This window comes from Sphingomonas sp. R86520, from assembly GCF_042466285.1.
Classification (GTDB): domain Bacteria; phylum Pseudomonadota; class Alphaproteobacteria; order Sphingomonadales; family Sphingomonadaceae; genus Sphingomonas.
On record NZ_JAXHBZ010000001.1, the window covers coordinates 338172 to 395842 of the forward strand.

The 57671-nt window shown below is 66.3% G+C and carries 52 protein-coding genes and 3 tRNA genes (2 of these 55 cut by a window edge); 29 read left to right on the forward strand and 26 right to left on the reverse strand.

The window, feature by feature from the left end; all coding sequences use genetic code 11:
• The 3 genes from der to SJY41_RS01735 all read left to right on the forward strand — a co-directional run.
• A protein-coding gene (gene der, locus SJY41_RS01725) for a ribosome biogenesis GTPase Der (protein WP_380778524.1) crosses the window boundary here: on the forward strand, positions 1-306 show its 3' end. The gene continues 1083 nt to the left of window position 1, outside the view; 306 of the gene's 1389 nt are visible here — the last part of the coding sequence; its start codon lies off the left edge, out of view; the stop codon is at positions 304-306.
• A 6-nt stretch (positions 307-312) separates the two neighbouring features.
• Entirely contained in the window at positions 313-531 is a 219-nt protein-coding gene (locus tag SJY41_RS01730) for a sulfurtransferase TusA family protein (RefSeq protein ID WP_380778526.1), read from the forward strand.
• A gap of 84 nt (positions 532-615) precedes the next feature.
• The gene (locus tag SJY41_RS01735) at positions 616-1056 is read left to right on the forward strand and encodes an Hpt domain-containing protein (protein WP_380778528.1); all 441 of its coding nucleotides are present in this window, start codon (positions 616-618) and stop codon (positions 1054-1056) included.
• Positions 1057-1167: 111 nt separating this feature from the next.
• Here SJY41_RS01735 and bfr read toward each other — a convergent pair whose 3' ends face one another.
• The 4 genes from bfr to purL form a co-directional block, all read right to left on the reverse strand.
• On the reverse strand, positions 1168-1683 hold the full coding sequence (gene bfr / locus SJY41_RS01740; protein ID WP_380778530.1) for a bacterioferritin: 516 nt from the start codon (positions 1681-1683) through the stop codon (positions 1168-1170).
• Positions 1684-1784: 101 nt separating this feature from the next.
• Entirely contained in the window at positions 1785-1955 is a 171-nt protein-coding gene (locus SJY41_RS01745; protein WP_380778532.1) for a bacterioferritin-associated ferredoxin, read from the reverse strand.
• Positions 1956-2036: 81 nt separating this feature from the next.
• A complete protein-coding gene (locus SJY41_RS01750) occupies positions 2037-3287 on the reverse strand; it encodes a DUF418 domain-containing protein (RefSeq protein WP_380778534.1) in 1251 nt (416 codons plus the stop codon).
• Positions 3288-3886: 599 nt separating this feature from the next.
• Positions 3887-6115: a phosphoribosylformylglycinamidine synthase subunit PurL gene (gene purL / locus SJY41_RS01755; RefSeq protein ID WP_380778536.1), complete on the reverse strand. Its 2229-nt coding sequence runs from the start codon at positions 6113-6115 to the stop codon at positions 3887-3889.
• Positions 6116-6315: 200 nt separating this feature from the next.
• Between purL and SJY41_RS01760 the strand changes: the two genes are divergently transcribed.
• Positions 6316-6714 carry a DUF1842 domain-containing protein gene (locus SJY41_RS01760; RefSeq protein ID WP_056062662.1) on the forward strand — a complete coding sequence of 133 codons (399 nt, stop codon included), beginning with the start codon at positions 6316-6318 and terminating at the stop codon, positions 6712-6714.
• Between the two features lie 2 nt (positions 6715-6716).
• Here SJY41_RS01760 and map read toward each other — a convergent pair whose 3' ends face one another.
• Positions 6717-7544 (reverse strand): type I methionyl aminopeptidase, encoded by an 828-nt coding sequence (gene map / locus SJY41_RS01765; protein ID WP_380778538.1) that lies wholly within the window; start codon positions 7542-7544, stop codon positions 6717-6719.
• 51 nt (positions 7545-7595) lie between these two features.
• On the opposite strand from map, the gene SJY41_RS01770 reads away from it, so the two are divergent.
• Complete coding sequence (locus SJY41_RS01770) at positions 7596-8354, forward strand: competence/damage-inducible protein A (RefSeq protein ID WP_380778540.1); 759 nt, start codon at positions 7596-7598, stop codon at positions 8352-8354.
• Between the two features lie 19 nt (positions 8355-8373).
• On the opposite strand, the gene SJY41_RS01775 is transcribed toward SJY41_RS01770, so the two are convergent.
• Positions 8374-8799: an HIRAN domain-containing protein gene (locus SJY41_RS01775; RefSeq protein WP_380778541.1), complete on the reverse strand. Its 426-nt coding sequence runs from the start codon at positions 8797-8799 to the stop codon at positions 8374-8376.
• A 246-nt stretch (positions 8800-9045) separates the two neighbouring features.
• On the opposite strand from SJY41_RS01775, the gene SJY41_RS01780 reads away from it, so the two are divergent.
• On the forward strand, positions 9046-11091 hold the full coding sequence (locus SJY41_RS01780) for a M13 family metallopeptidase (protein WP_380778543.1): 2046 nt from the start codon (positions 9046-9048) through the stop codon (positions 11089-11091).
• A 190-nt stretch (positions 11092-11281) separates the two neighbouring features.
• Here the strand turns inward: SJY41_RS01780 and SJY41_RS01785 are convergent.
• Positions 11282-11357 (reverse strand) — tRNA-Ala (locus tag SJY41_RS01785).
• Between the two features lie 235 nt (positions 11358-11592).
• Between SJY41_RS01785 and SJY41_RS01790 the strand changes: the two genes are divergently transcribed.
• Both SJY41_RS01790 and SJY41_RS01795 read left to right on the forward strand, forming a co-directional pair.
• The gene (locus SJY41_RS01790; RefSeq protein ID WP_380778545.1) at positions 11593-12918 is read left to right on the forward strand and encodes a DUF2171 domain-containing protein; all 1326 of its coding nucleotides are present in this window, start codon (positions 11593-11595) and stop codon (positions 12916-12918) included.
• Between the two features lie 141 nt (positions 12919-13059).
• Positions 13060-14049: an NADP-dependent oxidoreductase gene (locus SJY41_RS01795; RefSeq protein ID WP_380778546.1), complete on the forward strand. Its 990-nt coding sequence runs from the start codon at positions 13060-13062 to the stop codon at positions 14047-14049.
• 181 nt (positions 14050-14230) lie between these two features.
• Here SJY41_RS01795 and SJY41_RS01800 read toward each other — a convergent pair whose 3' ends face one another.
• From SJY41_RS01800 to SJY41_RS01825, 6 genes are read right to left on the reverse strand one after another with little or no spacing between them, the layout of a single operon-like run.
• Positions 14231-15199: a magnesium and cobalt transport protein CorA gene (locus tag SJY41_RS01800; protein ID WP_380778548.1), complete on the reverse strand. Its 969-nt coding sequence runs from the start codon at positions 15197-15199 to the stop codon at positions 14231-14233.
• A 39-nt stretch (positions 15200-15238) separates the two neighbouring features.
• Positions 15239-16033, reverse strand: a complete 795-nt coding sequence (locus SJY41_RS01805; RefSeq protein ID WP_380778550.1) for a MetQ/NlpA family ABC transporter substrate-binding protein — start codon at positions 16031-16033, stop codon at positions 15239-15241.
• Between the two features lie 8 nt (positions 16034-16041).
• Positions 16042-16704 (reverse strand): methionine ABC transporter permease, encoded by a 663-nt coding sequence (locus SJY41_RS01810; protein WP_380778551.1) that lies wholly within the window; start codon positions 16702-16704, stop codon positions 16042-16044.
• A complete protein-coding gene (locus tag SJY41_RS01815; protein ID WP_380778553.1) occupies positions 16701-17435 on the reverse strand; it encodes a methionine ABC transporter ATP-binding protein in 735 nt (244 codons plus the stop codon). Before SJY41_RS01815 ends, SJY41_RS01810 begins: the two co-directional genes overlap by 4 nt.
• On the reverse strand, positions 17432-18448 hold the full coding sequence (locus SJY41_RS01820) for an LLM class flavin-dependent oxidoreductase (RefSeq protein ID WP_380778555.1): 1017 nt from the start codon (positions 18446-18448) through the stop codon (positions 17432-17434). Before SJY41_RS01820 ends, SJY41_RS01815 begins: the two co-directional genes overlap by 4 nt.
• Positions 18448-19371: a RimK family alpha-L-glutamate ligase gene (locus SJY41_RS01825; RefSeq protein WP_380778557.1), complete on the reverse strand. Its 924-nt coding sequence runs from the start codon at positions 19369-19371 to the stop codon at positions 18448-18450. Before SJY41_RS01825 ends, SJY41_RS01820 begins: the two co-directional genes overlap by 1 nt.
• A gap of 108 nt (positions 19372-19479) precedes the next feature.
• Between SJY41_RS01825 and SJY41_RS01830 the strand changes: the two genes are divergently transcribed.
• A complete protein-coding gene (locus SJY41_RS01830; protein WP_380778559.1) occupies positions 19480-20115 on the forward strand; it encodes a peptidylprolyl isomerase in 636 nt (211 codons plus the stop codon).
• Positions 20116-20370: 255 nt separating this feature from the next.
• Here the strand turns inward: SJY41_RS01830 and SJY41_RS01835 are convergent, their stop codons facing one another.
• Entirely contained in the window at positions 20371-21255 is an 885-nt protein-coding gene (locus SJY41_RS01835; protein ID WP_380778561.1) for a diacylglycerol/lipid kinase family protein, read from the reverse strand.
• A 91-nt stretch (positions 21256-21346) separates the two neighbouring features.
• Here SJY41_RS01835 and hemB point away from each other — a divergent pair, with 91 nt between their 5' ends.
• The 3 genes from hemB to SJY41_RS01850 are packed head-to-tail and all read left to right on the forward strand — an operon-like array spanning position 21347 to position 25102.
• Positions 21347-22351 (forward strand): porphobilinogen synthase, encoded by a 1005-nt coding sequence (gene hemB, locus SJY41_RS01840; protein ID WP_380778562.1) that lies wholly within the window; start codon positions 21347-21349, stop codon positions 22349-22351.
• Positions 22348-22887: a GNAT family N-acetyltransferase gene (locus tag SJY41_RS01845; RefSeq protein ID WP_380778564.1), complete on the forward strand. Its 540-nt coding sequence runs from the start codon at positions 22348-22350 to the stop codon at positions 22885-22887. The genes hemB and SJY41_RS01845 overlap by 4 nt, the downstream gene beginning before the upstream one ends.
• Positions 22880-25102 (forward strand): spermidine synthase, encoded by a 2223-nt coding sequence (locus SJY41_RS01850; protein WP_380778566.1) that lies wholly within the window; start codon positions 22880-22882, stop codon positions 25100-25102. The genes SJY41_RS01845 and SJY41_RS01850 overlap by 8 nt, the downstream gene beginning before the upstream one ends.
• A gap of 4 nt (positions 25103-25106) precedes the next feature.
• Here the strand turns inward: SJY41_RS01850 and SJY41_RS01855 are convergent, their stop codons facing one another.
• On the reverse strand, positions 25107-25628 hold the full coding sequence (locus SJY41_RS01855; RefSeq protein ID WP_380778568.1) for a hypothetical protein: 522 nt from the start codon (positions 25626-25628) through the stop codon (positions 25107-25109).
• Positions 25629-25722: 94 nt separating this feature from the next.
• On the opposite strand from SJY41_RS01855, the gene SJY41_RS01860 reads away from it, so the two are divergent.
• Together SJY41_RS01860 and SJY41_RS01865 are read left to right on the forward strand one after the other, a co-directional pair.
• Positions 25723-25799, forward strand: a tRNA-Arg gene (locus tag SJY41_RS01860).
• 50 nt (positions 25800-25849) lie between these two features.
• Positions 25850-25926 (forward strand) — tRNA-Arg (locus tag SJY41_RS01865).
• A 9-nt stretch (positions 25927-25935) separates the two neighbouring features.
• Here the strand turns inward: SJY41_RS01865 and SJY41_RS01870 are convergent.
• Complete coding sequence (locus SJY41_RS01870; RefSeq protein WP_380778569.1) at positions 25936-26865, reverse strand: alpha/beta hydrolase; 930 nt, start codon at positions 26863-26865, stop codon at positions 25936-25938.
• Positions 26866-26983: 118 nt separating this feature from the next.
• Between SJY41_RS01870 and SJY41_RS01875 the strand changes: the two genes are divergently transcribed.
• The gene (locus tag SJY41_RS01875) at positions 26984-27931 is read left to right on the forward strand and encodes an alpha/beta fold hydrolase (RefSeq protein ID WP_380778571.1); all 948 of its coding nucleotides are present in this window, start codon (positions 26984-26986) and stop codon (positions 27929-27931) included.
• A 248-nt stretch (positions 27932-28179) separates the two neighbouring features.
• Here SJY41_RS01875 and SJY41_RS01880 read toward each other — a convergent pair whose 3' ends face one another.
• From SJY41_RS01880 to yaaA, 5 genes are all read right to left on the reverse strand, one after another.
• Positions 28180-28545, reverse strand: a complete 366-nt coding sequence (locus SJY41_RS01880; protein ID WP_380778573.1) for a DUF952 domain-containing protein — start codon at positions 28543-28545, stop codon at positions 28180-28182.
• Positions 28542-31307, reverse strand: coding sequence for a DNA gyrase subunit A (gene gyrA, locus SJY41_RS01885; RefSeq protein WP_380778575.1), 2766 nt, complete (start codon positions 31305-31307; stop codon positions 28542-28544). The genes SJY41_RS01880 and gyrA overlap by 4 nt, the downstream gene beginning before the upstream one ends.
• Before the next feature lie 133 nt (positions 31308-31440).
• Positions 31441-31683, reverse strand: a complete 243-nt coding sequence (locus SJY41_RS01890) for a hypothetical protein (RefSeq protein WP_380778577.1) — start codon at positions 31681-31683, stop codon at positions 31441-31443.
• A gap of 253 nt (positions 31684-31936) precedes the next feature.
• On the reverse strand, positions 31937-32623 hold the full coding sequence (locus SJY41_RS01895) for an SDR family NAD(P)-dependent oxidoreductase (RefSeq protein WP_380778579.1): 687 nt from the start codon (positions 32621-32623) through the stop codon (positions 31937-31939).
• Positions 32620-33369 (reverse strand): peroxide stress protein YaaA, encoded by a 750-nt coding sequence (gene yaaA, locus SJY41_RS01900; RefSeq protein WP_380778581.1) that lies wholly within the window; start codon positions 33367-33369, stop codon positions 32620-32622. The genes SJY41_RS01895 and yaaA overlap by 4 nt, the downstream gene beginning before the upstream one ends.
• A gap of 160 nt (positions 33370-33529) precedes the next feature.
• Between yaaA and SJY41_RS01905 the strand changes: the two genes are divergently transcribed.
• Positions 33530-34825: a tol-pal system YbgF family protein gene (locus SJY41_RS01905; protein WP_380778583.1), complete on the forward strand. Its 1296-nt coding sequence runs from the start codon at positions 33530-33532 to the stop codon at positions 34823-34825.
• A gap of 257 nt (positions 34826-35082) precedes the next feature.
• Positions 35083-36564 (forward strand): MATE family efflux transporter, encoded by a 1482-nt coding sequence (locus SJY41_RS01910; RefSeq protein ID WP_380784035.1) that lies wholly within the window; start codon positions 35083-35085, stop codon positions 36562-36564.
• Positions 36565-36722: 158 nt separating this feature from the next.
• On the opposite strand, the gene SJY41_RS01915 is transcribed toward SJY41_RS01910, so the two are convergent.
• The 3 genes from SJY41_RS01915 to SJY41_RS01925 all read right to left on the reverse strand — a co-directional run bounded on the left by SJY41_RS01915 (position 36723) and on the right by SJY41_RS01925 (position 40371).
• Positions 36723-37487 (reverse strand): NYN domain-containing protein, encoded by a 765-nt coding sequence (locus tag SJY41_RS01915; RefSeq protein ID WP_380778585.1) that lies wholly within the window; start codon positions 37485-37487, stop codon positions 36723-36725.
• Positions 37488-37550: 63 nt separating this feature from the next.
• Entirely contained in the window at positions 37551-38027 is a 477-nt protein-coding gene (greB, locus tag SJY41_RS01920) for a transcription elongation factor GreB (protein WP_380778586.1), read from the reverse strand.
• Positions 38028-38361: 334 nt separating this feature from the next.
• Positions 38362-40371 (reverse strand): transglycosylase SLT domain-containing protein, encoded by a 2010-nt coding sequence (locus tag SJY41_RS01925; protein WP_380778588.1) that lies wholly within the window; start codon positions 40369-40371, stop codon positions 38362-38364.
• Between the two features lie 90 nt (positions 40372-40461).
• Here SJY41_RS01925 and dapA point away from each other — a divergent pair, with 90 nt between their 5' ends.
• From dapA to SJY41_RS01980, 11 genes are all read left to right on the forward strand, one after another.
• Entirely contained in the window at positions 40462-41346 is an 885-nt protein-coding gene (gene dapA, locus SJY41_RS01930) for a 4-hydroxy-tetrahydrodipicolinate synthase (RefSeq protein ID WP_380778590.1), read from the forward strand.
• A 199-nt stretch (positions 41347-41545) separates the two neighbouring features.
• Positions 41546-42028 (forward strand): SsrA-binding protein SmpB, encoded by a 483-nt coding sequence (smpB, locus tag SJY41_RS01935; protein ID WP_380778592.1) that lies wholly within the window; start codon positions 41546-41548, stop codon positions 42026-42028.
• A 3-nt stretch (positions 42029-42031) separates the two neighbouring features.
• Positions 42032-42604, forward strand: a complete 573-nt coding sequence (locus SJY41_RS01940; RefSeq protein ID WP_380778594.1) for a DUF2062 domain-containing protein — start codon at positions 42032-42034, stop codon at positions 42602-42604.
• Between the two features lie 93 nt (positions 42605-42697).
• The gene (locus SJY41_RS01945; protein WP_380778596.1) at positions 42698-44764 is read left to right on the forward strand and encodes a M13 family metallopeptidase; all 2067 of its coding nucleotides are present in this window, start codon (positions 42698-42700) and stop codon (positions 44762-44764) included.
• Between the two features lie 176 nt (positions 44765-44940).
• Positions 44941-46992 (forward strand): M13 family metallopeptidase, encoded by a 2052-nt coding sequence (locus SJY41_RS01950; RefSeq protein WP_380778597.1) that lies wholly within the window; start codon positions 44941-44943, stop codon positions 46990-46992.
• Between the two features lie 381 nt (positions 46993-47373).
• Positions 47374-49749, forward strand: a complete 2376-nt coding sequence (locus SJY41_RS01955) for a response regulator (protein ID WP_380778599.1) — start codon at positions 47374-47376, stop codon at positions 49747-49749.
• 48 nt (positions 49750-49797) lie between these two features.
• Positions 49798-50148, forward strand: a complete 351-nt coding sequence (locus SJY41_RS01960) for a response regulator (RefSeq protein ID WP_380778601.1) — start codon at positions 49798-49800, stop codon at positions 50146-50148.
• A gap of 352 nt (positions 50149-50500) precedes the next feature.
• Entirely contained in the window at positions 50501-52222 is a 1722-nt protein-coding gene (gene ilvD, locus SJY41_RS01965) for a dihydroxy-acid dehydratase (protein ID WP_380778602.1), read from the forward strand.
• A 184-nt stretch (positions 52223-52406) separates the two neighbouring features.
• Positions 52407-52784 (forward strand): hypothetical protein, encoded by a 378-nt coding sequence (locus SJY41_RS01970; RefSeq protein ID WP_380778604.1) that lies wholly within the window; start codon positions 52407-52409, stop codon positions 52782-52784.
• Positions 52781-54259, forward strand: a complete 1479-nt coding sequence (locus SJY41_RS01975) for an NAD(P)H-hydrate dehydratase (RefSeq protein ID WP_380778606.1) — start codon at positions 52781-52783, stop codon at positions 54257-54259. Before SJY41_RS01970 ends, SJY41_RS01975 begins: the two co-directional genes overlap by 4 nt.
• Entirely contained in the window at positions 54256-55464 is a 1209-nt protein-coding gene (locus SJY41_RS01980) for a class I SAM-dependent RNA methyltransferase (RefSeq protein WP_380778608.1), read from the forward strand. Before SJY41_RS01975 ends, SJY41_RS01980 begins: the two co-directional genes overlap by 4 nt.
• Positions 55465-55536: 72 nt before the next feature.
• Here the strand turns inward: SJY41_RS01980 and truA are convergent, their stop codons facing one another.
• Both truA and fmt read right to left on the reverse strand, forming a co-directional pair.
• Entirely contained in the window at positions 55537-56277 is a 741-nt protein-coding gene (truA, locus tag SJY41_RS01985) for a tRNA pseudouridine(38-40) synthase TruA (protein WP_380778609.1), read from the reverse strand.
• Positions 56274-57200, reverse strand: coding sequence for a methionyl-tRNA formyltransferase (gene fmt, locus SJY41_RS01990; RefSeq protein WP_380778611.1), 927 nt, complete (start codon positions 57198-57200; stop codon positions 56274-56276). Before fmt ends, truA begins: the two co-directional genes overlap by 4 nt.
• Before the next feature lie 52 nt (positions 57201-57252).
• On the opposite strand from fmt, the gene recR reads away from it, so the two are divergent.
• A protein-coding gene (gene recR, locus SJY41_RS01995; RefSeq protein ID WP_056052820.1) for a recombination mediator RecR crosses the window boundary here: on the forward strand, positions 57253-57671 show its 5' portion. 178 nt of this gene lie beyond the right edge of the window; 419 of the gene's 597 nt are visible here — the first part of the coding sequence; the start codon lies at positions 57253-57255; its stop codon lies off the right edge, out of view.

Consider the following 57671-nt stretch of genomic DNA (forward strand, 5'->3'; position numbering starts at 1 on the left):
GCGTGGTCGAAGCGGGTCGGCACCGGCGAACTCAACCGCTGGTTCGAACGCGCGATCGAGGCGACCCCGCCGCCGGCGCCCGGCGGCAAGCGGATCAAGATGCGCTACGTCACGCAGGTCAAGACGCGTCCGCCCAGCTTCGTCATCTTCGGTACGCGCGTCGACCAGCTTCCTGCGAGCTATGAACGCTATCTGGTCAATTCGATGCGCAAGGATCTCGGCTTCGGTGCGGTGCCGGTTCGCCTGATGTTCCGCGCGCCGAAGAACCCGTATGACGACAACGGCAAGGGTGGCGGCGGCAACTAGGCGGCGGTGTCCGGCGTAGTTCGCATCGATGCCCGGGGTATGAAGTGTCCCTGGCCGGTGATGCGCCTGTCACGGGCGTTGCGCGCGGGCGCGCGGATCGTCGAGGTCATTGCCGACGATCCCCAGGCGCCGGCCGAACTCGGATCGGCTGCTGATGCTTTCAATGCGACGATACATGTCGTTTCGGATGCATTAATCCCGACGTTTATCGTGACTTGTCGGTAACGTGACAACAATGTGTTTACCCATGGCGGGTATAATACGCGCCTGACCTTCATGGCGCTAATGGCCCGATGGGAGAAGGCGACAGTGTCGTTTGAAGCAAACACCTTGATCAGCTGGCCGGCGTTCACGCAGGCTCGGAACGAGCTCGGCGGAGGATTTGGCCGCATCCTCGGCTATTTTCGCGAGGACGGCGTAAAGTCGGTCGCAGTGATCGAAGCGGCGATGCGCGCGCTCAACGCCGCTGCGATGGTCATTCCTGCCCACACGCTGAAGGGGGAGGCGCGGCAATTCGGTGCCGATCCTCTTGCCGATCTGGCCGAGGTGATCGAGATGATCGCGCGCGATTGCGTGGAAATGCAGGACACGCCGGATGAGGCGCTGGAGCACATCGTCCGTCTGCGTCCGCTTTTCGAGGAAACGCTGACCTTGCTGGAACGGGAAGCGAACCCGATCGTCGCGCGCAAGCCCGTGATCGGTGGGGGCTTTGGCCGCCGCGCCGTGCCGACCGGGTTCGGCGAAGAGTAAGGTTATCTAGTCGGAACGGTCCTCACCGATCGCCATCGGCGTAGGGTGAGGACCGGCATAGTTCGATCAAGGCCGTTCCCCCGCGGAACGGGGAAACGGCCGCCAAAGGTTTCAGCCCTTCAGATACGGCGCAGCGCCGGTCTTGGGAGAATCATGTTCCGAGATCGAATTCAGCTGGATGTAGTTGTGGATGCCCATCCGCGCGATCATCTCGAACTGGCGTTCGAGCGTGTCAACATGCTCTTCCTCGCTGGCGAGGATGCGCGCGAACAGGTCGCGGCTGATGTAATCCTTGACCTCTTCGCAATACGCGATCGCGCCCTTGAGCTGGACGGTGGCCTCGACTTCGAGCGCGAGATCCGACTTCAGGACCTCCTCGACGGTCTCGCCGATGCGCAGGCGGCCGAGCAGCTGGAAGTTCGGCAGGCCGTCAAGGAACAGGATGCGCTCCGACAGCCAGTCGGCGTGCTTCATCTCGTCAATCGATTCCATCCGCTCGTACTGGGCGAGCTTGTAAACACCCCAATGCTCGAGCATCCGGTAATGGAGCCAATATTGGTTGACCGCGGTCAGCTCGTTCTTGAGCGCCTCGTTCAGGAATTCGATTACTTGGGGGTCGCCGCGCATGGCCATATCTCCGTCACCTCTGCCGGACATGTAGCCTTCGGAATACCGCAACGACAACCCGGAAAATGGCGGATTTCTGCGGTTTCCCGCTGTTGCGACGCTTATGCAGCAGCGCGTTCGTCGTCGATAATCGCTCGCGCTATCGACGCGCACTGGCCGCATTTGGGCTGACGGCCCATCGAACGAAAGGCTTGGCACGGTGTGGTGCAACCGCCGCGTGCGCAGTTGCGAACGTCGGATTCTCGTATGGCATTGCAAACGCAGACGACCATGGGAACTCCCTAGCTGTAAGCCGGGGATACCGATACTGCGAACCAGTCGCAAGCGGTTTTGCGTCTTATTCGCAATTGACGCTATCGGTTCGTCGCGAACGCAGAACCGCGCATCGGCTGCCATGCGAATCGGGAAAGGCTGCGCCACACCCATTCGAGCGGACCGTAGCGGTATCGGTCGAGCCATGGCTTCGACCAGGCGAGCATCGCGATCCAGACGAGCACGACGACGATGTAGAGTTGCGCGCGCGTGAGATAGCCGAAAAGGTCGAATCCGAAGCCGTAGAACATGGTCGTGCAGACCAGCGACGTGCCGATGTAGTTGGAGAACGCCATGCGCCCCGCCGCCGCCACGCGCGTGGTCAGCCATCCGCCAGGGCGGCCAAGCAGGATGATCAGCGCTGCGTATCCGACGATCATGATCGGCCGGACCGGCGTCGACAGCGTGATCCACGAGAACAATACGTAGCGCGGATCGAAATTATGGCCGATCTCGACCGCGGCGATGAATGCATAGGCGATACCACCGATGCCCACACAGACGATCGCGATCCATCGGTAGGTCCGCCGGGACCACGCGCCGGTCAGGAAGCCGGAGCGCAGTCCGGCCATGCCGAGCAGCATGTAGCCGAGCGTCTCCGCGCCCACCATGGCGATCACGGCGAAGGGACCGACCGGGTTCTCCCAGCGTTGCGCGAGCTGACCGGCATATCCGCCACGCCCGATCGCGATCTGCCGGGTGATCTCGTGCGGCGTGGGACCGCCGAACGTCGCCGCGAAGGTCTGCCAGCTGGTCACGGCTTTAGCCGACGCATTCGGCGCGAAGGCGGCCGCCCGGAGCTCGAACGCGTAGCCCGCGAGGATAACGCCCTCGATCACCTGGAGCACGACCAACATCAATCCGACGAGGATCAGCGCACGGGTCGGCAGGCGGTGGAAGAGGAACGCCGCGCAGCCGACCAGTGCATAGTGGAGCAGGATATCGCCCCACCAGATCAGGTAGATATGGATCGCGCCGAACACGAGCAGCCACGCCATGCGCGGAAAATGGACCGATGCCGCGCTGTCGCCCTGCGCGCGTGCGCCGTCGATCACGAGCAGCATCGATGCGCCGAACAGGAACGAGAACAACCCGCGCATCTTGCCGTCGATGACGATGAAGTTGGTCGTCCAGGCGATGGTGTCGGCGAGGCTCGGCGTGCCCATCGATGCGGGCGACATATAGGCGAAGTCCGGAAAGCCGAACGCAGCGATGTTGGCTGCCAGGATGCCCATCACGGCGACGCCGCGAATGAGGTCCAGCGTGGCGATTCTGGAGGGGGCGGGGGTCATGCGGAAAGAGCGAAGTACAGGAAGTATGGACGCTGGTGCGGCATTTCGTGGGACGTTTGCGTCGGCAAAGCAAGGGGGGGAAGCGGTGCGTCGATCATCGCGCGACGCTGACACATCGCCGGGGTATAGGACAGCGTGGTTTGGTGGTCGAACGCCTTCCCGCAACGCCTCACGGCTAAATGCGGCTGTCTCCCGTCGTGAGCCTGCTCCATCCGTCCGTCACCCCAGCGGAAGCTGGGGTATCCCTATTGGCGCGTGCCGTGACCCGAATGGGGAGATCCCAGCTTTCGCTGGGATGACGGGAGGTGGGGCTAGGTCGAGGCTCGATCGGATGGCGACTCTCGCCTCCGTGTTCTCCCGCGAAGGCGGGAGTCCAGAATGGGCCCCCGCCTTTGCGGGGAAACATCGTGTGTTTTTGGGGCTGTGTCTTATCCCGAGGGCTAACCACCCCGGCGGAGGCCGGGGCCCAGTTGGGGGACTGTCGGGGCTAGCTCCGGAGCTTCGTTACCGCTGCTTTCCCAACTGGGCCCCGGCCTTCGCCGGGGTGGGGGTTGGGGGCGGCGGGGCTGGATGGACGCTGAACAGTAGCCTGGGCACGGTTACGCCAAAGCCGCGTCGACCCCCATCAGCTTCGGGAAGAACCCCTCGTGCGCGGTGCGCAGCGTGTCCAGCGCGATGACGTCGTCCCGGTCGGGACGTTCGAAGATCAGGCGCTTGCCGCCGGTCCGGCCCATCGGCTCCGCCTCGACGCCCGCCGCATAGGCAGCGCCGAGGAAGTCGAGCAGCGCGTGGTCCTCGACGGTAACGATGTAGACGCCCTGGTCCTCGGCGAAGAACGAGCGCGCGCACTCGAACGGCTGCTTGCGGTCGATCATCGCGCCGATGCCGCCGGCGAGTGCCATCTCGGCGATCGTCACCGCGACCCCGCCGTCGGAGACGTCGTGGACGGCGGTCAGCTGGCCGAGCGCGATCGCTTCGCGGATCAGGTCGCCCGTGCGGCGCTCGGCGGCGAGATCGACGGGCGGAGGCGGGCCGGCGTCGAGCTGTTCGCGACCGTGGCATTCGCGTAGCCACAGCGACTGGCCGAGATGGCCGCCGCGCGTGCCGACCGCGAGGATGATGTCGCCCGAGCCCTTGAACGCGATCGTCGCATTCTTCTGCCAGTCCGCCAGCAACCCGATCGCGCCGATCGCTGGCGTCGGCAGGATCGCGGAGCCGCCGCCGGTCGCCTTCGATTCATTGTAGAGCGAGACGTTGCCCGACACGATCGGGAAATCGAGCGCGATGCAGGCGTCGCTCATGCCTTCGAGGCAGCCGACGATCTGGCCCATGATCTCGGGGCGCTGCGGGTTGGCGAAGTTGAGGCAGTTGGTGACGGCGAGCGGCAGCGCGCCGACCGCGGTCAGGTTGCGCCAGGCTTCGGCGACCGCCTGCTTGCCGCCCTCGACCGGGTCGGCGAAACAGTAACGCGGGGTGCAGTCGGTGGTCATCGCCAGTGCCTTCTGCGTGCCGTGGACGCGGACGACCGCGGCGTCGCCACCGGGGCGCTGCACCGTGTCGGCGCCGACCATGTGGTCGTATTGCTCCCAGATCCAGCGGCGCGAGGCGATGTCCGGCGAGCCCATCAGCGTGAGCAGGTCGGCGGCGATGTCGCTGCTGTGCGGCGCGTTGGCGAGCGGCGCGGGCTTGGGCGTGGGGACGTGCGGGCGATCGTACAGCGGCGCTTCGTCGGCGAGCGGCCCGAGCGGGATGTCGCAGACGGTCTCGCCCTTGAACGTCAGGACCATGCGGCCGGTGTCGGTGACGCGGCCGATCACCGCGAAATCGAGCTCCCACTTCTTGAAGATCGCCTCGGCCTCGGCTTCACGGCCGGGCTTGAGGACCATCAGCATGCGCTCCTGCGATTCCGAGAGCATCATCTCGTACGGCGTCATGCCGGTCTCGCGCTGCGGCACGTCGTCCATCGTCAGCTCGATGCCGACGCCGCCCTTCGACGCCATTTCCACGGCCGACGAGGTGAGGCCCGCGGCGCCCATGTCCTGGATCGCGACGATCACGTCGGTTGCCATCAACTCGAGGCAGGCTTCGATCAGCAGCTTCTCGGTGAACGGATCGCCGACCTGGACGGTCGGGCGCTTGGCGTCCGAATCCTCGCCGAAATCGGCCGAGGCCATCGTCGCGCCGTGGATGCCGTCGCGGCCGGTCTTGCTGCCGACATAGACGATCGGATTGCCGATGCCCGAGGCGGCCGAATAGAAGATCTTGTCCTGGTCGGCGATCCCGACCGTCATCGCGTTGACCAGGATGTTGCCGTCATACGTGCTGTGAAAGTTCACTTCGCCGCCGACGGTCGGCACGCCGACGCAATTGCCGTAGCCGCCAATACCGTGGACCACGCCCGAGATCAGGTGGCGCATCTTAGGGTGATCGGGGCGGCCGAAGCGGAGCGCGTTGAGGTTGGCGATCGGCCGCGCGCCCATCGTGAAGACGTCGCGCAGGATGCCGCCGACGCCGGTCGCAGCACCCTGGTACGGCTCGATGTACGACGGATGATTGTGGCTCTCCATCTTGAAGATAGCCGCCTGATTGTCACCGATATCGACGACGCCGGCATTCTCGCCCGGGCCACAGATGACGCGCGGACCCTTGGTGGGCAGCTTCATCAGGTGGATCTTGCTGGATTTGTAGCTGCAATGCTCGGACCACATGACCGAGAAGATGCCGAGCTCGACCATGTTCGGCTCGCGGCCGATGGCGCGCAGGACGCGCTCATATTCTTCGGGGGACAGGCCGTGGTCGGCGACGATCTGCGGTGTGATCTCGGTCATGGGGCGGCAGATAGCGGTGCCGGCGGTCCGCGTCACCCTTTGTACGTCAGATTCCTATGGCGGAACCGTGTAAAAGGTTTCGGGGTCAGTCCATACACGTCTCGACCGGTTCGTTTCGGACCCAATCCCGCTGGACTCGACAGTCGTCCCGTGAGGAACTCCAGTAACGGATCAGGATAGATCCGGAGGAGGAAATAATCATGACCGAGCCGGTTGGATATTACCAAGTAAAGCTGGACGTCAAGCATGGCGGATTTGCAGGCGCGCCGACGCTTCATCTCGATCTTGGGGTGAATGCCCCGACCGGACAAATCTCCGGATCGGCGCAAATCACGCAAGCATTGCCACCACCTTACGGCACGACCGTCATTCCCCATGTCACGGGTGCGATCCTGCACACCGGGTTCGGACACGACACCTTGCTCGTGCACGTCACCGGCCAATATGTCGTTTCGGTGCCACCACCCGGAATCGGATCGTATCTCGCCCACTTCAGCGCCGCGCTGGCTGTGGCGAAGGATTGGAACGGCAAGGGTTCGTTCGAATATAGCGGCCACGTCATCACCGACTGTACGGTGAAGAACGTGTCCGCAGGCTGACGCTATACGTAAGGCGGCTGCGTGTAGCCCTTGGGGCTGAGCGTGAAGATCTCGCAGCCGTCTTCCGTAATGCCGATCGAGTGCTCGAATTGCGCGGACAGCGAGCGATCGCGCGTGACCGCCGTCCAGCCGTCGTCGAGCAGCTTCACGTCGGGGCGACCGATGTTGATCATCGGCTCGATCGTGAAGATCATGCCGGGGCGGAGCTCGGGGCCGGTACCGGGCTTGCCGACATGGACGACCTCGGGGGCGTCGTGGAACAGGCGACCGACGCCGTGGCCGCAGAAATCGCGGACCACGCCGTAGCGGTGCTTCTCGGCATGACGCTGGATCGCGTTGGCGACGTCGCCCATGCGGTTGCCGGGCTTGGCGTGCTCGATGCCGATCATCAGGCATTCATAGGTGACTTCGACGAGGCGCCGCGCCTTGATCGGGACGTCGCCGATCAGGTACATCCGGCTCGTGTCGCCGTGCCAGCCGTCCAGCAAGGGCGTGACGTCGACGTTGACGATATCGCCCGACTTCAAGGTCTTCTCGCTTGGGATGCCGTGGCAGACGACGTGGTTGGTTGAGATGCAGACGCTGTGCGTATAGCCACGATAGCCGAGCGTCGCGGGAACGCCCCCGCCCGCGACGATGAAGTCGTAGATGAGGCGATCGATCTCGGCGGTGGTCACGCCCGGCACCATGTGCGGCACGATCATGTCGAGCGTTTCGGCCGCAAGGCGACCCGCCTTCATCATGCCGGCGAACGCGGCGGGGCCATGCAGCTTGATCGCGCCGGTGCGCGCGTCGGGCTGGTCCGAGGTGACGGTTACATATTCGGTCATGACGCGCGATATAGCGTGGCGGGCGCGCTTTTGCGAGGCTATGCGAGGGGCATGGTAGAGGAACGCATCTGGACGGCCGCGCTGACGATCATCGGCGACGAGATCCTGTCGGGCCGCACGCAGGACAAGAACGTCGCGCAGATCGCTGCCTGGCTCAACGTGCAGGGCATCCGCCTCGCCGAAGTGCGCGTGGTCGCCGACAAGACCGAGGCGATCGTCGAGGCGGTCAACATCTTGCGGACGCGCAACGATTATTTGTTCACGACCGGCGGGATCGGGCCGACTCACGACGACATCACGGTCGATGCGATCGCCGAGGCGCTAGGCGTCGCGGTCGAGCATCATCCGCGGGCGATGGCGGTACTCGAGGCGTATTACGCGACGCGCGGCGGGCTCACCGAGGCACGGGCAAGGATGGCGCGGGTGCCGGTCGGGGCGGACCTTATCGACAACAAGGTGTCGGGCGCACCGGGGATCCGGATCGGCAACATCTTCATCATGGCGGGCGTGCCGCACATTACGGCGGGCATGCTCGACGCGCTGACGGGGACTCTGGAGGGCGGTCGCCCGGTGGTGTCGAAGACGATCGGCTGCTGGGTCGCGGAGAGCGAGGTCGCCGACCTGTTGCGCGATGCGGAGAAGACACACGAAGGTGTCGCGATCGGCAGCTACCCGTTCTTCCGCGACGGCAAGACCGGCGCGAACTTCGTCGTACGAAGCTCGGACGAGGCGCTGGTCGATCGCTGCCTCGCGGACCTGACGCGCGATCTCGAAGCGACCGGCCGGATCGTTACCGCGCAGGGTATATAGGTCGCCGCCGAGGGGAGGCTCACGCCCCCCATTCGGGACCCTCGGGATCGGGATAGAACGCGTTCGGATCGAACGTCGGAGTGCGGGCGCGCGAGGCAGCGGACGGCTCCGATTCGATGGCGTCGGGCAAAGTCGGCGCCCCCCCGCCGAAACGCATGCGGACATACCCCATGCTCCCGGCGAGCGCCTGGAAGACGACCGCATGCTCCTCCTGCTGCATGCGCCGGCCGATGAACGGCGCGCGTTCCGCCGACAGATAGCCCATCTGCACGCCGCGCAGGCTGAACACAGCGACAGCATTCGCGTCGTGCGGGTTCTTCGGTTCGCGCCGCAGTTCGACCGGTTCGCCAGGTACGCACAGCAGCAGTTCCATGCGCCGGTTGCTCTTGCTCTTGTCCGCATTGGGAAAGTCGATGCCGACCACGCTGAGCGTCAATTCGTCCATGCCGCATACTAGGCCTCGATCGCGCCGATCGAAAGCCACGGCTGTCGCACTGGGTATGTCGTATCCGATGCGTCGGAAACGAACGCATAATGTTCGGCATTCACGCGCGAACCGTAAGATCGATCTGGATTTTCCGGATCCGACCTGTTCCAATCCCGGTCCGCACCGCGTCGTCCGACGACGTGTGCAGAACGTTTCGACGCCGAACAGCCCTTGAGTACATCACCTTTCGATCATGGAGTTCCGATGCCGTTAAATCTAATCTCGCGGTTGTTGCTGGGCGCGGCGACGCTGACGCTGTCCACGTCGGCCTTCGCACAGGCCGCCGCACCGACCGGCACGCGCTATGGCAGTTTCGGGATCGATCTCGCCGCTGCCGACAAGTCGGTGAAGCCGGGCGACGATTTCTGGACCTATGCGAACGGCAGCTGGAACAAGCGAACCGAAATCGCCGCGGATCGTACGTCGGCCGGCGGTAGCGTCATCCTGGCCGATCAGGCCGAGCAGCAGGTCCGCACGATCCTCGACGATGCGGCACGCGATCCCGCCGCGGTCGGCCCCGGCGCGCGGCAGTTCGGCGATCTTTATGCCAGCTTCATGGACGAGGCGGCGATCGAGCGCGCCGGTGCCGCACCGCTGAAACCGTATTTCGCAAAGATTGACGCGGCGACCGACAAGCAGAAGCTGCAGGTGCTGTTCTCGACGGTCGGCTACGCCGCTCCGGTCGAGGTCGGCCAGCTGCCGGATCCCGCCGATCCGACTCGGTATGCGGTGGCTGCGGGGCAGGGTTCGCTCGGCATGGGCGGCCGCGACTATTATCTCGAGCAGGGGCCGAAGTACGACACCTTCCGGACCGCCTACCGCGCGTATGTCGAGAAGATCCTGACGCTGTCGGGCGTCCCGGATGCGTCGGCGAAGGCGGACCGGATCGTCGCGCTCGAAACCGCGATGGCGAAGGTCCAATGGTCGCCGGTCCAGTCGCGCGACCTGAAGGCGATGCTCAAGCCGATGGATGCGGCCGGTCGCAAGGCGCTCGCGCCGGAGTTCGACTGGGGCCTGCTGATGTCGACCGCTGGCTACGGCCAGTTCCCGATCGTCTACATGACCAATTCGACTGCGCTGACCGAGCTCGGCAAGCTGTACGCAGCCACGCCCGTCTCGACGTGGCAGGACTGGATGAAGTTCCGCCTCGCCTCGTCGAGCGCGAACGTGCTGCCCAAGGCGTTCGACCAGGCCAGCTTCGACTTCTTCGGCAAGACGCTCGCCGATCAGCCGCAGCAGCGCGCGCGATGGAAGCGCGCCATCGCGGTGGTCAATGGCACGATGGGCGAGGCGGTCGGCGAGGTCTATGTGAAGCGCCATTATCCGCCCGAGAGCGAAGCGAAGATGGGTGAGCTGATCGCCAATCTGCGCGCCGCGTACAAGGAGCGAATCGGCGCGAACGGCTGGATGGATCCCGCGACCAAGACGCAGGCGCTGGCCAAGCTCGCCGCGTTCGATCCGCGGATCGGTCATCCGGTGAAGTATATCGACTATGCCTCGCTGAAGGTCGTGCGCGGCGATCCGCTCGGCAACGCGATCCGTTCGGGCGAGTTCGAGCATCGGCTCGAGCTGTCGCGGCTCGGCAAGCCGGTCGATCGCACGCTCTGGGGCATGACGCCGCAGACGGTGAACGCCTATTATGACCCGCTCAACAACCAGATCACGTTCCCGGCGGCGATCCTGCAGCCGCCGTATTTCGACCCGAAGGCGGATGCCGCGGTCAATTACGGGGCGATCGGCGCGATCATCGGTCACGAGATGGGTCACGGGTTCGACGACCAGGGCAGCCAGTTCAGCGCATCCGGCAAGTTCGAGAACTGGTGGACGCCGGAAGCCCGCACCGCCTTCACGCAGCGCACCGCCGCGTTGTCGAAGCAATATGATGCGTACGAGCCGATCCCCGGCGTGCACGTGAAGGGCGCGCTCACGCTCGGCGAAAATATCGGCGACCTCGGCGGCATCGAGACGGCGTATGCGGCGTACCAGAAATACCAGGCGGTGCATGGCAAGGCGCCGGTGATCGACGGGCTGACCGGCGATCAGCGCTTCTTCCTGTCCTACGCGCAGGCGTGGCAGGCCAAGTTGCGCGAAGGTGCGGCGCGCGCGCGGTTGCTGACCGACCCCCACTCGCCACCGTTCTACCGCGTCAACGGCATCGTCCGTAACGTCGACGCCTGGTACACCGCGTTCGACGTCAAGCCCGGCAATGCGCTGTATCTGCCACCAGCCCAGCGCGTGCATATCTGGTGATCCGGCGCCGTGTCGGCGAAAGCCGACACGAAGGCCGCGGCGGCTCCGCGAGATGCAGTGCGAGGCGAACAGTTCGACGATCAAAACCCGCGAATACAGCGGCGACGCAGGATCGCGAGCGCGCGGGTAGAATGCAGTAAGCTCGCGGTGAAGCTGCCAGTCCATCCGCGCGCATAACGCGGTCCCGCGCTGGTGGAGCCGAAGGGAATCGAACCCTTGACCTCTGCAGTGCGATTGCAGCGCTCTCCCATCTGAGCTACGGCCCCGTGCGGTTGGCCACAGGCCATGATCGACGGTTTAGCGGCACGATTTGGGTGTTGCAACCGGTTGCTGAAGCGGGCTCGGTCGGCTTCCGGCATGTCGTCGCAAGACAGGGGCGGGTCGCCGTCGGGGGACCGCCATCCTAGGAACATTCCGTGCTTTTGGCGTTTGTAGACCTCGGAATGTACGGCGTCGCATCGACGATGCCGGCAACCGCAGGACAGCAATTAGGAGGTTCCTATGGTCTACGAACGCAACACCCGAGATCGCCAGTCGGGCGACTATTACGGTCGGCCGAACTCGCAGGATTATGGTCGCGATTTCCGCGCAGACGGTGGCGGCTATGGCCGTTCCAGCGCGCGTGAATATGAAGCCGCTGGCGAATATGACCGCGACGATAACCGCAGCGGTCGGGGGCAAGGGTATCAGGGCCAGGGATATCAGGGGCGTGACGACCAGGGACGCGGCGATCAATATGGTCGCGAGCAGGGCGGTCGTGACTATTATGGCGGCCACAATGACCGCTCGCAGCCATCGGCCGGCGATCGCTATGGCCAGTCGCGCTACGGCCAGGGATCAGGCCAAGGTTACGGCCAGCAGGGTTACGGGCAGCAGGGCTATGGCCAGCAGCGCTCCGGCCAGGGCTATGGCCAGCAGTCCTACGGCCAGCGCAGCCAGGGTTCGGGCGATACCGAATATCACGGCAGCTATGCATCGGACGGTCGCCGCTTCGAGGACGTAGGTCGCAACCGCGATGCCGATGACGACAACCGCAACTCTTCGCGCGGCGGCAGCCGTAACGAGGGGCGTGACTATGGCCGCCAGCCACAGGGCTATGACTATGACGATCGCGGGTTCATCGCGCGCGCTGGCGACGAAGTTCGCTCCTGGTTCGGTGACGACGAGGCCGAGCGTCGCCGCGAAGCCGATGCACGCTATGACGAGCGGTCCTATGGCAACTCGGACAATCGTGCGTTCGGCAATCGCTCGTCGAACACGCATGACGACCATTATCATGGCTGGCGGAGCTCGCAGATCGCGGCGCTCGATCGTGACTATGACGAGTATCGGAACGAGAACCGCTCGAAGTTCGAGACCGAGTTCTCGTCGTGGCGCAATGAGCGCCAGGGCCAGCGCAGCTCGCTGTCGCAGGTTACCGAGCACATGGAAGTCGTCGGGTCTGACGGCAGCCATGTCGGCACGGTCGACAAGGTGAAGGGCGACCGGATCCTGCTGACTAAGAACGACCGCGATGCGGGCGGCGTGCACCACTCGATCCCGTCGCGCTGGATCAAGACCGTCGACGGCAAGGTCACGCTGTCGAAGTCGGCCGACGAAGCCAAGGCGGCGTGGAAGGAAGAAGAGCGCAACTCGGCGATGTTCGAGTACGGCGATCGCACGGGCGGCGACAAGAAGGATGCCGGCACCAGTGGTTATGCTTCGAGCTCGCAGACGGGCAGCACGGCATCGGGCACCGGCACGACCACCGGCAGCACGACGACCGGCGGCACCACCACTGGGACAACGTCGGACACGCTCGGCAAGTCGGGTTCGACCACGTACTAACTGGTTGAAAGCGTTGGCTGGCGTCGCATGATGTCAGCCGAACAGGGGCCCGGGCGGAAACGTCCGGGCCTTTTTGCAGGTTGCGTTGGGTGTGCGTTTCGCCATACCCGCAACACGAATAATCAAGACAGGAGCAAGTTTATGGCCCGTGCATGGAGCCTGAAGGCACGTCCGCAAGGCATGCCGAAGCATACCGACTTCGCCATGATCGATCTCGACCCATCGACTCTCGGCGCCGGCGAGGTGCGGATCGCCAATCGCTGGCTGTCGGTCGACCCGTACATGCGCGGGCGGATGAACGACGTGAAGAGCTATGTCCCGCCGTTCGCGCTGGGCGAGGCGATGCAGGGCGGCGCGGTCGGCGAAGTGGTCGAGAGCAACGACGACGGCATCAAGGTCGGCGACATGGTGCTGCACATGGCGGGCTGGCGCGACGAGGCGGTGGTGCCGGCGGCACAGGTGCAGAAGCTCCCCGCGCTTGACGTGCCGGCGCAGGCGTTTCTGGGTCAACTCGGCATGCCGGGGATGACGGGGTATTTCGGCTTGCTTCAGGTTGCCGAGGCGAAGGCGGGCGACACGGTGTTCGTGTCGGCGGCGGCGGGTGCGGTCGGATCAACCGTGGTGCAGGTCGCCAAGGCCAAGGGCATGACGGTGATCGGCTCGGCCGGCGGCGCGGAGAAGTGCGCGTGGGTGAAGTCGCTCGGCGCGGATGCGGTGATCGACTACAAGAGCGACGTGCCGGTGGTGAAGGCGCTCGGCGAGGCTGCTCCTAAGGGCATCGACGTGTATTTCGACAATGTCGGCGGCGAGCATCTCGATGCTGCGCTGGCGCATGCGCGGATGCACGCGCGGTTCGCGGTGTGCGGGATGATCGATGTGTACAACAGCGGCGCGGCGACGCAGTTGAAGTACCTCGCGCGGCTGATCGGCAATCGCGTGCAGATTCGCGGGTTCATCGTCAGCGACTACATGAATCGCGCCGAGGAGTTCTACAAGGACATGGGCGGGATGCTGGCGGCGGGGACGCTGAAGCGGCAGGAGACCGTGCACGAGGGACTCGAGACGATGCCGGATGCGTTTCTCGGGCTGTTCTCGGGTGGGAATACGGGGAAGATGCTCGTGAAGGTTTGAGCTAAATTTCTTCCATTCCAGTACTTACCCCCCCGGCGGAGGCCGGGGTCCAATTGGAAAGGTCGCAGTAACGGAGCGTAACGCCCGTCATTGGCGCCCCCCAATTGGGCCCTGGCCTTCGCCGGGGTGGGGGCAAGGTCTGACCGCCTCGCTGAAATGACGATCAGGTCGATCCGCGTGCCTACAGCCACTTCGCCTGTTTGAACTTCACGTACAGCGCGGCGCAGACGACACCGATCACCGCCAGCACGACGAAGTACCCGTATTGCGTCTTCAGCTCCGGCATGTTCTCGAAGTTCATGCCGTAGATGCCCGCAATCGCGGTCGGCACGGCCAGGATCGCGGCCCAGGCGGCTAGCTGGCGGGTGATCGCGCCGGTGCGTTGCTGTTCGAGCAAATTGCTGAATTCGAACACCGAGGTCAGCACTTCGCGCAGCCCCTCGACCATCGTCTGCACCCGGCGGACATGGTCGAGCACGTCGCTGAAATACGGTTTCGCCTCGGGGTCGATGCAGGGGAGGTCGAGGCGGACGATCTTGCCCGCGACCTCGCCCATCGGCCCGAGAATGCGCTGGAAGCGGATCAGTTCGCGGCGCAGTCCGAAAATCCGGACGATCTCGTCGCGGCCCAGGAATGCGTCGATCGTGCGTTGCTCCATCGCCAGCACCTCGTCCTCGATGCTCTCGACGATCGGCAGATAGCCATCGACCACGTAATCGAGGATCGCGTGGAGGACGTAATCGACGCCGTTGATCAACAGCGTCGGCGCGGCTTCGAGTTGTTCGCGCAGCGCCTTGTGCGAGCGCGCCGAGCCGTGGCGGACGCTGATGATGTGGCTGTGGCCGACGAAGATCGCGGTTTCGCCGTACGCGATCTTGTCGCCTTCGAGTTGCGCGGTGCGCGCGACCACGAACAACTGGTCGCCATAGACGTCGATCTTGGGGAGCTGGTCCGCCTTGATCGCGTCCTCCACCGCTAGCGGGTGGAGCTTATACTGGTCCTTGAGCGTCCGCATCTCGGCGTCGGTCGGGTCGCAGATGCCGATCCAGACGAACTCCGAGCGATCCGCGGGGCAGTCGACCTTCTCGTCGATCGAGACCGCGCGGACGCGTTTGCCATGGCGATAGAGATACGCGGCGACGACCGTCATGGAGCCTCGAGGGTTACGCGAACAAGGCTCGCGCCGGTATCAGAAGGCCGGGAGCACCGCACCTCGATAATGCTGCTCGATGAAGGTCTTGGTGGCCGGGCTGCGCAACGCGGCGATCAGTTTCACGACGCGCGGGTCCTTCTCGCCGCCAGGCAGGCCGACAACGAAATTGACGTAGGGGCTGTTCTTGTCCTCGATCGTAAGCGCGTCGCGGACCGGGTTGAGCTTCGCGTCGAGCGCGTAGTTGGTGTTGATCAGCGCGAGATCGACCTCGCCGAGCGTGCGGGGGAGGGTTGCGCCTTCCAGTTCCTTGAAGTTCAGGTTGCGCGGGTTGGTGGCGATGTCGTTGAGGCTCGACAGCGGATTGGTCGGGTTCCTGAGCGTGATCAGCCCGGCCTTCTGGAGCAGCAGCAGCGCGCGGCCGCCGTTGCTCGGCTCGTTCGGGATCGCGACCGTCGCGCCGTTGGGTACCTGCGCGATCGATCTCCACTTTTTCGAATAGGCGCCGAGCGGTTCGACATGGACGCCGGCATAGGTCACCAGATGGGTGCCACGCGAGGCGTTGAACTGGTCGAGATATGGCTTGGTCTCGAAATAGCTGACGTCGATCTGCTTCTGCTCGACCTGGAGGTTGGGCTGGACATAGTCGTTGAAGACGCGGATCTGGAGGTCGACGCCTTCCTTAGCGAGGCGAGGCTTGATCGATTCCAGAATCTCGGCGTGCGGCACTGCGGTCGCGGCGATCGTCAGCGTCTTGCCGTCGTTGGTCTTTGCACCACCGCAGGCGGCGAGCGCGAGCAGCGAGAACGAGGCGAGCAAAATGCGGCGGTTCATGGGCATTCCTAGCGGCGGGTGAAGTGGCGGGCGAGCGCGTCGCCGGCATATTGGATGATCTGGACGAGCACGACCAGCAGCACGACGGTGACGACCATCACGTCTGTCTGGAAACGCTGATAGCCGAACCGGATCGCGAGGTCGCCGAGACCCCCTGCGCCAACCACGCCCGCCATCGCGGTGAACGAGACGAGCGCGACCGCGGTGACGGTGGCGCCGGCGATCAGTCCGGGGAGCGCCTCGGGGATCAGCGCGCCGCTGACGATCTGGCGGGTGGTGGCGCCCATCGCCTGGACCGCCTCGATCGTGGTGCGGTCGACTTCCTTGAGCGATCCCTCGACGAGCCGCGCGTAGAACGGCGCGGCGCCGACGACGAGCGGCGGGATCGCGCCGGCGACGCCGAGCGAGGTGCCGACGAGCATGACGGTCAGCGGGATCATCACGATCAGCAGGATGATGAACGGGACCGAGCGGAGAATGTTGACGATGATGCCGAGCACGGCGTTGGCGACGCGGTTCTGCGACAGGCGGCCCCGGTCGGTGAGGTAGAGCAGCACGCCGAGCGGGAGGCCGAACGCGATTGTGAGGATCAGCGACCCACCGAGCATGATCAGCGTGTCGAGGCACGCCTGGCCAATGTCCGACCAGTCGACGTTGGCGAAGAACCTCATGCCGCCAGCGCCGCCAGCATGCGCTGCGTCGCCGGGTGGGCGGCGTTGGCGAAGATGTCGGCAACGTCGCCGGTCTCGACGATGCGGCCGCGTTCGAGCACGGCGACGCGGTCGCAGACGTAGCGGACGACGTCCATTTCGTGCGTGATCAGGACGATCGTCAGGCCGAGGTCTCGGTTGAGCTCGCGGAGGAGGGTGAGGACCGAGCGGGTGGTTTCGGGATCGAGCGCGCTGGTCGCTTCGTCGCAGAGGAGGATGTCGGGGTCGGTGGCGAGCGCGCGGGCGATGCCGACGCGCTGCTTCTGCCCGCCGGAGAGTTGGGCCGGGTATTTGGTGGCGTGGTCGGCGAGGCCTACGCGGTCGAGCAGCGCCGCGACCTTAGTCTCGCGCTCGGCCTTGGATACGCCGGCAAGCACCAGCGGGAACGCGACGTTTGCCGCGACCGTACGTGACGAGAGCAGCCCGAAGTTCTGGAAGATCATGCCGATCCGCCGGCGTAGCGCGCGCAGGTCCGCCGCGGACAGGGCCGCGACGTCGACGCCATCGACCTCGACCCGGCCCGAACTCGGGCGTTCGAGCGCGTTGATCAGGCGGATCAGCGTCGACTTGCCCGCGCCGGACTGGCCGATGACGCCGAACACGCCGCGGGCCGGTATCTCCAGCGACACCCCGTCCAGCGCCGCCGCCTCGCTTGCCGGGTAGGTTTTGATGACGTCGGTAAGACGGATCATGCGGTGCCCATGACCTGCGCGGCGAACCGCTCCATCTCTTCAGCCTGCGGGCTCATCTGGAGCAGCAGCAGGTCGAGACCGGCCGCCTCGTACTCGGCGACACGCTCCTTCAACTGTTCGGGCGTGCCGACCAGATTGGGGCGCAGGCCACGGTTGGAAACCGAATATTCCTGGATTTTCAGTTCGCGTTCGAGCTGCGTACCCGACAGCCACTGGTCGAAATTGGCGTATCCTGCGGGGAGTTCGGTGACGCTGGTGATGCGGTCGAGCTCGCGCTTGGCCTCCGCCTCGCTGTCGCGGACGATCGCATAGGCGGCCATGCCGTACTGCATCGGCGCGCCGCCAGCTGCCTCGCGTCGCGCCGCCATGTCGGCGATCTTCGGCGCGATCGCGTCGGCGGGGTCGCCGTGCATGACGTACGCGTCGCACTGCGCGGCAATCATCGCCTTGGCCTTTTCGCTCTCCCCGCCGGCGTAGACGGTCGGGCGCTTGGCGGGTTTTGGCGAGCAGATCGCCTGTTCGGTGGTGTAGAACTGGCCCGCGAAGTCGAACCGCTCCTGCGTCCATAGCCCGTCGACGACGGTCAGCCACTCCGCCGTCCGGGCGTAGCGATCGTCATGTTGGTCGAACTGGAGGCCGTATTGCTTGGCCTCGTCCGCCCACCAGGACGACACGACGTTCAGCGCGAGGCGTCCGCCCGAGATCCGGTCTATGTTCGCCGCGGCCTTGGCGAACAGCGCGGGGTGGTGGAAGTTGGGGCGGACCGCGACCATCAGCTCGATGCTGTCGGTCACCGCCGCGAGCGCCGCCGCGGTCGACCACGCATCGAGCGCGGGCTGTTCGATGCCCTTGATATCGTTGAGGTTCAGCTCGGCGATCAGCGTCAGGTCATAGCCCCAGCGCTCGGCATTCTGCGTCAGCGCCTTGGTGTACGCCCAGCTCGCCTCCATCCCCTCGTCGGGGACGTTGCGAAGCCAGCCGCCGAAGACGGGAGTCCAGTAACCATAGCGCATCAGAAGGCCTTCCCAATCTGTTCGATCAGGTAATCGACGAGGCGGTCGTGCGGATCCCAGCCGAGCACATCCAACGGCTTGGCGACGAAGTTCGACAGCGCGTTGATGTCGTAGAACCGCGCGACGCCGTCGCGGTCGTCGATCATCACCTCGACTCCGCCGACATCGAGATCGACCGCACGGGCGATCGCTTCGGCGGCATCCTTCAAGGTCTGCGAAGGCTCGACCGCGGCCATCTTGATGCCCGAGCCGGGAACGACGCAGGCGTCTGCCGGGCAGAGATCGAACGCGCCGCCGCCCGCGACGTCGATCGCGTAGAGGAACTTGCGGTCGAGCGTCTCGATCCGGGTAATCGCGCCGTCGCGGACCGGGACGTATTCCTGCACCAGCAAGACACCGTCGACGCTGCTCGGCAGGCCGCTATCGGCGACGGCGGTGCGAAGCTCTTCGAGGCTGTCGAAGCGGATGATGCCCGCGCCTGACCCACCGATGTTCGCCTTCACGACCAGCGGGAAGCGGAGCGTCTGCGCGGCGGGGACGACGTCGGCGGCGCGGTGGACCACGCGTGTCTCGGGGATCGCCAAGCCAAGCGAGGCGATCAGCGACAGTTGGCGGGCCTTGGACGCGTCGACCGCGAGCACGTCGGTGCCGTTGATCACGCGCGCACCGGTCCGGCGCCAGTGATCGAGCATCGCCATCGTGTCGAAGATCGGATGCTCGCCGCTTCGCAGGAAGCTCGACATCGCGATGCGGTTGAAGACGACGGGGGCGGGGGCGCTCTGATCGGCGGGGTTCCAGAAGCCGTCGGGCGTCGCGCGGGTGAACGCGACGCCGCGGCGGTCGAGCGCGGCGAACAGCGGTTCGAACCAGAGCGGGTGCTCGTAGAGAATGGCGAGATCGGTCATCGCCTGACGGATACGCATTGCGCGCGGGCGTGCAAACCCTAGCAAAAGTTTGGCGCGGGCAATTTCCGTCGCGCGATCTGTCCAAGGGCGGCTGACAGTTGGCGGAGAGCGCGGTAGTCCGGAGGCATGATCTTTCGCACCATGCTGCTCGCGTTCGCCACCCTTGGCGCCCTGTCCGCTTCTGCCCAGGACGCGCCCTCCGTGCCGCCCGTACCGGCCGCGCCGGCGGCCGCCGCCGCGACCGTCTCGATCGTGATGACGACGAGCGAGGGGCCGATCACCTTTGCGCTGGAGAAGGATCGCGCGCCGCTGACGACGGCGAACTTCCTGCGCTATGTCGACCAGAAGCGGCTCGACGGGGTGACCTTCTACCGGGCGATGAAGCTCGGCGCGGAGGCGGGGCTGATCCAGGGTGGGCCGCAGGGAGATCCGAAGCGTCTCCTGAAACCGGTGCCGCATGAGCCGACCACGACCACCGGTCTGTCGCACGTCGACGGCACGATCTCGCTCGCGCGGTTCGCGCCGGGGACCGCGACGGCCGATTTCTTCATTACGGTCGGGCCGGTGTTGTCGCTCGATGCGAACCCCGCGGGGACCGGGGACAAGGCCGGGTTCGCGGCGTTCGGGCATGTTGTGGAGGGGATGGACGTGGTGAAGCGCATCCTCGCCGCGCCGACGTCGCCGACGGCCGGGGTGGGGGTGATGAAGGGACAGATGATCGCCGCGCCGGTTAGGATTTTGACGGTGCGGCGGGTGAAGTAAAGGGAGTTGGTTCGAGCGCGATTACGACTCAAAGCTGTCACCCCGGCGAAGGCCGGGGCCCAGTTGGGGGAGGTCGCCAACTGAGCGATGCGCGTCGTTACTGCAACCTTTCCAACTGGGCCCCGGCCTTCGCCGGGGTGGCGGCTACTGAGGCGGGCTATCGTCGCCCAAAGCTGTTTCCGCGAAGGCGGGGACCCAGACTGGGCTCCCGCCTTCGCGGGAGAACAAGGGGTGGTGCCGCTAGTCGAGCGCGCTTCAGGCCGGCGCCATGACCCGAATGATCCCCGCCGCAACCTTCGCCGTCACCGGGGTCTTCGCTAGAACTTCCCCATCGATCGAGATCGGCAGCGGCGGGATCGTGTTGATCTTCAGGCTCTTGCCTCGAAAATCGCGCACCTTCTCGTGTCGCGACTCGAGCCGGAACACGCTGGAGGCCCAGTTCTGCACCAGCCGCCGCTTCACATGCCCCATCACCGCCTGCACGACGATCTCGCCCGAATCGACTGCCGCGGCGTCGACCAGTTCGGTGCCGCCATGATAGGGTCCGTTCGAGATCCGCACCTCGACGACGCGGATCTTCACCGCGGTCGGGCCCTCGCCGACGATCAGCGTGAACGGGCGGAAGCGCATGTATTGATACGTCGCCCATGCCAGATAGCCGACCTTGCCGAAGACCTTCTTCAACCCGTGCGGCACAGTCTCGGCAATCTTCGGGCTGATGCCCATCGCCGCGCAGTTGGCGAAATAATCGCCGTCGATCATGCCGAGATCGATCCGACGGGGCTTGCCGGTACGGATCACCTCGACCGCGCCCTCGACGGTCAACGGAATGCCGAGCGTGCGCGCGAAACTGTTGGCGGTGCCGAGCGGGAGCACGCCGAGGATGACGTCGTGGCCGACCATCAGGTCGACCAAACCGCTGACCGTACCGTCGCCGCCGCCGAGGATCAGCAGGTCCGGCTTCTTTGCGAGCGCCCGCAGCACCGTCGTCTCCAGGTCCTTCGGATCCTCGACCGCATGCGCGTCGACCTCATAGGGCAGCCCCGACATCGCGGCGCAGGCACGCTTGAACATCTTCTGGCCCTTGCGCGACTTGGCATTGACGACGAGCGCGGCGGACGTGATCGTATCGTTCGGCATGGAGTCTCCAACGCACGGGATGCGGTTTCGCATCCGTAACGCTCTTGCGTAAAGCTTGATCCGGTGGCGTCCATCCCGCAAAGCCGCGCGCATGACCGCAAGCTATCCCGCGCTTCGCCTTCGTCGCACTCGTGCCTCCGCCTGGAGCCGCCGGCTCCATGCGGAAACCGTGCTGACCCCCGCGGACCTGATCTGGCCGTTGTTCGTCACAGAGGGGCCCAGTTCTGGCGGCATCGTCGAGCAACCGATCGCCAGCTTGCCGGGTGTGTCGCGCTGGTCGGTCGACGGCATCGTCGCGCGCGGCCGCGAAGCGCGCGACCTCGGCATTCCGTGCATCGCGCTGTTCCCGTACACGCAACCGGAACGCCGTACGGACGACGGGCGCGAGGCGCTCAACCCCGACAACCTGATGTGCCAGGCGATCCGCGCGCTGAAGGACGCAGTGCCCGAAATCGGCGTGCTGACCGACGTCGCGCTCGATCCTTACACGAGCCATGGCCATGACGGTCTGGTCGACGCGGCCGGTTATGTCGTCAACGACACGACCGCCGAGATGCTGGTCGCGCAGGCGCTGAACCAAGCCAATGCGGGTGCCGACATCATCGCGCCCTCGGACATGATGGACGGCCGGATCGGCATGATCCGCAGCGCGCTCGAGGCGGAGTCGCACCACAACGTCCAGATCATGTCCTACGCAGCCAAGTACGCCAGCGCATTCTACGGCCCGTTCCGCGATGCGGTCGGCTCGCGCGGTCTGCTCAAGGGCGACAAGAAGACCTACCAGATGGACAACGCCAACGCCGAGGAAGCGCTGCGCGAAGTGGCGATGGATCTGGCGGAGGGCGCCGACACGGTGATGGTGAAGCCCGGCCTGCCGTATCTCGACATCATCGTCCGCGTGCGACAGGCGTTCGAAGTCCCCGTGTTCGCGTACCAGGTGTCGGGCGAATACGCGATGATCGAGCATGCCGTCGCGGCTGGCGGGGCGGAGCGCGACGCGATGGTGCTGGAGACGCTGATGTCGTTCAAGCGCGCAGGCTGCTCGGGGGTGCTGACCTACCACGCGGCGCATGCGGCCAAATTGCTCGGCGGATGATCGAGACCGGGCGGTTGATCTTGCGTGGCTGGCGGGAGGACGATGTCGCCGCGCATCATGCGATGTGTGCCGATCCGGCGGTGATGGCGTATCTCGGGCCGGCGCCGTCGCTGGCCGAGTCCGGCGAGACGGTCGCCCGGCAACGCAAGGTCCTGGCCGATTACCGTTCCTGTTTCTGGGTGCTCGAACGGCGCGATACCGGCGCGTTGATCGGCTGGTGCGGGATCAAGCCCGGCCCGGTCGGTACACCGATCGATGCTGAGCCCGAGATCGGCTGGAGTCTCGCCCGGACCGAATGGGGGCAGGGATATGCGCGGGAAGCGGCCGACGCGGCTCTGGCCTGGGGTTGGCATGAGATGAACCTGCCGACGGTTTGGGCGATCACCGTCCCCGCAAACACGGCCAGCCGTGCGCTCATGGACCGACTCGGCATGACCCGCGTGATCGACGGCGATTTCGATCATCCCAAGTTCGCCGACGACGACCCGCGCCGTCGCCACATCCTCTACCGGATCGACCGCCCCGCCCATGTCTGAGACCCGATTGATGGCGCGCTGGTGCCGGACGATGTTCGTCGCCACGATCCTGACCGGATCGTTCCTGCTGTTCCTCGTTCAGCCGATGGTGGCGCGGATGGCGTTGCCGCGGCTTGGCGGTGCGCCGGCGGTGTGGAACTCGGCGATGCTGGTGTACCAGGCGTTGCTGCTCGCGGGCTATGCGTATGCGCATTGGCTCGGGCGGGTGCGGCCGCGCGCGCAGGCGGCGATCCACCTCGGCGTGCTGATCGTTGCGGCGCTCTGGCTGCCGATCGGGTTGATCGCGATGGACCTGCCCGCCGATGCGTTGCCGGCCTTGTGGGTGCCGTGGCTGCTTGGGTTGTCGATCGGACCGTTGTTCTTTGCCGTCTCCGCGCAGGCACCGCTGATCCAGCGCTGGTTCAGTGCGGCGAGCGGCGGCGGCGATCCCTATGCGCTGTACGCCGCGTCCAATCTCGGCAGTTTCGCGGGGCTGATCGCGTACCCGTTGCTGGTCGAGCCGTTGATGGCGGTACACGGCCAGAGCTGGCTCTGGAGTGGCGGCTATCTACTGCTCGTGCTGCTGGTGCTGGCCTGCGCGACGCGCCTGCCGAGGACGGCGGCGGTCGATCACGTCGCGGCGACCAGCGCACCGCCGGGGGCCAGGCGGATCGCGCACTGGATTGCGCTCGCGCTGGTGCCGTCCGGCCTGATGCTGGCGACCTCCACCTATATCACGACCGATATCGTCGCGATGCCGTTGCTGTGGGTGCTTCCGCTCGGGCTGTACCTGCTGAGTTTCAGCGTGGCGTTCGCGAACGATCGCTGGCTCGCCGACCTGCTGACGCGGATCGCGCCGATCACGATCCTGCTGTTCGGCGGGATCATCATGGGCGGCGTCAACGAGCGGCCGTTCTTCAGCGCCGGCATCGCGCTGGTGCTGCTGTTCATGATCTCGGTCGCGCTGCATACCACGCTCTACCGAAAGCGACCGGCGCCCGACCGGCTGACCGGCTTCTATCTTGCAATGTCGGCCGGCGGCGCGCTCGGCGGCGTGTTCGCTGCGCTGGTGGCGCCGGTGGTGTTCGACTGGACCTATGAATATCCGCTGCTCATCCTCGCCGCGGGCGCGCTGGTGCCGCAAATCTATCTGTTCGGCCAGTTCCGGAATATCTGGATGGCGAAGGGGCGCACCAAGTGGATCGCACTCGCGGCGATCATAGTGACGCTCGTGGTCGTCGCTGGATTGCGGATCACCGACCCGACCGGCGTGTTCGGCGAGAGCCGGCAGGGCCTCGACTTCCTCGTCATCGTGGCGCTGGGGTTTGCTGCGATCGGTGCGCGATTGCCGTACATGATCGTGCTGGCGGGCGCGCTGGTGCTGTTCGGCGGGTATCGGTCGCTCGAACTCTCGATCGATCCGGGTGCCCGGGTGCGCAGCTATTTCGGCGTCTATACCGTGCGTGACCAGCCGGGACCTTATGGCGGCACGCGTGAGCTCGATCATGGCACCACGGTCCACGGTATCCAGCTTCGCGGTTCGGTCGAGCGCGAGCGGACGCCGACCACTTATTACGCGGCCGGCTCGGGGGTCGGTCAAGCAATGCTGGCTGCGCCGAAACTTTACGGCCCGGCCGCGCGGATCGGCGTCGTCGGGCTCGGGACGGGGACGCTGTCCTGCTACGCAAGGGCCGGTCAGCGCTGGCGGTTCTACGAGATCGACCCGGCGGTCGTCCGCATCGCGCGCGACACCGGCCAGTTCACCTATCTGTCGCGCTGCCTGCCGAACCCGGAGATCCGGATGGGTGATGCACGGATCGCGCTGGCGCACGATGCGTCGAACAGCCTCGACCTGCTCGCACTCGATGCGTTCTCATCGGATTCTGTGCCGATGCACCTGATGACGCGCGAAGCGTTCGCGACCTATGGCCGGGTGCTGTCGCATGACGGTCTGTTGCTGGTGCATATCTCGAACCGGTTCATCGACCTCGAACCGGTGATCGCGGCGGCGGCGCACGAAGGCGGCTGGATCGCGGTCGAGATGAAGTACCGGCCGTCGAGCCTGCTCGTCGACCGCGCCTCGGCATCGGACTGGGTAGCGCTGTCGCGCAATCCGCGCGCGATCGCGGCCTTGCGTGCGACCGATCTCGATTGGACGCCGCTGACGGTGCGCAAGGGGTTTACCGGCTGGACCGACGACTATTCGACGATCCTGCCATTGTTAAAGGGGTTCTAGCGGCTCAGGCGGCGGGCAGGGTCGCCTGGATCTGCTGGATCGCCGCGCTCTCGCGGTCGGCTTCCGCCTGCGCCGTGTCGCGCGCCGCCGCGAGCGCCGGGTAGTCCGGCTGCAGTCCGGCCGCGCGGTCGGTCGCGCGCTGCTCGATGTCGGTCACCAGCGCGGAGGATTGCGCGCGCCAGTCGTCCAGTCCCGCCAGCGCCGTCTGGGCCGCGATCCACGCTTCGCTGCCGACCGCCGCGCCGCGCGCCGCCTTCGCCGAAGCCCTCGCCTTTGCCGCATCGCGGTCGAAACCGCTGACGATCGCCGCGAGCTTGCCCGACAGGGTGGCGATATCCGCGTCGAGCGCCGGATCGGGAGCTGCCACCGCTGCCTTCACCTCGGGCTCGGCAAACCCGATCTTCTCGCCCGGGCGTATGCCGAGCGACGGATAGCCGACCGTATCCCGGCTACACGCGCCGGTCGCGAGGACGATGGCCAGGACCGGCGCGAGCGACGCGAAGCGGAGCGAGGAGGCGAGTTTCATACGTGCCGCTCTATGCCGCGAAGGGCGCGCGCACAACTTTATCGCGCAACGCCCTTGCGCGGCCGAAAATGCCTGCTATCAGCGCCCCTCCAGTGCACCCATAGCTCAGCTGGATAGAGCATCAGACTACGAATCTGAGGGTCGGGCGTTCGAATCGCTCTGGGTGCACCAGGATTTTCCGCTTCACGGCGGGCTTGTCGAACCGGACACGGAACGGCGATGCACCCATAGCTCAGCTGGATAGAGCATCAGACTACGAATCTGAGGGTCGGGCGTTCGAATCGCTCTGGGTGCACCATTTTTCTTATCATCGGGCGTTCAGCCACGCAGCGATGCGATCGAGTGCCTGCGACGTCGCATCGACGCGTCCACCCATTTGCAGGAATGCGTGGATCATCCCGTCGAACCGCGCGTGATCAACCGGGACGCCGGCCTCGCGGAGGTTTCGGCCATAGGCTTCGCCTTCGTCACGCAGCGGATCGTTGTCGCAGGTCACGAGCAACGTCGGGGGCAGGGCGGCGAGGTCCTGCGCCAGGATCGGCGAGGCGCGCGGATCGCTGCGCGCTTCGGGGGAGGCAAGGTACAGGTCGATCTGTCGCTCCAGTGCGGCGGCATCGATAATGTTGCCGTCCTCGCTCTTGCGCGACGGATAGTCGGCATCGCGGCGCAGGTCAGTGTTCGGGTAGAGCAGGATCTGGCCCCGTAGCGCCGGTCCGCCTTCCGCGGCCGTCCGGGCTGCAAGCGCGGTCGCCAGGGTGCCGCCGATGCTGTCGCCCGATACCACGATCCGCGACGTGTCGAGGTCGAGCGCGTGCGCCTGCTCGACGAGACCGGTCAGCGCGGTCCAGCTATCGTCGAGTTGGGCGGGGAAGCGGTGTTTGGGCGCGAGGCGATAGGCGGGGGCGGCAACCAGCCAGCCGGTCCGGTTGGCCAGCGCGCGCAACGCGGGGTCATGCCCGTCGATCGATCCCGCGACAGCGCCGCCGCCGTGGATATGGAGAAGCAGCGGCAGCGGGCCTGGCTTCGGTCGATAGAGGCGCACGACAAGCGCGCCACCTTCGTACGGCAGCAGTATGTGGGTGATTGCCTCGACCGGTTCGGGGTCGCCCGAGAAGGTCTTCAATAACAGCGTCTGGTAGCGAAAATCTGCTAGCCACCGGGCATCGTCGGCGGTCGGGGCCGCGTCGGGTGCGAGCGTCGTGATCGTGTCGAGTATCGCTCTGGCCTGTGGGTCCACCGCCGCATCTCCTTCGATGGTCGGACGTTCGACGCCGGCATCGGGTTCCGGAATATGGGCGCTGCGACTTTGGACATGGCCGCGCGTTCGGGCCACAAGGGATTCGAAGGAGATAGAGATGAAGCGGACGGGCAAGAGCTTGCTTGGTGGCGCAGTGCTGGCGGCGGTGTCGGGGATCGGGCTGTCGCTGTATTCGAGCCGGGTCGCGCGGCGGGCGGAGGAACTGGTACCGGCGGAAGGCCGGTTCCTCGACGTCGCCGGCGCACGGCTGCACTATATCGACGTCGGCAGTGGTCCGGCGATCGTGATGGTGCACGGGCTCGGCGGGCAGTTGCGCAATTTCAGCTACGGGCTGGTCGACCTGCTGAAGGACGAGTTCCGCGTGATCGTCGTCGATCGCCCTGGATCCGGGTATTCCACTGCGACCGGCGCGATGCCGAGCATCGTGGCGCAGGGTGCGATCATCGCGGACTTCATCCAGAAGCTCGGGCTCGATCGACCGTTGCTGGTCGGGCATTCGCTGGGCGGCGCGATCAGCCTCGCGGTCGGGCTCGACCATCCGCATCTGGTCCGCGCGCTGGCCTTGATCGCGCCGCTGACCCAGCCGCTGGAAAAGGTGCCGGAGAGTTTCCGTGGGCTGGCGCGCATCCCCGCGGGGGCGCGTCTGGCGTTCGCGCAGGTGCTTGGGACGCCGCTCAGCCGGCTGACCTCGGCCAGGACGCTCGAAGGCATTTTCGCGCCCGAGGCGGTGCCCGAGGATTTCGTGACGAGGGGCGGTGGCGCGCTGTCGGTGCGGCCGATCGCGATTGCGGCGGCGGCGGCGGATCTTGCCGGTGCGAACGATGACGTCACGGCGATGGCGGAGCGGTATGCGGGAATCGACGTGCCGACGCGGATCCTGTTCGGACGGCAGGACGCGATTCTCGATCCAGCGTGGAACGGCCACCGGACGGCAGCGGTGATCCCGGGGGCGAAGATCGATACGATCGAGGGCGGTCACATGGTGCCGATCACCGCGCCTGACGCCTGTGCGCGGTTCGTGCGGGCGGCGTTTGCGGCTGGGTGAGAGCGTACCCTGGTAGATTGTCCACCCCGGCGAAGGCCGGGGCCCAATTGGAAAGGTCGACGTAACTGAGGGCCGCGCTTCGTTAGCGACGTTCCCCAATTGGGCCCCGGCCTCCGCCGGGGTGGTGGACGCATCGCCGGCCTCGGAGGCCGCCGATCGAGCGGCAACTCCTGCCTCCTTGTTCTCCGGCGAAGGCGGGAGCCCAGGCTAGATCCCCGCCTTCGCGGGGAAACAAGCTCATTGCGGATTTACCCCGCGACGGGCAGCTTCACCTTGCCGGCCTCATCGCGCTCCAGCGGGCCATAAGACAGCACCGTTTCCAGCAGCAGCGGCCCGCCGTAAATGTGCGGGAACAGCTGCCCGCCGCGCGACTCTTCCCACTTCACATCGTCGCCGAGCGCGTCGAGATCGATCGCCGCGACGTGCAGGTCGGACTGGCCGGCAAAATGCTTGTCGACCGTCTCGGTCAGCTGTTCCGCGGTCGACAGGTGGATATAGCCATCGGCCAGATCCACCGGCGCGCCCGCGAAGCTGCCGCTCTCCAGTGTCGCCAACTGCTCGCCCGTCAGCACCTTGTACGCGATCGGCGGGTACGCGATCGAATCCTTGCTCACTCACCATCCTCCGGGCCTGCAGCGGTATCTTCGCCGATCGTCGCGCCGGTATCCGGAGCGACCTCTGGCACGGCGTCGGCCAGGTTGATCTCGGCGTCTTCCTCGGTTTCCTCGATCCGGGCGGCGGAGACGACGTGCTCGCCCTTCGCCACGTCGAACAGCTTCACGCCGGCCGAGTTGCGGCTGATGACGCGGAGCGACGCGAGCGTCGTGCGGATCAGTTTCGCCTGGTTGGTCACCAGCATCAGCTGATGGCCCTTCGCCGCGGCGAAGCTCGCCACGACGGGGCCGTTGCGCGCGATGTTGTCGATGTTGGTGATGCCCTGGCCACCGCGACCCGTGCGACGATAGTCATACGCGCTCGACAGCTTGCCATAGCCGTTCTCGCAGACCGTCAGGATGAACTGCTCGCGGTCCTTGAGATCGTTGTAGCGGTCGGCGCCCATGCCGTGATCGCCCTCCCGCTCGCCCTTCCACGGTGCGAACTTGAGGTACGTCTCGCGCTCCTCGGGGGTCGCGCCGACACGGTGCAGGACCGACAGCGAGATGACCTCGTCGTCGCCCTTCAGCGTGACGCCACGCACGCCGGTCGACGTCCGGCTCTGGAACTCGCGCACGTCGTCGCCGGCGAAGCGGATCGCCTTGCCGAGCCTGGTCGCGAGCAGCACGTCGTCATGCTCGCTGAGCAGCGCAACGCCGATCAGCTTGTCCTCGGACCCCTCTTCGAAGCGCATCGCGATCTTGCCGTTCGACGGCACGTTGGTGAACGCATCCATCGCGTTGCGGCGCACGAGCCCGCGCTGCGTCGCGAACATCACGTGCAGGCGGCTCCACTCGCTCAGATCCTCCGGCAGCGGGAGCACGGTCGAGATCGTCTCGCCCGGCGCCAGCGGCAGCAGGTTGATCATCGGCCGGCCACGTGTGGCAGGACCACCCTCGGGCAGGCGCCAGACCTTGTAGCGATAGACCTTGCCGAGGTTCGAGAAGAACAGCACCGGGGTGTGCGTCGAGGTGACGAACAGCTCGGTGACGACGTCCTCGTCCTTCGTCGACATGCCCGCGCGACCCTTGCCGCCGCGCGCCTGGGCGCGGAACGTGTCGAGGCTGGTGCGCTTGATATAGCCCTGCATGGTCACGGTGACGACCATGTCCTCGCGCTCGATCAGGTCCTCGTCGTCGATGCCATTGGCGGCAGCGGCGATCTCGGAGCGGCGCGGCGTGGCGAATTCGTCGCGGATCGCGATCAGCTCGCCGCGCATCACTTCGTACAGCTTCGCACGGTCGCCGAGGATGTGGAGCAGCTCGCCGATCGTCGCGGCCAGCGCCTTCAGCTCGTCGCCGATCTCGTCGCGGCCCAGCAGCGTGAGACGGTGCAGGCGGAGATCGAGGATCGCGCGGACCTGCGGCTCGGACAGCTTGTAGATGCCGTCGGCCTGCTTGTCCTCGACTGCCTCGACCAGCGCGATGTACGGCGCGATTTCCTCGACCGGCCATTCGCGCGCGAGCAGCTTGCCGCGCGCTTCGGCGGGGCTCGACGACCCGCGGATGATCTTGACGACTTCGTCGAGGTTGGTGACCGCGATGACGAGGCCGAGCAACAGGTGCGCGCGCTCTCTAGCCTTGGCGAGCTCGAACTTGGACCGCCGTGTGATGACCTGCTCGCGGAAGGTGATGAACGCGCCGATGATGTCGCGCAGGTTGAGCAGCTCGGGACGGCCGCCGCGGATCGCCAGCATGTTGGCGGGGAAGCTCGACTGCGCCGGCGTGTGGCGCCAGAGCTGGTTGAGCACAACGTCGGGGGTCGCGTCGCGCTTGAGGTCAATGACGATGCGCACGCCCATCCGGCTCGATTCGTCGCGAATGTCGCTGACGCCTTCGATCCGCTTGTCCTTGGCGGCTTCGGCGATCTTCTCGACCAGGCCGTTCTTGCCGGTCTGGTACGGGATTTCGGTCAGCACGATCGAACGACGATCGCCGCGGCCCTCCTCGACGATGTGTCGCGAGCGGACGATGATCGAGCCGCGGCCGGTCTCGTATGCGGACTTGGCGCCCGCACGGCCGAGGATGATCGCGCCGGTCGGGAAGTCGGGACCGGGGACCAGCTCGAACAGTTCCTCGGTCGTGATCGCGCCATTGTCCATGTACGCGAGGCACGCGGCGATCACTTCGCCGAGATTGTGCGGCGGGATGTTGGTCGCCATGCCGACCGCGATGCCGCCCGCGCCATTGACCAGCAGGTTCGGGAAGCGGGCCGGCAGCACGGTCGGCTCGCGCTCGGAGCCATCATAGTTTGCGACGAAGTCGACCGTATCCTTGTCGAGATCGCCGAGCAGCGCGTTCGCCACCTTGCCGAGACGTGCCTCGGTGTAGCGCATCGCCGCGGGCGGATCGGGATCCATCGAGCCGAAGTTGCCCTGGCCGTCGATCAGCGGCACGCGCATCGACCAGTCCTGCGTCATGCGGGCCAACGCATCGTAGATCGAGCTGTCGCCGTGCGGATGGTATTTACCCATCACGTCACCGACGATGCGCGCCGACTTGCGGTAGGGCTTGCCGGCGACGAAGCCGCTCTCGTGCGCGCCGTACAGGATACGGCGATGAACCGGCTTCAGGCCGTCGCGGACGTCGGGCAGGGCGCGCGCGACGATGACGCTCATCGCATAGTCGAGATAGCTCGACTTCATCTCGTCGACGATCGAGATCGTGGCGATGCCGGCAGGCTCGCCGCCCTGGGGTTCGGCGAGGATAGTCTCGTCGGTCAAATCTGAACGCTTTCGGCTTGTTGCGGTGTTGTGACACACCTTAGCCGAGGGGGGGGCACCTTACTACCCCCGCGCACGCGTACGCACGCGCCCACGCACGAGGGGGTGAAGCGGTTTCATCGTTAATTGCGGGTTACTTGCAGGCGGTCTTGGTCTTGTTGCCGGCGAGCGAGCAATCATAAGTCACGGTCTTGCCGTTTGCGAGCTTGGCACTGACCATGCGGCCCTTCTTGACCGTCGTGGTGCGCTTGGCGACCGTCTTGGTGGTGGTCGACGCGGCAACCGTCTTGGGCTTGGCTTGCGTCGCGGCGATCGCTGCGGTGCCGGACAGGAGTGCCGCGCTGGCGAGGATCGCTAGAGGGAGAGACTTAGTCATTGGATATCCTCTCGTTTCGTCCCCTGTGGACGATACGAAGGAGTGCGCTGAGCGACCTGAACGCGGCATGGCACGCGCGTGAAATCTACGTCATGAGCGAAGAGTCGCGGGCGTCGAGGCTAAGATCGGGTTCCTGCAACCCTGCTCGCAAACCGTCACCCCAGCGAACGCTGGGGTATCCCCGTTTGGCGCGCGCCGTTCGCCACACGCCGATATCCCAGCTTTCGCTAGGATGACGTCACGAGGGCGCGCTTTACGGCGTGACCTCGACCCCGTCCCAGGCGAACAGCTTGCCGCTGTCCGGCGCGCGCAGGCCGTCGATGACGTCGAGCAACTGCACCGCAGCCCGGTCCGGCTTGAACAGATTGCCCGACGTTACATTCCCCTGGAACGGCTGAGACAGGCCGGTGTCCACGGTCCCGGGATGCAGCCCGACGACGATCCCGCTCGAATTACGTCGTTTGTCCTCGATCGCGATCGTCCGCACCAGCTGGTTCAGCGCCGCCTTCGACGCGCGATACCCGTACCAGCCACCCAGCTTGTTATCGCCGATGCTGCCGACCCGCGCCGACAGCACCGCGAACACGATCCGCCCCGCCTTCGGCATCGTCGGCAGGAAATGCTTTGCCACCAGCGCGGGCCCGATCGCGTTGATCGCGAAGTTGCGCGCCATCCACACCGGATCGATCTCGCGCATCGCCTTCTCGGGACCCTGCTCGCCGTCGTGGAGCAAACCGGTCGCGACGAGCACCAGCGTCGGCGATCCGACCCGCGAGGCGGCCGCGACAATGCTCGCCTCGTCCTCCAGATCGAGATGCCGGTCGCCGCTAACCGACCGCGCAAATCCGTAGACCTTGTCGAACGCGCCTTCCTCGATCAGCGCCTCCTCCAGCGCCTTGCCGATTCCGCCCGAGGCGCCGATGACGACCGCGCTGCTCACTTGCGCACGAACCGGAACTGCGCGTCGCTGCTGCCCATCGCATCATAGGCATAGCCGTCGCTGTCGAACCCCTTGATCCCCTCGATGTCGTCGACGCGGTGCTCGACCAGCCACCGCGCGACCATCCCGCGGGCCTTCTTCGCGTGGAAGCTGACGAACTTCTGCGCCTCGCCCTCGCGGAAATCGATCGCGACGACGCGGATCGACTTGGGCAGCTTGCCGTCCGCCGCCGCCCAATATTCCTGGCTGGCAAGGTTCAGGATCGTCCCCGAACCTTCCGCCTCGACGTCGTCGGCGAGCAGCTTGGCAATTTTGTCCCCCCACCAGTCGGTCAGCTTGGTCTTCCGCGGCGCCCAGCGCGTGCCCATCTCCAGCCGGTAGGGCCGCATCAGGTCGAGCGGCCGCAGCAGACCGTACAGCCCCGACAGCATCCGCACGTGATCCTGTGCGTAATCGACCGCCGCCTCGTCGAGCGTCTTCGCCTCCAGCCCGGTATAGACGTCGCCGGCGAATGCGAACATCGCCGGCCGCTCGGGCAGCGTGTCGAAATCGCGGAACCGGTCCGCGTTCAGTTTCGCCAGCGCGGGCGAGATATGCATCAGCTCGCTAAGCTTCTTCTGCGTCATATGCGCCGCCGCATGTGCCAGCGTCGTCGCCTCTGCGGCAAACCGCGGCACGGTCGGTTCGAGGTCGGGCAACGCGCTATCATAGTCGAGCGTCTTGGCGGGAGAAAGGACAGCGATCATCGCCGCGATCTAGCTGTGGCGTGGAATGCGTTCAATCGACGTTCACGCTGTATTTTCGATGTTCGGGATCCTGACCGCTTGCTTGAACGTATGCATGGCGGACCATATAGCGTCGCGGCGCGCCACTCGTACCGGGCCGACGCAAAGGGAGAGTTTCCGCATGAAGACCATTTCGAAGCTTGCACTGGTTGCGGCATTCGCCACCGGCGTGAGCAGCATGGCGCTGGCCACGCCCGCGTTCGCAAAGGACAAGAAGGCCGACGCCGCCGCTCCGGCAATGAAGCTGAGCCCCGAGGTCCAGAAGCCCGGCATCGCCGCGCAGACCGCGCTTGCTGCCAAGGACTATGCCGGCGCGCAGACCGCGATCGACCAGATCGATGTCGTCGCCAAGACCGATTACGAGAAGTATATCGGCGCGGCGCTTCGCTATCAGCTCGAAACCGAGAAGATCGTCGCCGCGCAGACCGCCAACCCGAACGCGCCGGTCAACGAGACGACGCTCGCCAAGCCGCTCGACGCGCTGATCGCCAACGCAGCGACGCCGGCTGCCGATCGTGGCCGCTACGCCTATCGTCGTGGTGCGCTGGCGTTCAACGGCAAGCAGTATCCGGTCGCGCTGCAGTATTTCGCGAAGGCGAAGGAGCTTGGCTACACCGATCCGAACCTCGGTCTTCAGATCGTCAAGGCCAAGATGGATAGCGGCGACGTCGCCGGCGGCACCGCCGATCTCGAAGCGACCATTTCGCAGATGACCGCGGCCGGCCAGAAGGCACCGGAGGAATATTACAAGTACGCCATCGCCAAGTCCTATGCCGCCAAGCGCAATGCCGACACGATGACGTGGCTGAAGAAGTGGGTCACGGCCTATCCGACCGCCAAGAACTGGCGCGATACGCTGGTGTTGTCGGGCATCCAGCAGAACGCGCTGATCACGCTCGACGAGACGCAGAAGATCGACGTTTTCCGCCTGATGCGCGCCACCAACGCGCTCGCCGACCAGACCGACTATCTCCAGTACGCCGACAGCGTGAACCGTCGCGGCCTGCCGAGTGAAGCGCAGGCGGTGATCAAGGAAGGCATGGCGCAGGGCAAGATCCCGGCGGCGAACACGATGGCGAAGGGCCTCCTGGCCGACGCGACGAAGAACATCGCCGCCGATGGTCCGCTTTCCGGCCTCGAAAAGCGTGCGGCGACGGCGGCCAACGGCAAGCTCGCCGCGGGCACGGCCGACGCGTATCTCGGCCAGAACAACTATGCCAAGGCGGTCGAACTGTACCGGCTGGCACTGACCAAGGGCGGCGTCGATGCCGACGACGTGAACCTGCACCTCGGCATCGCGCTCGCGCGGTCGGGTGACAAGGCAGGCGCGGCGACGGCGTTCTCGGCGGTCAAGACGGCGCCGAAGTCCGATGTCGCTGGCTTGTGGACGACCTGGGCTGCTGCGCCAGCAGCGTAAGCGAACCACGTCCTGCCGAAAGAGACGGGGCGGCAGCAATGCCGCCCCGTTTTCGTTTGGCTCCGTGTTCGGCGGCGCCTGCCTTCATGACGGACAATTTTATCGCCAGCCGACACTCCGTAACCCCGGACCTGTTCGCGCGTTCAGTCCGCGGCTAGCCGTACGGCATGACAGGCCGCCCGCCGGTCCGACGGTGATTGCCGGAGCACGTCCGGCATGACGCAAAGCCGGCTTCACGGAGAGAATGTGTGAGCGACCTGCAATCCGATACTGAACTGAGTCCCGGATCAGGGGGACGTCCTGGCGCCCGACCCGGGCAACGCGATCTGACCACCGGCCATATCGGCCGCACGTTGCTCGCATTCGCGTTGCCGACGCTCGGCTCGAACATCCTCCAGTCGCTCAACGGGTCGATCAACGCGATCTGGGTCGGACGCTTTCTCGGCGAGGGTGCGCTGGCGGCGACGTCGAACGCCAACATCATCATGTTCCTGACGTTCGGCGCGGTGTTCGGGTTCGGCATGGCGGCGACGATCCTGGTCGGCCAGAGCTTCGGCCGGCACGATCTGGAAGGCGCACGCCGCGCATTCGGGTCCGCGGTCGGGCTGGTCCTGGGTGGCGCAGTCATCATCGCCGCGCTCGGCTGGGTCTTTGCGCCGGAGATCCTGCACCTGCTCGCCACGCCCGGCGATGCGATGCCGCTGGCGCTTGCCTATCTGCGCGTGATCTTCCTCGGGCTGCCCGCATCGATGATGATGGTGCTGCTGATGATGGGTCTGCGCGGTACCGGCGATTCGATGACCCCCTTGTGGTTCATGCTGCTCAGCGCGGTGCTCGACAGCGCGCTCAACCCGTTGCTGATCGCCGGCATCGGCCCGTTCCCGCGCATGGGGATCGCCGGCTCGGCGACCGCGACGCTGATCGCGAGCCATATCTCGTTGCTCGGGCTGGTCACGTATATCTATCGCCGCAACCTGCCGATCCGGCTGCGCGGCAGCGAACTGCGCTACCTTATCCCCGAACGCGCGCTGACCGGTACGATCGTGCGGAAAGGCCTGCCGATGGGCGCGCAGATGCTGGTCATGTCCACGGCCGGCCTCGCGATGGTCGGGCTGGTCAACCGGCTCGGTGTCGATACCGCCGCGGCCTATGCAGTATCACAGCAGCTCTGGACGTATATCCAGATGCCCGCGCTGGCGATCGGTGCGGCGGTCAGTTCGATGGCGGCGCAGAATATCGGCGCAGGACGCTGGGACCGGGTCGGCGACATCACCAAATACGGCCTGATCTTCAACGTCGTGCTGACCGGAGCGATGGTTGCCGTGGTGATCCTGTTCGACCGTCCGGTAATGACCTTGTTCATCGGCGAGGCCAGTCCGGCTTTGCCGATCGCGCGCCACATCCAGCTGATCGCGAGCTGGAACTTCGTCGTGTTCGGCGCGACGATGGTGCTGTTCTCGACCGTGCGCGCCAACGGCGCGGTGATCGCGCCGCTGATCGCGCTGATCGTGTCGATGTACCCGGTCCGCATCGGCTTTGCGCTGCTGGCCAAGCCGTGGCTCGGGTCGGACGCGTTGTGGTGGAGCTTTCCGCTCGGGTCTCTCACGACGCTGGCGATCGCGGTCGGCTACTACCGCTACGGCAATTGGCGCAAAGGTGCGCTGGTGGTGCCCGACGAGGGCGAGGAACAGGCGCACGCGATGACCGAGCCGGGTGGCCGGTTGCAACCTACGGGGTGAGTTCTGAGGCTCCTATAAAGAGAGGCGACCTCCCCGGCGAAAGCCGGGGCCCAGGTGGAAAGGTTGCAGTAACGAAGCGCTGAACCCGGTTGGCGACGTCCCCCAACTGGGTTCCGGCCTCCGCCGGGGAGGTGCGCCTCTGTTGGAGTGCGGCGTGGTTACCGCAACCGCTTCACGAACGACCGGCCACCCTCGCGTCGCTCATGCTGGAAATTCGGGATCGTCTCGATCAGGTCCGACAACCGGTTGAACCCGTAATTGCGCGCATCGAAGCTCGAGCGGTTGCCGGCAAGTTGCCCAAGCTCGGCGACGCTGGCGTAGCCCTTCTCGTCGCGCTTCACGGCATTATAGGCGTCGATCAGCAGCTTGATCACCTGCTCGTCGATCGGTTGCGCAGTCTTGGGACGAGCAGCCGGTATCGGCGCCGCGACCTTCTCGCCAGCAACCGGGGCGGGCGCCGGAGCCGGCATCGGCTGCGAGGTTTCGTTCAGCGCACCGACGTCGATGAACCGCGTGCAGGCTTGGCGGAACCCTTCCGGTGTCCGCGACGTGCCGAAGCCGTAGACGGGGATGCCGTCCTGCCGGATGCGGGTCGCGAGCGGCATGAAATCGCTGTCCGACGACATGATTCCGAACCCGTCGATGCGGCCGCGGAACAGCAGGTCCATCGCGTCGATCGTCATCTTCATGTCGGTCGCGTTCTTGCCCTTGGTCAGGTCGAACTGCTGCTGCGGCTCGATGCCGTGCTTGATCGACATGTCGCTCCACGCCTTCAGCGCAGGCTTCGACCAGTTGCCATAGACCCGGCGGACATTGACCGTGCCGAGCTCGGCCAGGACGGTCAGCACCGGGTCGAGGGTCGCGGCGGACGCGTTGTCCGCGTCGATCAGGAGGGCGACATTGCGCGTTGTGGTATCGATCATGCGCGCGAGGGTACGCGCGCGAGCGCCCCGCGTCCACGCTCCGCACCAGAGAGCCGGCGATGTTCACGGATACGCTATCGCCACGACCTCGTATTCCCGTTCGCCGGCCGGCAGGTCGACGCGGCGTACATCGCCGATCGCCGCCCCGCGCAGGGCCCGCGCGAACGGCGAGTTCCAGCCGATCCGCCCGTTGCTCGCATCGGTCTCGTCGTCGCCGACCAGCGTCAGGATGCGCTCGACGTCATCCTCGTCCGCGACCGTCACGCACGCCCCGAACCACACGCGCGAGCGATCCCCTTGCGCGGCCGGATCGACGACCTTCGCCGCCTTCATCCGCTTCGACAGCCAGCCGAGCCGCCGGTCGATCTCGCGCAGGCGTTTGCGCCCATAGATATAGTCGCCATTCTCGGAGCGGTCGCCGTTGCCTGCCGCCCAGGAAATGACCTCGACCAGCTTGGGCCGTTCGCCGGCAAGGAGATGTTCGTATTCTTTGCGGAGTACGGCGTAGCCGGCGGGGGTTATGTAATTGGGGCGATCCATGGAGACGCTATAACGCCCCCGTATCCGGCACCCCAGCGGCAATAAGCGTCACTTTAGCAGCATCACCCGTGACCCCAGCGTCAACAATCGTCACTTTAGCAGCAACACCCGCCACCCCGGCGAAAGCTGGGGTCTCCCGCGGCTCCTGCTCGACCGACAACCGGGATACCCCAGCTTTCGCTGGGGTGACGGGTTTTTTGGGGTGGGGAGAATAGAATAGAATAGAATAGGATGGGAGTTCCCGAGGAAACGGTTGTCCATCCCTCCTTGTTCTCCCGCGAAGGCGGGAGCCCAGTCTGGGCTCCCGCCTTCGCGGGAGAACAATCTTCGGTAATTAGCCCGGCCGGTTCTTCCCCAGATACCACGACAACCGCGCCGGCCCCCGGCTCTTCGCCCGCACCGGGTTCAGCAGGTCGTACACCACCGCATTCTCCAGCACGCGCTGCACATAGTTGCGCGTTTCCTGGTATGGGATCGCCTCGACCCAATCGACCATATCCACAGCCCCGGTCCGCGGGTCGCCGTTCGCGCGGAGCCATTTGTTCACGTTGCCGCCGCCCGCGTTATACGCCGCCACCGCGAGCGGATAACTGCCGTAATTGGCATACACGCGCTGGAAATAGCTCGACCCGAGCATGATCGACATGTTCGGATCGGTCGTCAGCGCCGCCTGCGAATAGGCGAGGCCGATCTTCCCCGACTGCTCGCGCGCGGTCGCCGGCATCAGCTGCATCAGACCCCGCGCGCCCGCATGCGACACCGCAGCACGATCGAACTGGCTCTCCTGTCGCGAGATCGCGTGGATGATCGTCCAGTTATCCTCATACCCCGCCGGCACCGCGACCATCGGAAAGCCCACCGCGGAATAATCGCTGAGCCCGTTCGCCAGCGCGCTCCGCCCGACCATCACGCCCAGATCGGGCCGGTTGATGCTCTTCGACAGTTCGGCGGCGAGCAAATGATCGGTGTCGGTCGTCGCATCTGCCGCGATCTGACGGACGAACGCGGTCTGGTCCTGCCAGTCGGCGATCTGGCCGAGGAACTTCACCGCGCGCACCGTCTCACGCCGATCGAATGCGGCGCGCACCGCGGGATCCACCGCGATCGCAGCGACCGAAGGCGGCGCGACCAGCGCACGCCCGGTGCGCTCGTTGGCGAGTTGCCCGTAATATTGGTCACGGTAGCCCGCTGCCTGACCGTAGAACGCCGCCGCCTGAGGCGCCAACCCGGCCGCCTCCGCCGCACGTCCCGCCCAATAATAGCCCTTCGATCGCACCTGGGGCGAGCGCGATCCCCGCGCGTACCGGTCGAACAGCGTCATCGCATCCGCCGGTCGCCCGAGCTGCTTCATCGCCACCCGCCCGCCGAGCCAGGCTAGGTTAGTATATTCATCACGCTCGGCATAGGATTTCGTCGCGATGTCGGCGCCATACGGATACGCGTCGTCGATCTGCCGCGCGATGTCGTAGGCAGTCTGATACTGCCCGTCGTTCGCCGCGCCGTTCGCGTTGGTGACGAGCACCTCGTACCATTCCGCCGCATTGCCCGGCCGCGTCACCAATGACCGAGGCCGCGCCAGCCACGCGCGCGCCGAGGGACTAGCCCCCGAATTGCGCAACCACTGCGCCCGGTCCGCGACATACCCCGCATCGTTCGCATACAAGGTCTGCGTCGAGGCCGAGATGTCCGACGCGTTCGGCGCATTCGTCCGGAACGCCAGTCGCGCCTCGAACACAGCGCGCCGCGTAGGACTTACCCAAACCAGTTGCCGCTGTGCCGCGCCGGTCTGCCCCGCCCACAGCAGCGCATCCATCCGTGCATCCTGGTCGTCGGGCGTCAGCGCGCCTGGAAAGCCCGCCATCACCATCGCCTCGTCGGTCGGCGACAACCCGCTGCTCCGCCACGCCGTCCGCACCGCCGCATAGGCCTGATCCCGCGCGCCCGTCGCCATCAGCGCCCGCGCAAAGGCGACTCCGCCCGAAGCCGACTGCGGCGGATAGCGCCGGAAGAACGCCGTCACGCTAGTCGGCGATCCGGTCGAAGCCTTGCGTTCCGCCGCACGCCGGTTCGCCGTCTCGTTAGGCCAGCCCGGATGCGCCATCAGGAAGCCGGCATAGCTGTCGAACGGCAGCGCATCGGTCTGCTGCAACGCCCGCCACTGCGCGATGGTCGACGCGATCGCGCCGTCGCTGAACATGGGGGGCGCCATCGGCTGGGCTTGTGGCCCCATATTGGCAAGCTGCGTGCTGTAGCGGTCGAGCGTATCCTGCCCGGCTCCGGACGCGGCGACGGTCCCCGCCACGACTGCGAGGAGAAGGCTCGTTTTCAACATCGATGCTACCATGTGGACAGCATAGGCTTCCAACCCGTATCTGTCCTGAACGAAATCCGGATTTTCCATGACATCCGGCGCAACAAAACCGCAGGCTACCGCATGTTTTCAGGATCGATTCCCGCGCTCGTCACGCCGTTTGCCGCCGACGGCAGCTTCGACGAAGCCGCCTACCGCGACTTCATCGAATGGCAGATCGCGGAAGGCTCGTCCGGGTTGGTCGCGTGCGGCACCACCGGCGAAGCGGCGACCTTGTCGTACGACGAACATTTCCACGTCGTCCGCGTCTGCGTCGACCAGGCGAAGGGCCGCGTTCCCGTCATCGCCGGCGCCGGTTCGAACGATACGCGCGTCGCCTCCGCAAACCTGCGCGCCGCCAAGGACGCGGGTGCCGACGCCGCGCTGATGGTCCCGCCCTATTACAACCGGCCGGGGCAGGAGGGTATCTTCCGCCATTTCGAAGCGCTCGCCGAGACGACCCCGCTGCCGATCATCCTCTACAACGTCCCCGCGCGGACAGTGACCGACATCCAGCCGGCGACCTTGGCGCGCATCGTCGCCGCGTTCCCGAAGGTGTTCGTCGGCGTGAAGGATGCCAGCGGCGTCCTTGCGCGTGTCTCGCAGCACCGGGCATCGTGCGGGCCGGACTTCTGCCAGCTGTCGGGCAACGACGACCTCGCGCTCGCGTTCAACGTCATGGGCGGCACCGGCTGCATCTCGGTAAGCGCCAACGTCGCGCCGAAGCTCTGCGCCGAGTTTCAGGCGGCCTGCCAGGCGGGCGATTTCGTCAAGGCGCTGGCCTACCAGGACCAGCTGTATCCCCTCCACGAAGCGCTTTTCACCGACGCCTCGCCCGGCCCGGTGAAGTACGCCATGACAAAGGTGCGACCGGGCTTCCCCGAAGCACTACGCCTGCCGATGACCCCCGCGGGTGAAGCCTCGCGCGCGGCCGTCGACACAGCCTTGGCGCACGCAGCCCTGGCTTGATCCCCGCCTTGTTCTCCTGCGAACGCAGGAGCCCAGGATCAAGACGACCATCGCCTGTAACACTGTTCTCCTGCTTTCGCAGGAGAACAGTGTCTGAGCGAAGCTGCGCCCCACGTCCGCGGTGTGAGCGCAGTCTTTGCTTGCAATAACACCGCCCCCGCTTCCCCTAAGCCCTCGGACGCCCTACATCGCGCGTCCCATGGCACGTCCCAAACCCCCCACCTTCGAGAAGACCAAGATCGTCGCCGAGAACCGGCGCGCGCGGTACGACTATTATATCGAGCAGGTGTTCGAGGCGGGCATCGCGCTTACCGGCACCGAGGTGAAGGCGCTGCGTGGCGGCGAAGGCTCGATCGCCGAGGCCTATGCCGAGGTGAAGGACAAGAGCGTCATCCTGGTGAATTCGAACATTCCCGAATTCAGCCACGGCAACCGCTTCAACCACGAGCCCAAGCGCCCGCGGAAATTGCTGCTGCACGAGCGTGAGATCAACAAGATGTTCGGCGCGGTCGCGCGCCAGGGCATGACTCTGGTCCCGCTGATGGTCTACTTCAATTCGAAGGGTCGCGCGAAGGTCGAGCTGGCGCTGGCGAAGGGCAAGCAGAACCACGACAAGCGCGATTCGGTGAAAGAACAGGACTGGAAGCGCGAGCAGGGCCGGATCATGCGGGATCGCGGATAGGCTGTGCCGAACGCGCCGGGCAGTATCTTCGCGCGTCTCGCGGCGTGGTCGCATCGTAACCTGCCGACCCGCGAATCGATGGAGAAGAACCGTCTCCTCCGTCCCGTCGCGCACCGCGTGCTCGCCCCGGAATTGTGGCGTTTCACGCGCCGCTCGGTCCCGCGCGGCGTCGCGCTCGGGATGGTCGCGGGCATCCTGATCCCGGTCGCGCAGACTCCGGTCGCCGCGATCTTCGCGCTGCCGTTCCGCGCCAACGTGCCGACCGCGGCGCTGACCACCTTCATCACCAACCCGCTGACCACCCCGCCGCTGTGGATCGCCGCCTATTGGATCGGTTCGTCGCTGCTGCGGCTCGACGCGCACGTCCCCGGCCAGCCCGTTGCCGAGGCCGCGGCCAGCACCGAATGGATCCCCTGGCTGATGCACGCTGGCCCCGCCACCGCGCTCGGCCTGCTGGTCATCACGATCGTCTGCTCGATTGGCGGCTATGCGCTCAGTGCGCTCGGCTGGCGGTTGTGGATCGCGCGCAAGTGGCGGCACAGGCACGATAATCGGCACGCTAATCGCGGTTCGTAACAATCGTCACTATTATTGACCTACCCGAATTGACGGACCGTCCTATCGGCGTAAAACACGCGGCATCCTGAAGTCCTTCCCGAGGTTTTTTAGATGCGTAAGTCGATTGTTACCGTGATCCTGCTCGCGTCCGCCGCATCGGCCATCGCGCAAACGCCTACGCCTTCGCCGACTCTCGCAAAGGCCGCCAAGGGCCCCGTCGCGGCCAAGGATGCCAACAAGCCGCAGATCGGCGATTTCGGCTTCGACATGGCCGGCCGGGATACCAGCGTGACGCCCGGCACCGACTTCTTCGATTACGCCAACGGCGGCTGGTTGAAGACCACGCCGATCCCCGCCGATCGCTCGTCCTACGGCATGTTCCACGTCCTCCAGGACCTGTCGCTCGAACGCACCCGCACGATCCTCGACGTGTCCGCCAAGACGCCCGGCGACAAGGTCGGCGACTTCTACACCAGCTTCATGGACGAGGCCGCGGTCAACGCGAAGGGGGCAGGGCCGGTCAAGCCGATGCTCGCCGCGCTGAAGGCGACCAACGACAAGACCGCGCTCGTCACCGAGATCGCCAAGCTCCAGCGTCAGGGCGTCGGCGGCCTCGTCGGCGTCGGCGTGCAGCAGGACGACAAGGACCCGACCACCTATGTCGTCAGCCTCGGCCAGAGCGGCATTGGCCTCCCCGATCGCGATTATTACCTGAAGGACGACGCGAAACTCGCCACGATCCGCACCGCGTATCAGGCGTATCTCACGCGGATGCTGACGCTCGCCGGAGAGCCCAACGCCGCCGCCCGCGCCGCCGCCGTGTTCACCATGGAGAAGGGCCTCGCGACCGCGCACTGGACGCGTATCGAGAGCCGCGACGCCGACAAGACGTACAACAAATGGACCGCCGCCGACTTCGCCGCGAAGGCGCCCGGTTTCCCGTGGGCGCAGTACATGACCGCGATGGGCGTCACCGGCCGTCCGTTCTACCTCGTCGCGCAGCCAAGCGCGGTGACCGGCGAAGCGAAGGTGTTCGCCGACACGCCGGTGAACGTCCTCCAGGACTATGCGATGCTCAAGGTGCTGCGCGCCTACGCGCCGTATCTGTCGAGCGATTTCGACAAGACCAACTTCGCGTTCTACGGCACGACGCTGTCGGGCACGCCTGAGCAGCAGGTCCGCTGGAAGCGCGGCGTCTCGACCGTCTCGGGCGCGATGGGCGAGGCGATCGGCCAGCAATATGTCGCCAAGTATTTTCCCCCCGCATCGAAGGCCGCGGCCGACGATCTCGTGAAGAACGTCATCGCGGCGATGGGCGAACGCCTGAAGAACCTAGAGTGGATGGCGCCCGAGACCAAGACCAAGGCGCTCGCCAAGCTCGCCGCCTTCACCCCGAAGATCGGCTATCCGGACAAGTGGCGCGATTATTCGGCGCTCCAGATCCAGCGCGGCGATCTCGTCGGTAACGTCGCGCGCGCCAACGCATTCGAATACGATCGCGACCTGAAGAAGCTCGGGGCACCGATCGATCGCGGCGAGTGGTTCATGACGCCGATGACGATCAACGCCTACGCAAACCCGACGATGAACGAGGTGGTGTTCCCAGCCGCGATCCTCCAGCCGCCGTTCTTCGATCCAAAGGCGGACCCGGCGGTCAATTACGGTGGCATCGGCGCAGTGATCGGCCACGAGATCAGCCATCATTTCGACGACCAGGGCCGCAAATACGACCTCAACGGCAAGCTCACCGACTGGTGGACGCCGCAGGACGTCGCCCGCTTCAAGGTCTTCACCGATGCGCTCGTGAAGCAGTATGACGCGTACGAACCGCTCCCCGGCCAGCACATCCAGGGCGGCCTGACGCTCGGCGAGAACATCGCCGATCTCGCCGGCCTGACGGTCGCCTACGACGCGTACCACAAGTCGCTCGGCGGCAAGCCGGCGCCGATCATCGACGGCACCACCGGCGACCAGCGCTTCTACTATGGCTGGGCCGGCGTCTGGCGCACCAAGTTCCGCGACGCCGCGCTCCAGCAGACGTTGCTGTCGGACCCGCATTCGCCGGGTCACCAGCGCGTCCTGACGGTCCGCAACCTCGACCCCTGGTACGCCGCATTCGGCGCCAAGCCGGGCGAGAAGAGCTACCTCGCCCCCGCCGACCGCGTTCGTATCTGGTAGAACGACCTCGCCGCATACCCCGATTTGGTACCTCCCCGGCGAAGGCCGGGGTCCAATTGGGGGACAGGCGTAACGGTGGACTGCCCCTCGTTATCAAGACCTTTCCAATTGGACCCCGGCCTTCGCCGGGGAGGTAGTCTTGATAGTTTGTGCCAACGAAACTCCCGGAGAACCCCATGAAGTCCTTCATCGTCGCCGGCCTGCTCGCCGCAACCGCCATCACCGGCGTCACCGCCGCCATCTCGCAAACCACCGAACCGAAGCCCGCCGCCGCTCCCGAAGCGTCGACCGGTGCCCAGTTCGGCAGCTTCGGCTTCGACGAGAAGGGCATGGACAAGACCGTCCAGCCCGGCGACGACTTTTACACGTTCGCCAACGGCAACTGGGCGAAGACCACGCCGATTCCCGCCGACAAGTCGAACTACGGCGCGTTCAACCTCCTCTCCGACCTGTCCGAGACGCGCACCCGCGGCATCCTCGACACCGCCGCCAAGGATCCGAACTCGAAGATCGGCCGCGCCTATGCGACGTTCCTCGACACCGGCACGATCGAGGGCAAGGGTCTCGCCCCGATCAAGCCCTGGCTCTCCAAGATCGCCGCATTGAACGACCGCGCCGGCTATCCCGCCCTCCTCGCCGAAGCAGATCGCGCCGGGATCGGCGGCCCGTTCGGCGGCGGCGTCGGCCAGGACGACAAGCTCCCTGAGCAATACGCGCTCTCGCTAGGCCAGTCCGGCCTCGGCCTCCCCGACCGCGACTATTACCTCAGCACCGACGCCAAGCTGGTCGAGGCACGCACCGCCTACCGCGCGCACATCGTCAAGATGCTCACCCTCGCCGGCGAACCCAATGCCGAGGCCCGCGCCACCGCGCTGCTTGGCTTCGAGACCGAGATCGCCAAGGTCAGCTGGACCCGCGTCGACAGCCGCGACGCCACCAAAACCTACAACAAGATGACCGTCGCCGATCTCGCCAAGCGCGCCCCCGGCTTCGACTTCGCGGCCTATTTCAAGGGCATCGGCACCCCCGTCCCGACCGTCATCGTCGCACAGCCCTCGGCGATCACCGGCATCGCCAAGCTCGTCTCGACCGCGCCAATCGGCGTGCTCAAGGACCAGCTGATCCTGCGCTCGCTCGACGGCTATGCTGACGTCCTCCCCAAGGCGTTCGATGCCGAGCAGTTTGCGTTCTACGGCACCGTCCTCGGCGGCACGCCCGAGCAGGAGGCGCGTTGGAAGCGCGGCGTCCAGTTCACCTCCGGCGCGCTCGATGACGAGGTCAGCAAGCTCTACGTCGCACAGTATTTCCCGCCCGAGACCAAGGCCGCAGCCGACAAGCTCGTCAAGAACGTGCTCGCCGCGATGGGCCGCCGGATCGACAAGCTCGAATGGATGGCGCCCGAGACCAAGGTCAAGGCGCACGCCAAGCTCGCCGCGTTCACGCCGAAGATCGGCTATCCGAGCCAGTGGAAGGATTTCTCCGGCCTGACGATCACGTCGGGCGACGCGTTCGGCAACGAATGGCGCGCGAACGAATGGCAGCACCAGGACAATATTTCCAAGCTCGGCAAGCCGTTGCAGCGCTGGGAATGGGGCATGACGCCGATGACGGTGAACGCCTACGCCAATTTCGGCATGGTCGAGATCGTCTTCCCCGCCGCGATCCTGCAGCCCCCGTTCTTCGATCCGAAGGCCGACGACGCGGTCAATTACGGTGGCATCGGCGCGGTGATCGGCCACGAGCTGAGCCATCACTTCGACGACCAGGGCTCGAAATACGACGCGCATGGTCAGCTCACCGACTGGTGGACGCCAAAGGACATCGCCGGCTTCAAGGCGCTCACCGGCAAGCTCGGCGCGGAATATGATGCGTACGAACCGCTCCCCGGCATGCACGTGAAGGGCGAACTGACGATGGGCGAGAACATCGCCGATCTCGCCGGGCTCACGGTCGCCTACGACGCCTACCATACGGCCTTGGGCGGCAAGACCGCGCCGGTCCTCGACGGCTTCACCGGCGACCAGCGCTTTTATCTCGGCTGGGCGCAGGTCTGGCGCCGCAACTACCGCGAGGCCAATCTTCGCAACCGGTTGCTGACCGATCCGCATTCGCCGTCGCAGCAGCGCGCCTGGGTCGTGCGCAATCTCGACCCCTGGTACGCGGCGTACAAGCCGACGGCCGGGCAGAAGTTGTACCTCACTCCGGAGCAGCGCGTTCGTATCTGGTAACGAGAACACCAAGCGCTCTGGTTCCCGCGCGAAAGCGGGGGCCCAGGAGTCACAAACGCCATCCCCCGCAACCCTGGACCCCCGCCTGCGCGGGGGAACATGCTTCCTAGCCGAAGCACACTCTCAAACCGTCATCCCAGCGAAAGCTGGGATCTCCTCATGTGGCGGGTGTAGCGTGCAGCGGGGGAGACCCCAGCTTTCGCTGGGGTGACGATCTTTGGTAGAGTGTCGATTATGCGGCGGCGGCCACCTCTCCAGCTGGGCCGGCCTTCGCCGGGGTGGGCGCCTCCTCTGTAACGCGGCCATCACGCTAAGACTAACCGCCCGACAAAACCGCAACCCGCTTGACGCCCAGCCCTGCAACAGCGGATGACGCCCCCGATGGCATCGTTCGCTTTACCTACCTCCGCACGCAACGCAGCGCTCGTCGCCACGCTCTCCGGTGTCGCCGCCGCAGGACTCGTCCTCCTGCTCGTCGGCAGCTGGATCGCCGCCGCTGGCTTCTTCGCCGCCGCCATCATCGTCATAGGCGCGCTCGTTGCCTGGCGTATGCTCAACCCCGACACGGCGGGCGCCCCCCGTCCGGTCGACTGGGACCTAACCCGCGCCGTCGCCGAAGCCGGTACCGACGCGGTCGCGATCACCGACCGCGCCGGTCGCCTCGTCTGCGCGAACGATGCGTATGAAGCACTTTTCGACGGCTTCCCGACACCGCCCGGCCTGCCGCTCGACGACGCCGGTATCGCCGCACTCGCCGACGCCGGCCGTTCCGCCTGGCGCGACGGCAGCGCGCACGTGGAGCGCCTCAACGCCCGCAACCTGTGCCTGTCCGCGACCATCACCCGCGCCGGCGACGATGCCGACATGCTCGTCTGGCGCTTCGTCACCGCGCAGGAACACGATCTCGCCGAGACGCTCACCGCCTTGCTCGCCGGCCCGACCGGAGACCGGCTCGGCGGCAGCGGCATCATGGCGGCGCTGCTGTCCCCCGACGGCCGCGTCCGCACTGCCAACCGGGTCTTTCGCAAACGCGCCTGCGGTAACGAATACGACCCGATCGACGGTCGCGACTTCGCCCGCTTCCTCATCACCGACAGCCGCGGCCTGGTCCGGTTCGAGCGCGAAGGCCTCGAAGGCACGCCGTTGCGCGTCCTCCAGATACCGTTCCTCGACGGCGACGACGCACCCGTGCTGGTCGCGCTGCTCGACGAGGAGGAGAACGCCCCGGCGCTCGGTGCCAGCGCTTCCGCACATGTCCGTAGCCTCGTCAGCCTGATGCCGTTCGGCATGGCGCTGGTCGACCGCGACGGCCGCTTCCTGCAGATGAACGATTCGTTCCTCCGCGCGGCCGGCGTCAATGCGGTCGCGCCGCCGCTCTACCCCGGCGATCTCGTCGTCCGCGAGGACAAGGCCGCGGTCGCCGACGCGATCCGCAAGTTCGCGAACGGTGCGACGCACTCCGCCGACATGGCGGTCCGCCTCAAGGAACACCCCGACGAGCCGGTCGCGCTGACCATCGCCGGCGCGCGCGGGCTGGGCGACGCCGCCGTCCTGCTCAGCCTCAAGGACAATAGCGAGGAGAGCCGCCTCAAGCGCGAGGTGGCGCAGGCCACCAAGATGCAGGCGGTCGGCCAGCTCGCGGGCGGCGTCGCGCATGATTTCAACAACATCCTGACCGCGATCATCGGCCACTGCGACCTGATGCTGATGCGCCATTCGCCCGGCGACAGCGATTACGACGACATCCAGCAGGTCCGCACCAACTCGAACCGCGCCGCCAGCCTGACCCGCCAGCTGCTCGCCTTCTCGCGCCAGCAGACGCTCCGTCCGCAGATTCTCCAGCTCCCCGACGTCGTGTCGGAGGTGTCCAACCTGCTCAAGCGGCTGATGGGCGAGAATGTCCGCCTCGACATGACGCACGGCCGCAACCTCGGTCCGGTCCGCGCCGATCCCGGCCAGCTCGAACAGGTCGTCGTCAACCTCGCGGTCAACGCGCGCGACGCGATCGTCTCGGCCAATGCGCGCGGTGGCGGCGTGTTGACGATCACCACGCGTTCGGTGCCCGCGGTCGAAGTGCGCGAGATGGCGTCCGACATCCTGCCCGTCGCCGATTATACCGCGCTGGTCGTGTCCGACACCGGCACCGGCATTCCCCCCGACGTGCTGCCGAAGATCTTCGAGCCGTTCTTCACCACCAAGGAATTCGGCAAGGGCACCGGTCTCGGCCTCTCCACCGTCTACGGCATCGTCAAGCAATCGGGCGGCTACATCTTCGCCGACAGCAAGCTGGGGCAGGGCGCCACCTTCACCATGTACCTGCCGGTTCATTCGGCGCCGGCGGCGACGCGTCCGGCGGTCGTCAAGCCGGCGCCGAAGCCCGTCGACCTCTGGGGCACCGGCACGATCCTGCTGGTCGAGGACGAGGACATGGTCCGCGCCGTTGCCGAACGTGCACTTGCACGCCAGGGTTATACGGTGCTGACGGCCGAGAATGGCGAAGTCGCGCTCGAAGTGCTCGAGAAGAACGGTCGTCCCGACCTGCTTATCAGCGACGTGGTGATGCCGCAGATGGATGGCCCGACGATGGTCCGCCACGCCCGCGAGAAATACCCTGACCTGCCGATCCTGTTCATGTCGGGCTATGCCGAGGAGCAGTTGCGCAAGTCGATCGATCTCGACAATGTCGCGTTCCTGCCGAAACCCTTCTCGGTCCAGGAGCTCGCCGAAGCGGCACGAGACGTGCTGGCCACGCGCTGACTCGAACAAGATGTTGGAAGTCGTAACAATCCCGACTATGCGAAGGCCATGACCGCTACCCAACAGATCCTCATCGTCGAGGACGAACCGTTGATCGCTATGATGCTGGAGGATTTCCTCGAAGTGCTCGACAAGGGAGTCGCGGGATCGGTCGATACCGTGGCCGACGCGTTGAAGCGTATCGAGCAAGGCGGCGTCGACGGCGCGATCCTCGACGTGAACCTGCGCGGCGGTGAGAAGAGCACCGCCGTCGCCGAGGCTCTGGCCGCGAAAGGCGTCCCCTTCGTCTTCGCAACCGGCGGCGGCGACGATGGCGTGGCACCAGAGTTCCGGGATCGCCCGCGGTTGCAAAAGCCCTTCACTATGGACGGCGTAGCAAAGGCACTAGAGGGCCTCTGACCCTTCTTCACCCCTCCCTGAAAGGGAGGGGTCGGGGGTGGGTAGGCCGCTTGGCGAGGGGGACGTTCACCTTAAGCCGTCATCCTGACGAAAGTCAGGACCCAGAGCCAAACAGCGCAGCGTCCGTGATCCTGGATCCTGACTTTCGTCAGGATGACGCACAAAGAACTCCTTCGTCATTCCCGCGAAGGCGGGAACCCATATTGGCTAGCCTCAGCGATGGGATAGCGAACCCTTGAGGATCTGGATCCCCGCCTTTGCGAGGATGACCGAGACCGGTGCTGAGCCTCCACTTAAAAATCGACGCAACTCTCTTGCGCAAATACCCCCTCCCGCGACATAGGCGTTCGCCATGACCCGCACATTCGATAAATCGCGCCTGCCGAGCCGTCACGTCTCCGTCGGCCCAGAGCGCGCCCCGCACCGCAGCTATTACTATGCGATGGGCCTCGACGAGGAGCAGATCGCCCGCCCGTTCGTCGCGCTTGCCTCCGCCGGCAACAACTCCGCGCCCTGCAACACCACGCTCGACGCGCAGGCCGATGCCGCGCAGGCCGGCGTCATCCAGGGCGGCGGCATGCCGCGCCGGTTCAACACGATCACCGTCACCGACGGCATCGCGATGGGTCACCAGGGCATGAAGGCCTCGCTGGTAAGCCGCGAAGTCATCGCCGACTCGGTCGAGCTTTCGGTCCGCGGCCATTGCTACGACGCGCTGGTCGGGTTCGCCGGCTGCGACAAGTCGCTTCCCGGCATGATGATGGCCATGCTTCGCCTGAACATCCCGTCGGTGTTCGTCTATGGCGGCTCGATCCTGCCCGGCCGCTATCAAGAGCGCGACGTCACCGTCGTCGACGTGTTCGAGATCGTCGGCAAATACGCCGCCGGCGCGTGCCCGCTCTCCGAAGTCCACGCGATCGAGAAGGTCGCCTGTCCCGGCCACGGCGCGTGCGGCGGCCAGTACACCGCCAATACGATGGCCTGCGTCGCCGAGGCGATCGGTTTGTCGATCCCGAACAGCAACATGGTGCCCGCACCTTACACCACGCGCGAACAGATCGCCGTGGCCGCCGGCGCGCAGGTGATGGAGTGCCTCGCCGACAACATCCGCCCACGCGACATCTGCACGCGCGAGGCGTTCATCAACGCCGCCCGCGTCGTCGCCGCGACCGGCGGCTCGACCAACGCCGCGCTGCATCTCCCTGCGATGGCGTCCGAAGCCGGGATCGAATTCGACCTTTTCGACGTCGCCGAGATCTTCAAGACAACGCCGTACATCGCCGACCTCAAACCCGGCGGTAAGTATGTCGCCAAGGACATGTACGAGGCCGGCGGCGTCTACATGCTGATGAAGACGATGCTCGCGGGCGGCTTCCTCAACGGCGACTGCCTGACGGTGACCGGCAAGTCGCTCGGCGAGAATATCGATCAGGTGACGTGGAACCCCGACCAGAAGGTCATCTACGACATCAAGACCCCGCTGACGCCCACTGGCGGCGTCGTCGGCCTGCGCGGCAGCCTCGCCCCCGACGGCGCGATCGTGAAGGTCGCGGGCATGCACCGCCTCCAGTTCTCAGGGCCAGCGCGCGTGTTCGATTGCGAGGAAGACACCTTCGCCGCGGTCGAAAAGCGCGAGATCAACGAAGGCGAAGTCATCGTCATCCGCTACGAAGGCCCCAAGGGCGGCCCCGGCATGCGCGAGATGCTGTCGACCACCGCCGCGCTCTACGGCCTCGGCATGGGCGAGAGCGTCGCGCTGATCACCGACGGCCGCTTCTCCGGCGGCACGCGCGGCTTCTGCATCGGCCATGTCGGGCCCGAAGCGGCGGAGGGCGGTCCGATCGCGCTGGTCAAGAATGGCGACATCATCCACATCGACGCCGAAGCCGGCACGATCGACCTCGACGTTCCCGAGGACGTCATGGCGGAACGTCGCGCCGCATGGGTGCCGCGCACCAACGATTACGGCTCGGGCGCACTCTGGCGCTATGCGAAGACCGTCGGCCCCGCGTACAAGGGTGCCGTCACGCACCCTGGAGCCGCAGCCGAAACCCATGTCTACGCGGATATTTGAGCCCACGCGGAAATATGAGCTGAGACGAGTGTCTTGGCCAAACCCGCACTCCGCCCGTCACCCCAGCGAAAGCTGGGGTATCCCGGTAGGCGCGCGTCGTGACCCGATCGGGGAAATCCCACCTTTCGCTAAAATGACGGAAGGCAGCGTGGATGACGGCTTCGGTAGGACATGCAACCGAGTCTTGTGGCTTGCCCTCCTTGCGCTGCCCCTCGCGGCATGCGGGCCCGGAAAACCGTCCAGCGCACGGGTGGCGGCCGAGCAGGCCAGGGAGTCCGCCGGCGACCTCCGCATTCCCTGCGCACGCGGGACTGCGGTACTCCAAACGGTCTGCACGATCGAACAAACCAGGGGCGAGACCGGCCAGATCCTGACGATCCGCCACCCCGACGGCGCGTTCCGCCGCCTGCTCGTTACAGACGACGGCCGCGGCGTTGTCGCGGCGGACGGGGCAGAGGTTGCGAAGGTCGGCCTGATCGAGGGCAACGGTATCGAAGTCGAACTCGGCGGCAACCGCTACCGCCTACCCGCCACCGTCAAGGGCGCGACCAAGCCGTCATGATCGGCATCGCAGGCCAGCCCATCCTGACCGCTGCCGAAATGCGTGCGGCGGAAGACGCGGTAATCGCGACCGGCGTATCGGTCGAAACGCTGATGGACCGCGCCGGCACCGCGATCGCGGGCGCCGTTCGCCGGCTGGCCGGCGCGAACGAAGTCCTGATCCTCTGCGGGCCCGGCAACAACGGCGGCGACGGCTACGTTGCGGCGCGCGTGCTGGCGGAAATGGGTGTTTCGGTTCGTATCGCGGCGCTGTCGGAACCCAAGACCGATGCGGCGAAGTCGGCGAGGGCAGGGTGGTCCGGCCCGGTCGAAAAGCTGGCGGAGGCGAAACCCGCTGCGATCCTCGTAGACGCACTGTTCGGCACCGGCCTGACCCGCCCGCTCGATGCCGCTCCCCATCCAAGCAGTTCCCTCGCGGACGCGGGGGCCCAGCTGAATCCCAAAGGCTCACCTAACGGCCTATCCTGGGCCCCCGCATCCGCGGGGGAACGGTCTGTCGTTGGATGTTTCCATTCCCTCGCCAATGCCGCGCAGCTCAGCATCGCCGTCGACCTCCCCAGCGGTCTCGCCACTGACTCTGGCGAGGCCCTCAGCACGCCCCCCGTCTTCGACCTCACCCTCGCCCTCGGCGCCGTAAAGCCAGCGCACCTCCTCCAGCCCGCCGCGCGCTACTGCGGCCAGATCCGCCTCCTCGACATCGGCGTCCCTACCGTCAGCCAAGCCGAAGTCCTGAAAGCCCCAAGCCTCCCAACCCCCGGCCCGGACTCGCACAAATACACCCGAGGCATGGTCGCGATCATCGGCGGCGGCATGTCAGGCGCCTCCGACCTCGCAGCCCTGGCCGCGATGCGCGCCGGCGCCGGCTACGTGACCCTGCTCGGCGACAGCGAAGGCCCCCCGCACGCGCTCGTCCGCATGCCGTTCTCCGACCACGCGCTCGCCAACGACCGCATCGGCGCGCTCGTCATCGGCCCCGGCCTCGGTCGCGACGATACCGCCAACGCCCGTCTCGAAGCCGCGCTGACCTCGGGCCACCCGCTGATCATCGACGGCGACGCGCTCCGCCTGATCGACCCCGACCGCATCAAAGCCCTGAAGGTCCCCGTCATTCTCACCCCGCACGCCGGCGAGTTCGACGCGCTCTTCGGCAAATCCAATGACGACAAGGTCACCCGAGCCCGCCACGCTGCCACCCGCGCCAACGCCGTCGTCGTCTTCAAGGGCGCCGACACCGTCATCGCCGTCCCCGACGGCCGCGTCCGCATCGCGCAAGGGTCCAGCGACTGGCTCTCCACCGCCGGCACCGGCGACGTCCTCGCCGGCGCGATCGGCGCGATGCTCGCTGCCAGGCTCGATCCGCTCGACGCAGCCTGCGCCGGAGTGTGGCTCCACGGTGACGCTGCCCGCCGATTGGGCGCGGCTTTCATCGCCGACGACTTGGCGGAAGCGCTCCGGTCGGCCAGACCGGCCCCATGACCACTGACTCGACCCCTGAAACGAATATCGACACGATCGTCCGCGTCGCGGCGCGCGGCGACGGCATGACCGCCGACGGCCGCCACGCCGCGTTCTCGGCACCCGGCGACACGCTCACTGCCGACGGCACCGTGATCCCCGGCCCGCACCACCAGACGCCCCCCTGCGTGCATTTCCCGACCTGCGGCGGATGCCAGCTCCAGCATCTCGACGACCAGGCCTATGCCGAGTTCGTCACCGACCGCATCGCCTCCGCGCTCGACGGCCAGGACCTGTCCGCCCCGATCCGCACGCCGCACATCTCCCCCGAACGCAGCCGCCGCCGCGCGACGCTCCACGCCGAGGCCAAGGGTGGCAAGATCACGCTCGGCTTCACCGCGGAGAAGGCGCACACGATCGTCGACATCAAGGAATGCTGGATCCTCGACCCGCGCCTCTTCGCGCTCGTCCAGCCGCTCCGCCAACTGCTCAAGCGCCTCAACTTCCGCCGCCGCGCCGACATCCACCTGACGCTCGCCGACCAGGGCGCGGACATCCTGATCACCGGGTTCGCCCCCGAAGGCCTGCCCGCCGCCGAAGCGCTCACCAAATTCTGCGAAGACCACAAGATCGCCCGCGTAGCCTTCGACGACGGTCTCGGACCCGAGACGCGCTGGGAGCCCGACGCGGTCACGATCACGCTCGGCGGCGTCCCCGTGCCGCTTCCGCCCGCGTCGTTCCTGCAAGCCACGCCGGATGGTGAGGCCGCGCTCACCGCTGCCGTCCTCGAAGCGATCGGCAAGCCCGCGACGGTCGCCGACCTGTTCGCCGGCCTCGGCACCTTCACGCTTGCGATTCCAGCGAAGGTCTACGCGGCCGAAGGCGCACGCGACGCGCTCGGCTCGCTCAAAGCCGCCGCGCATCGGACGCAACGCCCGGTCTACCCGGAGCACCGGGATCTCTACCGCCGGCCCCTGACGGTGGCCGAACTCGACCGCTTCGACGCGGTGGTGATCGATCCGCCCCGTTCCGGCGCGCGCGAACAGGCGACCGCGCTGGCGGAGTGCAAGACGCCCGTGATCGCCTATGTCTCGTGCAATCCGGCCAGCTTCGCGCGCGATGCGAAGGAGCTGTGCGATGCGGGCTGGCGGATCGACTGGGTCCAACCGGTAGGTCAGTTCCGTTGGTCGACGCATGTGGAGTTGGCTGCGAAGTTCGTTCGGTAACTGAGCAAGATTGTTCCCCCGCGAAGGCGGGGGCCCAGTCTGGGTCCCCGCCTTCGCGAGGATACAAGCTTGTCAGGGATACACGGCGCTCACGAAAAACAACCCGTCAGGCGGCGCATTCAGCCCTAGCCTCGCCCGATCCTTCGCCTCGAGCGCGGCCGCAACATCGCCAACCGCCCAGCGCCCCATACCCACCAGCGCGAGGCACCCGACCATCGACCGCACCTGATGGTGCAGGAACGACCGCGCCGCCGCGTAGACGAACAGCCGCTCCCCCTCGCGTACCACCTCGAGCCGGTCCAAAGTCCGCACCGGACTATCCGCCTGGCAATGCGCCGACCGAAACGTCGTGAAGTCATGCCGCCCGACCAGCGCCCCCGCAGCCTCCGCCATCGCGTCCGCATCCAGCAACTGCGGCACCTGCCAAGCCAGCCCCGCCTCGAACGTCAGCGGCGAGCGCCGGTTGACGATCCGGTACTCATACGACCGCCCGACACACGAAAACCGCGCATGCCAATCGTCATCGACCACTTCGCACGCCAGCACAGACACCGGCGCCGGCTTCACCAACGCGTTCAGCCCCTCCATCAACCGAAACGCCGCGAGCGGCTTCGCGATGTCGACATGCGCGCGCATCGCCATCCCGTGCACCCCCGCATCGGTCCGCCCCGCGGCCTGCACCGACGCGGTCTCGCCGGTCATCTTCAGTACCGCCGCCTCCAGCGCCGCCTGCACGCTCGGCCCGTGCTTCTGCCGCTGCCAGCCCATGAACGGCCGGCCGTCGAACTCCACCGTCAACGCGAACCGCGTCAAAGCTGCGTCCCCGACCGGATCGCAAACCCGCGCAGCATCTCTTCCGCCGACGTCACGCCGCGACCCGCCCGCTGCACCAGGGTCGGCCGGATCGCCCCATCGCCGCACCCGATCGTCAGCTCGCCGTTGACCGTCAGCCCCTCGCACCCGAGAAAGCTGAACGGCAACACGTCCGCCGCCAGCACCTTCACCCGCTCACCGGCATGCTCGAACCACGCCCCCGGCGCCGGGTTCATCGCCCGCACCAACCGCTCGACCTCGACCGCCGATCGCTCGAAATCGATCCGCGCCTCGGCCTTGTCGATCTTCGCCGCATAGGTGACGCTATCCTCGGGCTGCGGCCGGGCAGGGTAGGCGTCCAGATCGGCCAGCACCTCGACCATCAGCCGAGCCCCCATCGCCGACAGCTCGGACGTCAGGTCCCCCGCGGTCTTGCCGACGATCGGCGTCCGACCCTCGAGCCGCACCGGCCCGGTATCCAGCCCAGCCTCCATCTGCATGATCCCGACGCCCGTCTCGGCATCGCCCGCGAGGATGGCCCGCTGCACCGGCGCCGCCCCCCGCCACCGCGGCAATAGCGACCCATGCACGTTCAGACACCCGAACCGAGGCGCCTCCAGCACCGCACGCGGCAGAATAAGACCATAGGCCGCAACCACCGCAACATCCGCGTTCAAGGCCGCAAACGCCTCGCGAGCCTCCAGCCCCTCCGGCAGAGATGCCTTGAACGACACCGGCGTCCGCACCTCGATCCCCAGCGCCTCCGCCCGAACCTGCACCGGCGACGGCACCAGCTCGCGCCCCCGCCGCCCGCCCGGCCGGGCAGGCTGGCAATACGCCGCCACCAATTCATGCCCCGCCGCGACGAGGGCCTCCAGCACCGGCACAGCGAAGTCCGGCGTTCCCATGAAGATGATCCGCATGGCCCTCTCGAACACGCTGGCGGGGAGCCGCGCAACCCCCTATCTGTTCCCTATGGCATCCCCCGAGATCGAGGCGCTGACGCAGGCGCTGGCCCGGCTCCCCGGCCTCGGCCCCCGGTCCGCACGTCGCGCCGTGCTGCATCTGCTCAAGAAGCGCGATGCGGCGCTGGGGCCGTTGCGCGAGGCGCTGACCGCGGTCGACGAACGGCTGGAGAACTGTTCGACCTGCGGCAACGTCGACACCACCAACCCCTGCGCGATCTGCGCCGACCCGCGGCGCGACCAGCGTTCGCTGTGCGTGGTCGAGGAAGTCGCCGACCTCTGGGCGCTCGACCGCTCGCGCCTGTTCCCTGGCCGCTTCCACGTCCTCGGCGGCCGCCTGTCCGCGCTCGAAGGCATCCGCCCCGAGGATCTCAGCATCGACAGTCTCGTCCGCCGCATCGAAGCCGGCGGGATCGACGAAGTCGTGCT

Coding starts and splice junctions, on each gene's coding strand:
- fmt (WP_380778611.1), bottom strand. CDS start 57,200: ATGCGGATCATCTTCATGGGAACGCCGGACTTCGCTGTGCCGGTGCTG.
- SJY41_RS01810 (WP_380778551.1), bottom strand. CDS start 16,704: ATGAGGTTCTTCGCCAACGTCGACTGGTCGGACATTGGCCAGGCGTGC.
- SJY41_RS01790 (WP_380778545.1), top strand. CDS start 11,593: ATGGTCTACGAACGCAACACCCGAGATCGCCAGTCGGGCGACTATTAC.
- SJY41_RS01890 (WP_380778577.1), bottom strand. CDS start 31,683: ATGACTAAGTCTCTCCCTCTAGCGATCCTCGCCAGCGCGGCACTCCTG.
- SJY41_RS01750 (WP_380778534.1), bottom strand. CDS start 3,287: ATGACCCCCGCCCCCTCCAGAATCGCCACGCTGGACCTCATTCGCGGC.
- SJY41_RS01960 (WP_380778601.1), top strand. CDS start 49,798: ATGACCGCTACCCAACAGATCCTCATCGTCGAGGACGAACCGTTGATC.
- SJY41_RS01820 (WP_380778555.1), bottom strand. CDS start 18,448: ATGCGCTATGGTTACTGGACTCCCGTCTTCGGCGGCTGGCTTCGCAAC.
- SJY41_RS01875 (WP_380778571.1), top strand. CDS start 26,984: ATGAAGCGGACGGGCAAGAGCTTGCTTGGTGGCGCAGTGCTGGCGGCG.
- SJY41_RS01760 (WP_056062662.1), top strand. CDS start 6,316: ATGACCGAGCCGGTTGGATATTACCAAGTAAAGCTGGACGTCAAGCAT.
- bfr (WP_380778530.1), bottom strand. CDS start 1,683: ATGCGCGGCGACCCCCAAGTAATCGAATTCCTGAACGAGGCGCTCAAG.
- SJY41_RS01745 (WP_380778532.1), bottom strand. CDS start 1,955: ATGGTCGTCTGCGTTTGCAATGCCATACGAGAATCCGACGTTCGCAAC.
- SJY41_RS01955 (WP_380778599.1), top strand. CDS start 47,374: ATGGCATCGTTCGCTTTACCTACCTCCGCACGCAACGCAGCGCTCGTC.
- SJY41_RS01905 (WP_380778583.1), top strand. CDS start 33,530: ATGAAGACCATTTCGAAGCTTGCACTGGTTGCGGCATTCGCCACCGGC.
- SJY41_RS01805 (WP_380778550.1), bottom strand. CDS start 16,033: ATGAACCGCCGCATTTTGCTCGCCTCGTTCTCGCTGCTCGCGCTCGCC.
- SJY41_RS01950 (WP_380778597.1), top strand. CDS start 44,941: ATGAAGTCCTTCATCGTCGCCGGCCTGCTCGCCGCAACCGCCATCACC.
- SJY41_RS01925 (WP_380778588.1), bottom strand. CDS start 40,371: ATGGTAGCATCGATGTTGAAAACGAGCCTTCTCCTCGCAGTCGTGGCG.
- SJY41_RS01815 (WP_380778553.1), bottom strand. CDS start 17,435: ATGATCCGTCTTACCGACGTCATCAAAACCTACCCGGCAAGCGAGGCG.
- SJY41_RS01825 (WP_380778557.1), bottom strand. CDS start 19,371: ATGCGTATCCGTCAGGCGATGACCGATCTCGCCATTCTCTACGAGCAC.
- SJY41_RS01795 (WP_380778546.1), top strand. CDS start 13,060: ATGGCCCGTGCATGGAGCCTGAAGGCACGTCCGCAAGGCATGCCGAAG.
- SJY41_RS01775 (WP_380778541.1), bottom strand. CDS start 8,799: ATGGACGAATTGACGCTCAGCGTGGTCGGCATCGACTTTCCCAATGCG.
- SJY41_RS01800 (WP_380778548.1), bottom strand. CDS start 15,199: ATGACGGTCGTCGCCGCGTATCTCTATCGCCATGGCAAACGCGTCCGC.
- SJY41_RS01975 (WP_380778606.1), top strand. CDS start 52,781: ATGATCGGCATCGCAGGCCAGCCCATCCTGACCGCTGCCGAAATGCGT.
- purL (WP_380778536.1), bottom strand. CDS start 6,115: ATGACCGAGATCACACCGCAGATCGTCGCCGACCACGGCCTGTCCCCC.
- ilvD (WP_380778602.1), top strand. CDS start 50,501: ATGACCCGCACATTCGATAAATCGCGCCTGCCGAGCCGTCACGTCTCC.
- SJY41_RS01780 (WP_380778543.1), top strand. CDS start 9,046: ATGCCGTTAAATCTAATCTCGCGGTTGTTGCTGGGCGCGGCGACGCTG.
- yaaA (WP_380778581.1), bottom strand. CDS start 33,369: ATGATCGCTGTCCTTTCTCCCGCCAAGACGCTCGACTATGATAGCGCG.
- SJY41_RS01770 (WP_380778540.1), top strand. CDS start 7,596: ATGGTAGAGGAACGCATCTGGACGGCCGCGCTGACGATCATCGGCGAC.
- SJY41_RS01835 (WP_380778561.1), bottom strand. CDS start 21,255: ATGCCGAACGATACGATCACGTCCGCCGCGCTCGTCGTCAATGCCAAG.
- SJY41_RS01855 (WP_380778568.1), bottom strand. CDS start 25,628: ATGAAACTCGCCTCCTCGCTCCGCTTCGCGTCGCTCGCGCCGGTCCTG.
- SJY41_RS01830 (WP_380778559.1), top strand. CDS start 19,480: ATGATCTTTCGCACCATGCTGCTCGCGTTCGCCACCCTTGGCGCCCTG.
- SJY41_RS01980 (WP_380778608.1), top strand. CDS start 54,256: ATGACCACTGACTCGACCCCTGAAACGAATATCGACACGATCGTCCGC.
- map (WP_380778538.1), bottom strand. CDS start 7,544: ATGACCGAATATGTAACCGTCACCTCGGACCAGCCCGACGCGCGCACC.
- dapA (WP_380778590.1), top strand. CDS start 40,462: ATGTTTTCAGGATCGATTCCCGCGCTCGTCACGCCGTTTGCCGCCGAC.
- greB (WP_380778586.1), bottom strand. CDS start 38,027: ATGGATCGCCCCAATTACATAACCCCCGCCGGCTACGCCGTACTCCGC.
- SJY41_RS01850 (WP_380778566.1), top strand. CDS start 22,880: ATGTCTGAGACCCGATTGATGGCGCGCTGGTGCCGGACGATGTTCGTC.
- hemB (WP_380778562.1), top strand. CDS start 21,347: ATGACCGCAAGCTATCCCGCGCTTCGCCTTCGTCGCACTCGTGCCTCC.
- SJY41_RS01915 (WP_380778585.1), bottom strand. CDS start 37,487: ATGATCGATACCACAACGCGCAATGTCGCCCTCCTGATCGACGCGGAC.
- smpB (WP_380778592.1), top strand. CDS start 41,546: ATGGCACGTCCCAAACCCCCCACCTTCGAGAAGACCAAGATCGTCGCC.
- SJY41_RS01845 (WP_380778564.1), top strand. CDS start 22,348: ATGATCGAGACCGGGCGGTTGATCTTGCGTGGCTGGCGGGAGGACGAT.
- SJY41_RS01945 (WP_380778596.1), top strand. CDS start 42,698: ATGCGTAAGTCGATTGTTACCGTGATCCTGCTCGCGTCCGCCGCATCG.